Origin of the sequence: Streptomyces deccanensis, assembly GCF_022385335.1 — a bacterium.
Classification (GTDB): domain Bacteria; phylum Actinomycetota; class Actinomycetes; order Streptomycetales; family Streptomycetaceae; genus Streptomyces; species Streptomyces deccanensis.
Genome location: NZ_CP092431.1, coordinates 286,995 through 344,665, shown reverse-complemented (window position 1 = coordinate 344,665; position 57,671 = coordinate 286,995). Strand labels below are relative to the sequence as shown.

General features: G+C 71.7%; 49 protein-coding genes (2 of these 49 cut by a window edge). 24 read left to right on the top strand and 25 right to left on the bottom strand.

Features of this window, described 5'->3' with window-relative positions:
* From L3078_RS01625 to L3078_RS01605, 5 genes are all read left to right on the top strand, one after another.
* Positions 1 to 1,792, top strand: the 3' end of a protein-coding gene (locus L3078_RS01625) for a HAMP domain-containing protein (RefSeq protein ID WP_239750136.1). 2,477 nt of this gene lie to the left of the window's left edge; only the last 1,792 of its 4,269 coding nucleotides appear in the window; its start codon lies beyond the left edge, outside the window; the stop codon is at positions 1,790 to 1,792.
* 232 nt (positions 1,793 to 2,024) lie between these two features.
* The gene (locus tag L3078_RS01620) at positions 2,025 to 4,454 is read left to right on the top strand and encodes a SpoIIE family protein phosphatase (RefSeq protein ID WP_420864155.1); all 2,430 of its coding nucleotides are present in this window, start codon (positions 2,025 to 2,027) and stop codon (positions 4,452 to 4,454) included.
* Positions 4,455 to 4,594: 140 nt separating this feature from the next.
* The gene (locus L3078_RS01615) at positions 4,595 to 5,035 is read left to right on the top strand and encodes an ATP-binding protein (protein ID WP_239760164.1); all 441 of its coding nucleotides are present in this window, start codon (positions 4,595 to 4,597) and stop codon (positions 5,033 to 5,035) included.
* Between the two features lie 118 nt (positions 5,036 to 5,153).
* Positions 5,154 to 5,513, top strand: a complete 360-nt coding sequence (locus tag L3078_RS01610) for a hypothetical protein (protein WP_239750134.1) — start codon at positions 5,154 to 5,156, stop codon at positions 5,511 to 5,513.
* The gene (locus tag L3078_RS01605) at positions 5,510 to 6,445 is read left to right on the top strand and encodes an anti-sigma factor RsbA family regulatory protein (RefSeq protein ID WP_239750133.1); all 936 of its coding nucleotides are present in this window, start codon (positions 5,510 to 5,512) and stop codon (positions 6,443 to 6,445) included. Before L3078_RS01610 ends, L3078_RS01605 begins: the two co-directional genes overlap by 4 nt.
* 31 nt (positions 6,446 to 6,476) lie before the next feature.
* On the opposite strand, the gene L3078_RS01600 is transcribed toward L3078_RS01605, so the two are convergent.
* Complete coding sequence (locus L3078_RS01600) at positions 6,477 to 7,226, bottom strand: DUF4232 domain-containing protein (protein ID WP_239750132.1); 750 nt, start codon at positions 7,224 to 7,226, stop codon at positions 6,477 to 6,479.
* Between the two features lie 248 nt (positions 7,227 to 7,474).
* On the opposite strand from L3078_RS01600, the gene L3078_RS01595 reads away from it, so the two are divergent.
* The 3 genes from L3078_RS01595 (at position 7,475) to L3078_RS01585 (ending at position 9,820) form a co-directional block, all read left to right on the top strand.
* Positions 7,475 to 7,891: a hypothetical protein gene (locus L3078_RS01595; RefSeq protein ID WP_239750131.1), complete on the top strand. Its 417-nt coding sequence runs from the start codon at positions 7,475 to 7,477 to the stop codon at positions 7,889 to 7,891.
* 18 nt (positions 7,892 to 7,909) lie between these two features.
* Positions 7,910 to 8,425, top strand: a complete 516-nt coding sequence (locus L3078_RS01590) for a hypothetical protein (protein WP_239750130.1) — start codon at positions 7,910 to 7,912, stop codon at positions 8,423 to 8,425.
* 195 nt (positions 8,426 to 8,620) lie between these two features.
* Entirely contained in the window at positions 8,621 to 9,820 is a 1,200-nt protein-coding gene (locus L3078_RS01585; RefSeq protein ID WP_239750129.1) for a cysteine desulfurase-like protein, read from the top strand.
* Between the two features lie 26 nt (positions 9,821 to 9,846).
* Here L3078_RS01585 and L3078_RS01580 read toward each other — a convergent pair whose 3' ends face one another.
* Positions 9,847 to 12,735, bottom strand: coding sequence for an nSTAND1 domain-containing NTPase (locus L3078_RS01580; RefSeq protein ID WP_239750128.1), 2,889 nt, complete (start codon positions 12,733 to 12,735; stop codon positions 9,847 to 9,849).
* Between the two features lie 186 nt (positions 12,736 to 12,921).
* Here L3078_RS01580 and L3078_RS01575 point away from each other — a divergent pair, with 186 nt between their 5' ends.
* From L3078_RS01575 to L3078_RS01565, 3 genes are all read left to right on the top strand, one after another.
* Complete coding sequence (locus tag L3078_RS01575) at positions 12,922 to 14,124, top strand: tryptophan dimethylallyltransferase family protein (RefSeq protein ID WP_239750127.1); 1,203 nt, start codon at positions 12,922 to 12,924, stop codon at positions 14,122 to 14,124.
* A 62-nt stretch (positions 14,125 to 14,186) separates the two neighbouring features.
* Complete coding sequence (locus L3078_RS01570) at positions 14,187 to 15,554, top strand: tryptophanase (protein WP_239750126.1); 1,368 nt, start codon at positions 14,187 to 14,189, stop codon at positions 15,552 to 15,554.
* Positions 15,555 to 15,729: 175 nt separating this feature from the next.
* Positions 15,730 to 16,359, top strand: coding sequence for a class I SAM-dependent methyltransferase (locus L3078_RS01565; RefSeq protein WP_239750125.1), 630 nt, complete (start codon positions 15,730 to 15,732; stop codon positions 16,357 to 16,359).
* A 48-nt stretch (positions 16,360 to 16,407) separates the two neighbouring features.
* Here the strand turns inward: L3078_RS01565 and L3078_RS01560 are convergent, their stop codons facing one another.
* The 3 genes from L3078_RS01560 to L3078_RS01550 all read right to left on the bottom strand — a co-directional run bounded on the left by L3078_RS01560 (position 16,408) and on the right by L3078_RS01550 (position 19,889).
* Complete coding sequence (locus L3078_RS01560; RefSeq protein ID WP_239750124.1) at positions 16,408 to 17,850, bottom strand: FG-GAP and VCBS repeat-containing protein; 1,443 nt, start codon at positions 17,848 to 17,850, stop codon at positions 16,408 to 16,410.
* A gap of 124 nt (positions 17,851 to 17,974) precedes the next feature.
* A complete protein-coding gene (locus L3078_RS01555) occupies positions 17,975 to 19,141 on the bottom strand; it encodes an NAD(P)/FAD-dependent oxidoreductase (protein ID WP_239750122.1) in 1,167 nt (388 codons plus the stop codon).
* Positions 19,142 to 19,175: 34 nt separating this feature from the next.
* The gene (locus L3078_RS01550) at positions 19,176 to 19,889 is read right to left on the bottom strand and encodes a GntR family transcriptional regulator (protein WP_239750121.1); all 714 of its coding nucleotides are present in this window, start codon (positions 19,887 to 19,889) and stop codon (positions 19,176 to 19,178) included.
* Positions 19,890 to 20,014: 125 nt separating this feature from the next.
* Here L3078_RS01550 and L3078_RS01545 point away from each other — a divergent pair, with 125 nt between their 5' ends.
* On the top strand, positions 20,015 to 20,914 hold the full coding sequence (locus tag L3078_RS01545; RefSeq protein WP_239750120.1) for an aminoglycoside phosphotransferase family protein: 900 nt from the start codon (positions 20,015 to 20,017) through the stop codon (positions 20,912 to 20,914).
* A gap of 49 nt (positions 20,915 to 20,963) precedes the next feature.
* Here L3078_RS01545 and L3078_RS01540 read toward each other — a convergent pair whose 3' ends face one another.
* Positions 20,964 to 22,529, bottom strand: coding sequence for a TIGR03086 family metal-binding protein (locus tag L3078_RS01540; protein ID WP_239750119.1), 1,566 nt, complete (start codon positions 22,527 to 22,529; stop codon positions 20,964 to 20,966).
* A gap of 158 nt (positions 22,530 to 22,687) precedes the next feature.
* Here L3078_RS01540 and L3078_RS01535 point away from each other — a divergent pair, with 158 nt between their 5' ends.
* The 4 genes from L3078_RS01535 (at position 22,688) to L3078_RS01520 (ending at position 25,639) form a co-directional block, all read left to right on the top strand.
* Positions 22,688 to 24,088, top strand: a complete 1,401-nt coding sequence (locus L3078_RS01535) for a M1 family metallopeptidase (RefSeq protein WP_239750118.1) — start codon at positions 22,688 to 22,690, stop codon at positions 24,086 to 24,088.
* Between the two features lie 223 nt (positions 24,089 to 24,311).
* Entirely contained in the window at positions 24,312 to 24,518 is a 207-nt protein-coding gene (locus L3078_RS01530; RefSeq protein ID WP_239750117.1) for a (2Fe-2S)-binding protein, read from the top strand.
* Between the two features lie 13 nt (positions 24,519 to 24,531).
* Entirely contained in the window at positions 24,532 to 25,065 is a 534-nt protein-coding gene (locus L3078_RS01525) for a P-loop NTPase family protein (RefSeq protein ID WP_239750116.1), read from the top strand.
* 46 nt (positions 25,066 to 25,111) lie between these two features.
* Positions 25,112 to 25,639: an SMI1/KNR4 family protein gene (locus tag L3078_RS01520; RefSeq protein ID WP_239750113.1), complete on the top strand. Its 528-nt coding sequence runs from the start codon at positions 25,112 to 25,114 to the stop codon at positions 25,637 to 25,639.
* A 138-nt stretch (positions 25,640 to 25,777) separates the two neighbouring features.
* Here L3078_RS01520 and L3078_RS01515 read toward each other — a convergent pair whose 3' ends face one another.
* From L3078_RS01515 to L3078_RS01505, 3 genes are all read right to left on the bottom strand, one after another.
* Positions 25,778 to 26,518, bottom strand: coding sequence for a DUF1963 domain-containing protein (locus L3078_RS01515; protein WP_239750112.1), 741 nt, complete (start codon positions 26,516 to 26,518; stop codon positions 25,778 to 25,780).
* Between the two features lie 141 nt (positions 26,519 to 26,659).
* Positions 26,660 to 28,510, bottom strand: coding sequence for a sensor histidine kinase (locus L3078_RS01510; protein WP_239750111.1), 1,851 nt, complete (start codon positions 28,508 to 28,510; stop codon positions 26,660 to 26,662).
* Positions 28,507 to 29,202 carry a response regulator transcription factor gene (locus L3078_RS01505; protein ID WP_239750110.1) on the bottom strand — a complete coding sequence of 232 codons (696 nt, stop codon included), beginning with the start codon at positions 29,200 to 29,202 and terminating at the stop codon, positions 28,507 to 28,509. The genes L3078_RS01510 and L3078_RS01505 overlap by 4 nt, the downstream gene beginning before the upstream one ends.
* A 219-nt stretch (positions 29,203 to 29,421) precedes the next feature.
* Between L3078_RS01505 and L3078_RS01500 the strand changes: the two genes are divergently transcribed.
* Complete coding sequence (locus L3078_RS01500; RefSeq protein WP_239760163.1) at positions 29,422 to 30,288, top strand: L,D-transpeptidase family protein; 867 nt, start codon at positions 29,422 to 29,424, stop codon at positions 30,286 to 30,288.
* 49 nt (positions 30,289 to 30,337) lie between these two features.
* On the opposite strand, the gene L3078_RS01495 is transcribed toward L3078_RS01500, so the two are convergent.
* Positions 30,338 to 31,099 (bottom strand): nuclear transport factor 2 family protein, encoded by a 762-nt coding sequence (locus L3078_RS01495; protein WP_239750108.1) that lies wholly within the window; start codon positions 31,097 to 31,099, stop codon positions 30,338 to 30,340.
* A gap of 152 nt (positions 31,100 to 31,251) precedes the next feature.
* Positions 31,252 to 32,118: an SDR family oxidoreductase gene (locus tag L3078_RS01490; protein ID WP_239750107.1), complete on the bottom strand. Its 867-nt coding sequence runs from the start codon at positions 32,116 to 32,118 to the stop codon at positions 31,252 to 31,254.
* 76 nt (positions 32,119 to 32,194) lie between these two features.
* Here L3078_RS01490 and L3078_RS01485 point away from each other — a divergent pair, with 76 nt between their 5' ends.
* Positions 32,195 to 33,139 (top strand): helix-turn-helix domain-containing protein, encoded by a 945-nt coding sequence (locus tag L3078_RS01485; protein WP_239750106.1) that lies wholly within the window; start codon positions 32,195 to 32,197, stop codon positions 33,137 to 33,139.
* On the opposite strand, the gene L3078_RS01480 is transcribed toward L3078_RS01485, so the two are convergent.
* The 5 genes from L3078_RS01480 to L3078_RS01460 are packed head-to-tail and all read right to left on the bottom strand — an operon-like array spanning position 33,122 to position 37,709.
* The gene (locus tag L3078_RS01480) at positions 33,122 to 33,721 is read right to left on the bottom strand and encodes a GNAT family N-acetyltransferase (RefSeq protein WP_239750105.1); all 600 of its coding nucleotides are present in this window, start codon (positions 33,719 to 33,721) and stop codon (positions 33,122 to 33,124) included. The two genes, L3078_RS01485 and L3078_RS01480, sit on opposite strands and share 18 nt — an antisense overlap.
* 51 nt (positions 33,722 to 33,772) lie before the next feature.
* Positions 33,773 to 34,396 carry a GTP-binding protein gene (locus L3078_RS01475; protein ID WP_239750104.1) on the bottom strand — a complete coding sequence of 208 codons (624 nt, stop codon included), beginning with the start codon at positions 34,394 to 34,396 and terminating at the stop codon, positions 33,773 to 33,775.
* On the bottom strand, positions 34,344 to 34,790 hold the full coding sequence (locus tag L3078_RS01470) for a DUF742 domain-containing protein (RefSeq protein WP_239750103.1): 447 nt from the start codon (positions 34,788 to 34,790) through the stop codon (positions 34,344 to 34,346). Before L3078_RS01470 ends, L3078_RS01475 begins: the two co-directional genes overlap by 53 nt.
* 29 nt (positions 34,791 to 34,819) lie before the next feature.
* Entirely contained in the window at positions 34,820 to 35,296 is a 477-nt protein-coding gene (locus L3078_RS01465) for a roadblock/LC7 domain-containing protein (protein ID WP_239750102.1), read from the bottom strand.
* Entirely contained in the window at positions 35,277 to 37,709 is a 2,433-nt protein-coding gene (locus L3078_RS01460) for a sensor histidine kinase (protein WP_239750101.1), read from the bottom strand. Before L3078_RS01460 ends, L3078_RS01465 begins: the two co-directional genes overlap by 20 nt.
* A gap of 367 nt (positions 37,710 to 38,076) precedes the next feature.
* Between L3078_RS01460 and L3078_RS01455 the strand changes: the two genes are divergently transcribed.
* Both L3078_RS01455 and L3078_RS01450 read left to right on the top strand, forming a co-directional pair.
* The gene (locus L3078_RS01455; protein ID WP_239750099.1) at positions 38,077 to 39,219 is read left to right on the top strand and encodes a substrate-binding domain-containing protein; all 1,143 of its coding nucleotides are present in this window, start codon (positions 38,077 to 38,079) and stop codon (positions 39,217 to 39,219) included.
* 342 nt (positions 39,220 to 39,561) lie between these two features.
* Positions 39,562 to 40,554: an endonuclease/exonuclease/phosphatase family protein gene (locus L3078_RS01450; RefSeq protein WP_239760162.1), complete on the top strand. Its 993-nt coding sequence runs from the start codon at positions 39,562 to 39,564 to the stop codon at positions 40,552 to 40,554.
* Between the two features lie 35 nt (positions 40,555 to 40,589).
* Here the strand turns inward: L3078_RS01450 and L3078_RS01445 are convergent, their stop codons facing one another.
* The 3 genes from L3078_RS01445 to L3078_RS01435 all read right to left on the bottom strand — a co-directional run bounded on the left by L3078_RS01445 (position 40,590) and on the right by L3078_RS01435 (position 45,941).
* Complete coding sequence (locus L3078_RS01445; RefSeq protein WP_239750097.1) at positions 40,590 to 42,044, bottom strand: serine/threonine-protein kinase; 1,455 nt, start codon at positions 42,042 to 42,044, stop codon at positions 40,590 to 40,592.
* Complete coding sequence (locus L3078_RS01440) at positions 42,041 to 42,907, bottom strand: serine/threonine protein kinase (protein WP_420864154.1); 867 nt, start codon at positions 42,905 to 42,907, stop codon at positions 42,041 to 42,043. The genes L3078_RS01445 and L3078_RS01440 overlap by 4 nt, the downstream gene beginning before the upstream one ends.
* A gap of 733 nt (positions 42,908 to 43,640) precedes the next feature.
* Entirely contained in the window at positions 43,641 to 45,941 is a 2,301-nt protein-coding gene (locus tag L3078_RS01435; RefSeq protein ID WP_239760161.1) for an FdhF/YdeP family oxidoreductase, read from the bottom strand.
* Positions 45,942 to 46,180: 239 nt separating this feature from the next.
* Between L3078_RS01435 and L3078_RS01430 the strand changes: the two genes are divergently transcribed.
* Both L3078_RS01430 and L3078_RS01425 read left to right on the top strand, forming a co-directional pair.
* Positions 46,181 to 47,110, top strand: coding sequence for a LysR family transcriptional regulator (locus tag L3078_RS01430; RefSeq protein WP_239750095.1), 930 nt, complete (start codon positions 46,181 to 46,183; stop codon positions 47,108 to 47,110).
* 209 nt (positions 47,111 to 47,319) lie between these two features.
* The gene (locus L3078_RS01425; RefSeq protein WP_239750094.1) at positions 47,320 to 48,723 is read left to right on the top strand and encodes a TolB family protein; all 1,404 of its coding nucleotides are present in this window, start codon (positions 47,320 to 47,322) and stop codon (positions 48,721 to 48,723) included.
* A 58-nt stretch (positions 48,724 to 48,781) separates the two neighbouring features.
* Here the strand turns inward: L3078_RS01425 and L3078_RS01420 are convergent, their stop codons facing one another.
* Positions 48,782 to 49,492, bottom strand: coding sequence for an AAA family ATPase (locus L3078_RS01420; RefSeq protein WP_239750093.1), 711 nt, complete (start codon positions 49,490 to 49,492; stop codon positions 48,782 to 48,784).
* Between the two features lie 444 nt (positions 49,493 to 49,936).
* Here L3078_RS01420 and L3078_RS01415 point away from each other — a divergent pair, with 444 nt between their 5' ends.
* Positions 49,937 to 50,308: a hypothetical protein gene (locus tag L3078_RS01415; RefSeq protein ID WP_239750092.1), complete on the top strand. Its 372-nt coding sequence runs from the start codon at positions 49,937 to 49,939 to the stop codon at positions 50,306 to 50,308.
* An 80-nt stretch (positions 50,309 to 50,388) separates the two neighbouring features.
* Here the strand turns inward: L3078_RS01415 and L3078_RS01410 are convergent, their stop codons facing one another.
* The 3 genes from L3078_RS01410 to L3078_RS01400 all read right to left on the bottom strand — a co-directional run bounded on the left by L3078_RS01410 (position 50,389) and on the right by L3078_RS01400 (position 54,243).
* Positions 50,389 to 51,447 carry an aminotransferase class I/II-fold pyridoxal phosphate-dependent enzyme gene (locus L3078_RS01410; protein ID WP_239750091.1) on the bottom strand — a complete coding sequence of 353 codons (1,059 nt, stop codon included), beginning with the start codon at positions 51,445 to 51,447 and terminating at the stop codon, positions 50,389 to 50,391.
* Positions 51,444 to 52,784, bottom strand: a complete 1,341-nt coding sequence (locus L3078_RS01405; protein ID WP_239750090.1) for a radical SAM family protein — start codon at positions 52,782 to 52,784, stop codon at positions 51,444 to 51,446. Before L3078_RS01405 ends, L3078_RS01410 begins: the two co-directional genes overlap by 4 nt.
* Before the next feature lie 169 nt (positions 52,785 to 52,953).
* Positions 52,954 to 54,243, bottom strand: a complete 1,290-nt coding sequence (locus L3078_RS01400; protein WP_239750087.1) for a cellulase-like family protein — start codon at positions 54,241 to 54,243, stop codon at positions 52,954 to 52,956.
* A 160-nt stretch (positions 54,244 to 54,403) separates the two neighbouring features.
* Here L3078_RS01400 and L3078_RS01395 point away from each other — a divergent pair, with 160 nt between their 5' ends.
* Positions 54,404 to 56,452: a glycoside hydrolase family 2 protein gene (locus L3078_RS01395; protein ID WP_239750085.1), complete on the top strand. Its 2,049-nt coding sequence runs from the start codon at positions 54,404 to 54,406 to the stop codon at positions 56,450 to 56,452.
* Between the two features lie 66 nt (positions 56,453 to 56,518).
* Here the strand turns inward: L3078_RS01395 and L3078_RS01390 are convergent, their stop codons facing one another.
* On the bottom strand, positions 56,519 to 57,448 hold the full coding sequence (locus L3078_RS01390; RefSeq protein WP_239750083.1) for a carbohydrate ABC transporter permease: 930 nt from the start codon (positions 57,446 to 57,448) through the stop codon (positions 56,519 to 56,521).
* A protein-coding gene (locus L3078_RS01385; protein ID WP_239750081.1) for a carbohydrate ABC transporter permease crosses the window boundary here: on the bottom strand, positions 57,445 to 57,671 show its end. The gene runs 685 nt beyond the window's last position; the window shows 227 of its 912 coding nt (coding positions 686–912); its start codon lies beyond the right edge, outside the window — the gene reads right to left on this strand; it ends in the stop codon at positions 57,445 to 57,447. The genes L3078_RS01390 and L3078_RS01385 overlap by 4 nt, the downstream gene beginning before the upstream one ends.

Here is a 57,671-nt window from a genome sequence, read left to right as displayed (position 1 = left end):
GTTGGCGTCGCAGAACAGCGACATCGAGGCCAAGAACCTGGAGATCGAACAGGCCCGGCAGGAGCTGGAGACCCGCGCACAGCAGCTGGCGCTGGCGTCCAAGTACAAGTCGGAGTTCCTGGCGAACATGAGCCACGAACTGCGCACCCCGCTCAACAGCCTGCTGATCCTCGCCCAGTTGCTCGCCCAGAACCCCTCACGCAACCTCACGCCCAAGCAGGTCGAGTACGCGGGCATCATCCACTCGGCGGGCTCGGACCTGCTGCAGCTGATCAACGACATCCTCGACCTGTCGAAGGTCGAGGCGGGCAAGATGGACGTCGCCCCCGAACGGGTCCCGCTGCGCAAGCTCCTGGAGTACGTCGAGGCCACGTTCCGCCCGATGACGTCACAGAAGAACCTGGACTTCACGGTGGCCACCGCGCCGGGCACGCCCGCCGACCTCCTCACCGACGACTCCCGGCTGCGGCAGATCCTGCGCAACCTGCTGTCGAACGCGGTGAAGTTCACCGAGGAGGGCGGCGTCACCCTCCGCATCGAACCCGCCCTGGACCGCGAGGTACCCGTGGGCGTCCTGCGCGGCGGACCCGTCGTGGCGTTCCGGGTCGAGGACACCGGCATCGGCATCCCCCAGCAGCAACTGGAGACGATCTTCGGGGCGTTCCAGCAGGCCGACGGCACCACCAGCCGCAAGTACGGCGGCACTGGACTGGGTCTGTCGATCACCCGGGAGATCGCCCATCTGCTCGGCGGCGCCGTCACGGTCGACAGCACACCCGGGCAGGGCAGCACCTTCACCCTCTACCTGCCCGTGGCCCGCGACGACTTCGAGGAACTGCTCGACGCCGACGGGCGGCCCACGGAACACGCGCACCCCACCCGCCGGGAACTCCCGTCGGCGTCCCGGCCGGACACCGCGTCCCCCGCCGTGCCCGAGCAGCGCCGCCGCCGTCTGCTGGTCGTCGAGGACCGCCCGCGCGGACTGCTGACCCTCGTCGCCGAACGCGCCGTCGCGGACCTCGCCTCCGACGGCGACCCCCTCGGCGCGATCGACATCATCACGGCGGTCGGAGCCCAGGAGGCCGCGAGCACCCTGGCCGCCGAACCCTGCCACTGCGTCGTCCTCGAACTCGCCCTGTCCGACGACGAGGGAGCGCGTCTGCTGGAGGCCATGGAAGGCGACTCGGCGCTCGCCAGCGTGCCCGTCCTCGTGCACACCGGCCACCGGGTGGACCTGGCGCACGAGCAGGCACTGCGCTCCCGCGCGGACGGCCGCCCGCTGGACTTCCTCTCCAGCCTGGACGAACTGCGCGAACGCATCACCCTGCACCTGTCCGCCGAGGAGCCGGGGGACGTGCTGTCCCTGGTGCGTGCCGAGGAGACGCAGCGCCCCGCCACGCAGGTCGTCGACGGCGCCTTCCTCGGCCGCAAGGTCCTCGTGGTCGACGACGACGCCCGCAACCTCTTCGCCCTGAGCGGCATGCTGGAGCTCCACGGCTTCCACGTCCTGCACGCCGACAACGGCCGCCGGGGCATCGAGATGCTGCTCGCCCACCCGGACGTCTCGCTGGTGCTGATGGACGTGATGATGCCCGAGATGGACGGGTACACCGCCACCTCGGAGATCCGGTCGATGCCCCAGTACGCCGACCTGCCCATCATCGCCGTCACCGCGAAGGCCATGCCCGGCGACCAGGAGAAGAGCCTGGCCTCGGGGGCGAACGACTACGTCACCAAGCCCGTCGACACGGGTGACCTCATCGGCCGCGTCCGACGGTGGCTGACCGTATGACGGGGCGTCACACCGCCGCGCGCACCAGCCCACCGCGTGGCGTCCCGCGACGCCCGAGCCGAGGAACAGGTCAACCGTGAGCAACCCCCACCAGCCGGCCGAGCCGCAGCACGCCGACGCCACGCCGGACGAGCCGCCGGCGGACGAGCCGCCGGCGGACGAGCCGTCGGCAGACGTGGCGCCGGACGACGCGGCCGTGGTCCATGACTCGCCCGCGGCCGACCACCGGCGCGTGGCCGACGAGCCGGTCGCGGTCGGTGCGGACGTGCACGCCCTGGACACCAAGGCGCAGTCCTCGCCCGTCGGGCGGCTCGCCGCGACCGTGGAGCGGTTGCGGCGTGAGGTGCAGGCGGCCCATGCCGAGGCCGACGGTCGTGCCGTGATCGAACTGGCCAAGGGCATCCTCGTGGAGCGGCTCGGGTGCGGGCCGGCCCAGGCCGCCCTGCAACTCGCCGAACTGACCGAACAAGCGGGCGTGACACCCCTGGAGTTCGCCGTCGAGGTCATCAACCAGGCCGCCCGCGACCGGCTCTCCGAGACGACGACCGCCCTCCTCGCGACCACCGCGAGCGGGGACGACGCCGACGACCCGCCGGGCGGCGGCTCCCTCGCCGTACGGCTGCGGACCGCCGAGAGCGCCGCACTGGCCGCCCACGACGCCCAGGCCGTCGCCGACTCCCTCCTCGAACACGCCCTGACGCCGCTCGGCGCCGAAGCCGTGGCGATCTGGGCGCTGGGCGCCGACGGCTCCCTCACCCTCGCCGGCAGTGCCGGGTTCTCGGCCGCCGAGGCGACCCGCTGGCGGTACGTCCCGCCCGGCGTCGTCACCGTCGCCCGTCGCGGACTCGGCGACCGGGCCGGCCAGTGGATCGGCAGCCTGTCCCAGACCGGCCTGCCCTCCATCGGACGGCACCACCATCCCGACGGCGGCCGGGTCGCCGTACCCGCGGGCACCGGCGGCCGCATCCACGGAGTGCTGGAGATCGTCTGGCCCACCCCGCTGGAGGCCCAGCCCCCGCAGATCGTCCGCCAGGTCGAGGCCCTGGCCGAGCTGTGCGCCCACACGCTGGGGACCTTCGCCCCGCACCACGGCGACGGCGACGGCGACGGCGACACGCGAACCGGGAACCTGCCCGACGTCGCCGAACTGATGGACCTCGCCGACGGACTCCACGACCCCGCGCTGGTGCTCGTCCCCCACCTGGACTCCACCGGGGAACTGATCGACTTCCGCATCCACCACGTCAACAGCCGCTTCCTCGACCCGGCGGGCCGGCCCCGGGGCGTCGTCAACGGCAGCCTGCTCCTGGAGACGTATCCCATGTCCGCCGGCGACAGCGACCTGTTCGAGCAGGTCGAACGGGTCTACGCCACCGGCGAGCCGTTCCGTGCCCGCCGCATGCGGCTCACCTCCCTCGTGGAGGACGTCCCGCTGTCGGCGGTCGCCGACATCAACATCACCCGGCACGGCGGCAGCGTCCTGCTCATCTGGCGCATAGAGGACGAGACCGCACGGCTGGCGAGCCTGCTCCAGCACGCCCAACGCCTCGGCCGCATCGGCGGGTTCGAGGAGAACCTCCTCACCGGCGAGATCACCTGGAACGGTCAGCTCTACAGCCTCTACGGCAAGCCCTCCATCAGCGGGCCCGTCCCCCTGGAGGACCTGCCCGCCCACGCCCACCCCGACGACGCCGTCGCCATCGGCCGGTTCCTGCGCACCCTGCTGCACCACCGCCGCTCCGCGTCCGCCGCCTTCCGGCTCCAGCGGCCCGACGGCGTCACCCGGCACATCCGTGTGGTGGCCGAGCCGGTCCTCGACTCCGACGGCCGGCTCTTCGTCGTCCGGGGTGCCTACCAGGACATCTCCGCCCACCACTGGACGGAGGTGGCCCTCGCCGCCACCCGCGACCAGCTCGCCCACTCCGAACAGCAGGCGAGCGAACGCGACCGGCTCACCCTCCAGCTCCAGCACGCGATCATGCCCCCCGCCCAGGCCCCCCTGGAGGCCCCCGGACTGCGCGTCGCCGTCCGCTACCGGCCCGCCGAGACCCAGCACCTGGTCGGCGGCGACTGGTACGACGCGGTCGTGCTGCCCTCCGGGCTGGTGCTGCTGTGCGTGGGGGACGTCGCCGGACACGGCATAGAGGCGGCCACCAGCATGGTCGTCCTGCGCAACGCCCTGCGCGGTCTCGCCGTGACGGGCGCCGGGCCGGGACAGCTTCTGGCCTGGCTCAACATGGTGGCCCACCACCTGACCGGAGCCGTCACCGCGACCGCCGTCTGCGGCCTCTACGACCCCCACCGCCACACCCTGCGCTGGGCCAGGGCGGGCCATCTGCCGCCGGTCCTGGTCCGCGCGGCCGAGGCGACGCCGCTGCCCCTGATCAAGGGTCTGCTGCTCGGCGCACTGCCCGAGGCGACCTACGAGGAACACGAAATCCAACTGGCCGTCGACGACACCCTGTTGATGTACACCGACGGCCTGATCGAACGCCGTGACCGCTCCGTGGAGGAATCCCTGGCCCAACTGCTCACCGCGGCCCGCACCGTGCCCCCCACACTCGACCAGCAGTTGGACCGCCTCCTCACCTACAGCAGGTCCGACACGGACGACGACACCTGCCTCGTGGGCGTCCGGGTGGCCCAGGTACCGCAGGACTGATCACCGCCGTCCGACACGAACGCCGTCCGCGGCACGTCTGCGGGCGCGGTTGGCGGGCACACGGTGTGTACGAGACCACGTCGGACGGGAGAACGGGGAAGTCGGTGACGAGCAAGAGGACGGGCTCCGGAGCGACGGGCATCAAGGCGAAGGGATGGGCGCATTCGTTTCCCGTGTCGGGAGGAGTGCACGCCGGACGGCGATGGACACGACGGCAGTTGGAGTCCCTCCCGTGGACCGCGGACGAGCCCGAGACGGTGGACGCCGTCGTGCTGGCCGTGTCCGAGCTGCTCACCAACGCGCACATCCACGCGCACAGCGACGCGCGTCTGATCCTCACCTGGGACGGCGAATGCCTGCAGGTGAGCGTCCACGACGAGGATCCGACCCTGCCGCGCCAACGCAGCCCCAAGCCGGGGGAGACCTCCGGCCGCGGCGTGGGGATCGTACGGATGCTCGCCGACACGCTGGAGATGCGGTGCCAGCGCCACGGCAAGACGGTGTCGGCGTGCTTCCGACCGGCGCGCGCCGGACGGCCGGACGGCGGTCCGCAGGACGGCGATCGGCCGGACGCCGGCTGAGCGTCGCCGCACCGGCGGGTTATAGGATGACGTGTCCGCTGCCCGCCGTCACCCCAGGTACGGTGGGCGTGGAGTCGGGGAGCGCCGTACAGCGGCGCACGGGGCAGGGGGAGAGACCATGGACGCCTCCCACGACGTGCACGGGCCGGGGCCGGTACGAACGCACGGGGGCACCGCGCTGGAGATCCGCTCTCTGCCGGGCCGCCCGGGAATCCGAGCCGCTGGAGAGATCAACGTGATCACCCGCTCTTTCTGGGAACACGCTCTGGAGGACCTGGCGCACGCCCACACGGACGTCTCCTTCGTGGAGCTGGCCGACCTGATGTCCATCGACGTGGGCGGCGCGGCCGCGCTGGCGGTCACGGCGCAGCGACTGGGTACGGGCCGGATCGTCGTGGACCGTCCACCGCCGGAGTTGGAGCGGATCCTGGACATGTTCTGGCCCGGCCTTTCGAAGATCGAGGTGGCGGGGCGATGAGTACGGCCACGAACAGAGAACACGAACCTTTTGTGCACCCTGCGCTGTTCTACCGGGGCAGGGAGCAGTACACGGCGGGCACGGTGCCGTTCCTGCTGGAGGGACTGTCCGCCGGGGAAGCCGTCGCGGTCGCCGTCCCGGGCCCCAACCTGGAGCTGATCAGGGACGGGATGGGCGCGAGCGCCGCCGAGGTCACGTTCCTCGACATGACGTCGGCGGGCCGCAACCCGGGGCGGATCATTCCCGGGGTGCTGCGCGCCTTCGCCGACGCCCACCCGGCGGGCCGGGTGAGGATCATCGGCGAACCGATCTGGGCCGACCGCTCGGCCGTGGAGTACCCGGCGTGCGTCCAGCACGAGGCCCTCATCAACGCGGCCTTCCAGGGCCGCGACGTGACGATCCTGTGCCCGTACGACGCGGACGCCCTCGCCCCGGAGGCGCTCGCGGACGCCTATGTCACCCACCCCGTCGTCATCGACGCCGGCGTCGAACTGACCAGCGACACCTACGATCCCGAGCACGCGGTCGCCCGCTACAACGAGCCGCTCACCTGCCCGCCCGGAGCGGCCTCCCTCTCCTTCGACGGGGACGCGCTCCCGCTGGCCCGCTCCTTCGCGGTCGAGGAGGCCGGGCGGCTGGGCCTGGCGGGTGCCCGGTTGCAGGATCTGATGCTGGCGGTGGCGGAGCTGACCACCAACAGCGTGGTGCACGGCGGTGGCTCGGGCACCGTGCGGGTCTGGGCCGAGGGGCCGCAGGTCGTCTGCGAGGTCCACGACCGGGGGCGCCTGACCGACCCCCTGGCCGGTCGCAGGCCCCCGGCGCGCGACCAGCTGGGCGGCCGCGGTCTGATGCTCGTCCACTACGTCGCCGACCTCGTGCGCTTCCACACCGCCGAGGACGGCACCACCATCCGGTTCTATCTGGACCTCTGACCGCGCCGCCCGGCTCGCGACCCGGGCGTGGTCAGTAGGAGAGCGCGTCCTCGGCCGTTCCGAGGAAGCTGGTGACGGTGCCGTCGTTGACCGTGACGGGCCCGTCGGCGATCGTCACCGTCACCGGGCTCTCGGAGGCCGTGAGCGCGATCTCCACCTGGCCGGCGGTCTTGCCGCCCTCGGTGCCGGGTCCCGCGAACAGGATCCCGGCGTAGGCGCGCTCGCCGGCGTTCAGCATCCAGTCGTCGATGGTGGGGCCGCGGTGCTCCGCGGCGCCGTCGAGGCCCGGAATCGTGATCACCAGGTCGTTCGCCGACAGCAGGCAGGGATCGCCACTGTCGTTGGTCGCGGTCAGCAGGGCGTGGTGGGCCGGCTTCGACGCGACGGTGACGTCGTAGCTCAGGTCGGCCGTCTCGCACATGCCCACGCCGCCGTCCTGGTCGTCGCCGGTCCCGGACTCCTCGGACACGGACTGGTCCGATCCGGACGTGTCCGATCCGGCCTTCGACGGGGGCGGGGTGCTGCCGCCACCACCGGAGGAGCCGCCGCTGCCGCCGGTGCCACCGTTGTCCCCGGGGGAGGCTGTCGAGGACGCGTCCGCGCCCTTCTCCCCGCCCGCGCCCTTGCCCTTGTCCGCGCTCTTGCCGGGCGCGCTCGCGGACGTACTCGGGGAAGCCGTGTCCTTGTCGGCGCCCCCGCCGCACGCGGTCAGTGCCACTGCGCCGAGCGAGCAGGCGGCGAGTACGGCGGTGATACGGCGTGTACGGGCTGCGTGAGCCATGAGGAACTCCCCGAAAGTGTGAATGTCCGGTGATCGTGCCTCATGGGAGCGTTCCCGCCACCCGCTCGCACCGACAGGGAACCGTCTTCGGACCGTCCCCGGACAGCCCTGTGACACTGTGACCGAGCCGGGACGCGGCGCGAAGCGTTTTCCGGCCAACCTGATCGTCCTGAGTACGCGTACTCAGGTCCGGCGGTGATCACGCGGGCAGACTGTGGCCTCCCGAACAAACGAACGAGGGAGTGTGTGTGAACCGAACGGGACGAGCCCTGGCCGTGACGGCGCTGACGGCCTGTGTGCTGGCGGCTTCCGGCGCGGGGTCCGCCGCGGCGGCCGGAGATCCCCTGCTGCCCCATCCCGGCCCGGAGGGCCTGGTGTGGGTGCCCGAACAGACCGGCGACGGCGGGGTGGCGTCGGGAGGTGCCTGGGACATGCTGCCGACCGTCCTCACGGTGGCCTGCGAGGGCGGCGGTGAGGTGCGGGTGACGATGCGCTCGCAGGAGACGGAGGTCGCCGCGTTCTCGGTCGACTGCCCGGCGGGCACGGCCGGGGTCGGCTCGGTGACCATGGACGCCGGTGTGGTCCGACAGGGGTCCTTCACCATCGGCGTCGACGCGTCGTCCGAACAGATCCGCTGGGCGCTGACGGTGACTCAGCCGGAATAGCCGTCGCATGATGGACGCATGAGTGATCACCCACTTCCGGCCGCGGTGGACTCGGCGGCGCTGCTCGACCTGTCCCGAGGACATCACGGACGGACCGTACGTCCGCTGGGCACGCGGGAGGCCGGCGGTCACCTGGTCAAGGTGTACTCCCTGGAGGCCCCGGGCCGCAGTGTCGCGGAGCAGGACACGGCCGCGGCCCTGCGGATCGCGGCGGCGCACCTCGAACTCGGGCGCGTCCGCGGCTCGCTCGGGCTCGCCGCCCTGATCCTGCACGCGGGCGGTGACGGTGACTACGTCCTGGTCCACACCTGGATCGAGGGCTACATGTCCGACCTGGCGGTCTTCACCGGCCCGGCCGGGCGTCCCGACCGACTCCGCCCGGGACGCGCCGGCCTCGCCCCCTGCGTCTGGGAAGCCGCCGTCATCGCCCACGAACGGGACGCGTTCTCCCGGCACGTTCTCGACGGCACCGCTCCGCTCGCCGACCGACTGGCGGCCTGGCAGGACGACACCCTGACAGGCAGCCTGCGATGACCGGCGCCCCGACGCGGCAGCAGCGACAGCGCCTCCGGCGACCGTGAGGCGAGCTGCGGACGGGGCATCGATGATCCGGTCTCCCGCGACGGAGCACGTGCATGGCGGCGCGCGTCAGGGTAGGGGGACCGCGACGCCGGGCGATCCGCCCCGCGGAAGGACGCCAGGCAACCCGTTCCGAGAGAAAGGCCGCGCATGGCCATCGACGTCACCGCGCTGCGGGCCCACTTCCCCTCCCTCGACTCGGGGCTCGCCTTCTTCGACGGACCCGGCGGAACGCAGACCCCCCGCCCCGTCGCCGACGCGATCGTCGCGACGCTGACCGGCCCCCTGTCCAACCGGGGGACCGTCAGCCCCTCCGAAGTCAACGCCGAGCGCGCCGTCGAGGAGTTCCGCGCCGCCTACGCCGACCTCCTCCAGGTGCCCGCCGACGGCGTCGTCCACGGCCGCAGCGCCACCCAGCTGACGTACGACTTCTCCCGCCACCTGGCCAAGACCTGGCACCCGGGCGACGAGATCGTCCTCAGCCGTCTCGACCACGACGCCAACGTCCGCCCCTGGATCCAGGCCGCCGAGCGCGCCGGAGTGACGGTCCGCTGGATCGAGATCGACCCGGACACCACGGACCTCGACCTCGACTCCTACGAGCGGGCCCTGACGTCCCGGACCCGTCTCGTCGCGGTCACGGCGGCCTCGAACGTGCTGGGTACCAAGCCGCCCGTGCGACGGATCGCCGACCGCGCGCACGACGTCGGCGCCCTCGTGTTCGTGGACGGTGTCCACTACGCCGCGCACCACCTCGTGGACGTCCCCGCCCTCGGTGCCGACGTATTCGTCTGCTCGCCGTACAAGTTCCTCGGACCGCACTGCGGAGTCCTCGTGGCGGCGCCCGAGTTCCTCGAAACCGTGCGCCCGGACAAGCTCGTACCGTCCCCCGACACGGTGCCGGAGCGATTCGAGTTCGGCACACTGCCCTACGAGATCCTGGCGGGCGCCACCGCCGCCGTCGACTTCCTCGCCGCGCTGGACCCGGGCACCGCGATCGCGCGCAGGGAGCGCCTCACCCACTCCCTGGACTCCCTGCACGCGCACGAACTGACGCTGCGCGCACGGCTGCAGGAGGGGCTGGAGCATTTGGGCGACGCCGTCACCGTCCACTCGAAGGCGCCAGACCGGACGGCGACCCTCCTGATGACCCTGGAAGGCCGTGACGCCCGCGAGGCCCAGGCGCACCTGGCCGCCCGCGGTGTGGTGGCACCGGCCGGGTCGTTCTACGCCCACGAGCCCTTCACCGCGCTCAAACTCGAAGCCCCCGCCCTGCGCGCGGGCCTGGCCCCCTACAACACCACCGACGACGTGGACCGCTTCCTGGCCGGGCTCGCCGACTTCCTCTGACCTCGCCGAATCCGTATGCGTAGCCGTCAGTCGTGGTGGGGGCAGGGCGGGCGGTGGTCGAGGCCGGGGAAGTGACGGGTCCACCGGGCGGCGGTGAGGGGGGTGCGGACGTGGGCGCAGGCGTGGGCGAGTACCCGGGCGACGTCGGTGTTCCAGATCTCGATCGTGTGGTCGTTGCTGAGGGTCGCGACGGTGTCGGGGGCCGCCAGCGGCAGGACGATCGCGAGGCCGCCGGAGAGACCGGTCAGCAGGGCGCGTTCGGTGGGACGTGAGCGGTCGGTCGCGCTCCACAGGCGTACGGTGCCGTCCTGGCCGGCCGTGATCACCTCGTGGCCGTCCGGGGTGAACTCCACGTAGCCGATCATGCCGGTGTGGGCGTGGAGCCGGCCGAGCCTGCGGTGGTGGCGCGGATCGCCGACGTCCCACAGGCGTGCCGTGCGGTCGTCGCTGCCGGAGACGAGGGTGCGGCCGTCCCGGCTGAAGGCGAGCCCGACGACGAAGTCGTCATGGTCGCGGAGCACGGCGGTCGTGGAGGCGTGGCGCGGGTCGGTGACGTCCCACAGGCGGACCGTGCGGTCGTCCGAGCCGGAGGCGAGGGTGGCGCCGTCGGGGCTGAACGCGACCGGTTTGACGTTGCTTTCGTGGCCGGTCAGTTCCTTCAGCAGGCGCGGACGGGCCGGGTCGCGGACGTGCCACAGACGGACGGTGTCGTCGTAGCTGCCGGTGGCGAGGGTGCGGCCGTCCGGGCTCAGCGCCAGGGAGAAGACGAAGTCGCCGTGTCGGCTCGGGGTGGTCGACCGCAGGTGCGGTCGGCCGGCGTCGGTGACGTCCCAGAGCCGGATCACGCCGTCCTCACCGACACCGGCCAGTGTCTCGCCGCCGGGACCGAAGGCCAGGGTGTGGGCACTGTCGGGGTGGCCGTGGGACGCGCCCAGGGGACGGGGGTCGCGGGGGTCGGTCATGTCCCACATGCGCAGGCTGCCGTCGTCGTGGGCGGTGGCGAGCCTGCGGCCGTCGGGGGTGACGGCCAGGGCGTGGACATGGCGGGCCAGCGTGTGCGGGGCGACGCTGAGCAGGCCGTTGCGGGTGGCCCGGTTCTCCTCCAACCGGTAGGCCGCGAGGGCGAGTTGGACGGCGAGAGAGCGGTCCCGGGTCCGCAGGGCCGTCGCGGTCTCCACGGCCTGGAGGGCGAGAAGATGGTTGCGCTGCGCGGTGACGGTCCGCTGCGAGCGCAGCGCGTGGCCGACGGCGGTCGCCGCGCACAGCAGCAGGACGACGAGCGCCGCGACGAGGCGGCGCAGCCGCCGGATACGGTGGCGGGCGCGCCGCGTCTGTGCCTGTTCCGCCGCCTCGCTCGCGTCCAGGAAGGCGCGTTCCCGGGCGGTGAGCGTCTCCTTCGGCAGGTCCCTCGCGGCGGCCAGACGCAGCCCCCGGTACAGGGTGTCGGGGTCGCGGTCCAGGGATTCCCAGACGGCGGTGGCCTCGGTGAGCGCGCGGTGCAGACGCAGCCGGTCGCGGTTCTCGCCCAGCCAGCCACCGAGACGGGGCCAGCAGCGGATCAGGGCCTCGTGGGCGATCTCGACGTGGTCGCGGTCGACGGTCAGCAGACGTGCCCGGGTGGCTTGTTCGAGCACCAGCGTCGTGTCGTGGCCCTCGTCGAGTTCGTGGCGCGGCACCCGGCGTTTGGTGTCCTCGGTGCCCTCGCCCAGGGCGATCAGACGCAGGAACAGCAGTCGGGCGAGGGTCTGCTGGGCTTCGTTCAGGGATGCGTGGAACGCTTCGGCGGTCTGCGCGAGGGCGCCCTCGAAACCGCCCGCGGCCTGGAATCCCGCGAGGGTGAGGGTGTTGCCCCGCCGGCGGTGCCAGGTCTCCAGCAGGGCGTGCGAGAGCAGAGGGAGCGCCCCGGGCCGGCCGTGGGCGTCGGCGGTGAGCGCGGCGAGGAGGGCGCCCTCGACGGTCAGCCGGAGGCGGGCGGCAGGCTGGACGATCGCCGCCCGCAGTTCGTCGAGCGTCATCGGACCGACGGGGACGTGGGCCTCGGCCAGGGCGTCGACGAGGGCGGGCAGCCGGGTGCAGTGCGTGTAGAAGTCGGACCGTACGGCCAGTGCGACACGGCAGCGGCTGTCGGGGGTGTGCGCGGCGTGCAGGAGCGCGGAGACGAAGGCGTCACGTTCCTCCGCGTCGGCGCAGAGGGTGAAGACCTCCTCGAACTGGTCCACGACGACGAGGAGTTCGCCGGCCGGATCCGGTGAGCGGGCCAGGATCTGGCGTACGACGCGGTGGAGCGTACGCGGCTCCGAGGCGAGTTCGTCCGCGACGGCTCCCGGCGTGAGGCGGGCGCGGGCCGCCAAATGGATCGCGCACTCCTCCAGAGGGCGGGCGCCGGGGGTGAATACCAGGGCCGGTTCGCCGGTGAATCGGGGCAGCACTCCGGCGCGCAGCACCGAGGATTTCCCGGATCCCGAGGCCCCGAACAGAACGAGAAATCTTTTTCTGTTCAGATGTTCGACAAGTCTGCCGGTCAGTTCGTCCCGGCCGAAGAAAGCGTCGGCGTCCGACTGCCGGAAAGCGGCCAGACCGACATAGGGCGAGACGGCCGGTGTTTCCTCGGCCTCCCCCGCCGCCGATGCCGGGGTGACGCTCCCGGCGGCGCACTCGGCGGCCGTCCTGCGCCAGATCAGCTCCCATTCCCGCACGTCACCGCCGCAGGCGCGGACGTAGGCGAGGGTGACGGCCAGCGAGGGAAGCTGCCGTCCCGCCGCGGCCGCGGAGAGTGCCCCGATCGAATAGTGCGCCCGCCGCGCGAGGTCCCGATAGGTCGGACTTCCGGCCTGCTCCCGCAGTTTCCGCAAACGCGCGGCGAAATCCCGCAGCGGGCCGCTCTCCGCTTCCAGCGGGCGTTCTCCCCGTGGCACCTGAAACGCACCTCCCCCGAGCCATTCGGGATTGTTCACCATGCGTTTGTTCAGCGCCAGCCCGCCGATCGTGAACAACCCGCAGCGGCTACAAACGGTGCGTCGACTCCCGCGCCGAGGGCCCGATCGGTGCCGCCGCGCGGCGCCGCGCCCTCGACCACGACCACCACCGCTCCAGGAGGACCCATGAACGCTTACACACCACACCGCGCCGGCCGCCCCGGCGGGGGAGCGGCGACCCCGCCGCCGCTCCCGGCGCCCGACCCGGTCGACGGGACCGCGCGCCGCCGCGCCCCGGTCCGGCTGGGGCACTTCACCGCCGGTCAGCTGGGACGGTTGTGCGACGTGGCCGGCATCGGCGCGTGGCAGCGGACCGCACACCAGCGGGTGCTGACCGAACTGCTGGGCCCGGCCGCCGCGTTGCCCGTGGACGGCCCGCCGCCCTCCCCCTCCTTCGTGTCGGACGACCACACGCCGGTGGAGTTCTCCCTGACCTTCCCCGCCGGTGCCGCCCCCGTCCTGCGGGTGCTGGTCGACCCGGGCTTCGCCGCCCGGTCGCTGCCGGACAACGCCCGCACGGCATGGGCGGCGGTGGGGCGCCTGGCGGCCCAGTGGGGGTTCGGACTGGGAGAACTGACCCGCCTGAGCGACCTGTTCCTGCCGCCGGAGCCCCACGGGCCGCTGACCCTGTGGTGCGCCCTCGAACTGCGGCCGACCGGCCCGACGGGAGTCAAGCTGTACCTGAACCCGGGGGCCCGAGGCGGCGAGCGCGCCATGGAGACCGTCACCGAGGCCATGACGAGGCTCGGCCACGCCCGCGCCTTCGAACCCGTGCGGCGCCATGTGGCCGCCCGCTCACCGGAGGGACACGGGTTCATGTTCTTCGCCCTGGACGTGGGCCCCTGGGCCGAGCCGCGGGTGAAGGTCTACGTCGTCCACCCGGGCGCCACGGCCGCCGCCGCGGCCGACGCCGCGCGCGCGGTGCCCGGGGCGTGCCCGGAACGGGTCGCGGACCTGTGCCGCCTCGTCGGCGGAGACGGTCCCTTCGACCGGCTTCCGCTCGTCTCCTGCTACTCGTTCACCGGCGCGGACACCCACCACCCGACCGGCCACGGCCTCCATGTGCCCGTCCGGGCCTACGTCCGCGACGACGCGGAGGCCCGCGAGCGTGCCGTACGGCTCCTGCGCCGGTACGGCGTGCCCGGCGAACCGGTCGACCGCGCCCTCGCCGCGCTCACCGTCCGCCCCCTGACCGCCGGCGTCGGCCTCCTCTCCTATCTGAGCCTGGTCCAGGCGGGGCGGCAGGCACCCCGGATCACCACCTACTTCTCGTCCGAGGCGTACCGCGTCCTGCCCCCAAGGCAGGACACCGCCCCGCAGGGCGACTGAACCCCGCCCCCGCCACTCGTCCGGCGCACACCCGTCCCGCACACCCGAAGGGAAGACCGACCGTGGAACCGTACCGAATCAAGGTCGTCGAGCCGATCGCCGTCACCACCCGGGAGCAGCGTCAGGCCGCCCTCGCCCGCGTCCACCACAACCTCTTCGACCTGCGGGCCGACGAGGTCACGATCGACCTGCTCACCGACTCGGGCACCGGAGCCCTGTCCGCGGCCCAGCTGGCCGCCGCCATGGACGGCGACGAGTCGTACGCGGGCTCGCGCTCCTTCCACCGCTTCCACGACACCGTCCGGGAACTCACCGGATACCCGCACATCCTGCCGGTGCACCAAGGGCGCGCGGCCGAACGGCTGCTGGCCTCGACGCTCCTCGGCCCCGGCAAGATCTTCCTGAGCAACACGCACTTCGACACCCTGCGGGCCAACGTCGCGCTGGTCGGAGGAGAGGCCTGGGACCTGCCCTGCCCGGAGGCCGCGGACCTCGACAGTTCCGAGCCGTTCAAGGGGAACATCGACACGGCCCGCCTCAAGGCCGTCCTGGACGGGCCCGACGGCGGCCGCGTCGCCGCGGTGATCATGACGCTCACCAACAACGGCGGCGGGGGCCAGCCGGTGTCCATGGCCAACCTGACCCTGACCTCCGCGCTCTGCCGGGAGCACGGCGTGCCCCTGATCCTGGACGCGGCACGGTTCGCGGAGAACGCCTGGCTGGTCACCCGGCGCGAGCCCGGCTACCGCGACCACAGCCCCCGGCAGGTCGCCGAGGAGGCCTTCCGGCTCGCCGACGGCTGCACGATGAGCGCGAAGAAGGACGGCATCGCCCACATCGGCGGCTTCCTGGGGCTGCGTGACAGCGCTCTGGCCCGGCGCTGCGAACTGCTGCTCATCGCCACCGAGGGCTTCCCCACCTACGGCGGACTGGCGGGCCGCGACCTGGACATGGTCGCCCAGGGCCTGCGCGAGGTCACCGACCCGGGGTATCTCCACGCCCGGGCCGACGACACCGCCTATCTGGCGGACGTGGTGCGGTCGGCGGGCGTCGACATCGTCGAGCCGCCCGGGCTCCACGCGCTCTACCTCAACGCCGGCCGTCTGCTGCCGCACATCCCGCCGCACCACTTCCCCGGCCAGGCACTGGCGTGCCAGTTGTACCTGGAGGGCGGCATCCGTTCCGTCGAACTCGGCTCCCTCTACCTGGGCACCGAGGACGAGGACGGCACGCCCCTCACCAGTGCCCCGTACGAGTTGCTGCGACTGGCCGTCCCCCGCCGGACCTACACCCGCGGCCACTTCGACCACATCGGCCGGACGCTGGCCCGCACGGTCCGCGACGCCCCTCGCATCCAAGGCCTCCGCATCACCGAACAGCCGGCCGTCCTGCGCCAGTTCCGCGCGAAACTCGCTCCCGTGATGCCGTGACTGTTCGAGGTGGAGGGGCGGTCACCTCTCGCAGCTGTCCTTCAGGTCGTTGGTGTCTCCCGTGCAGGTGTCCGTGCCGGCGTCACCTCCGTCACTGACGGTCACCGTGTTGCCGGACCGGGTGGCCCCCACCTATAAGATCCGTGGGGTGGAGCCTGACCGGAAGGCGTGGAACATGACCGGAGATCGCGATCGCTGGGCCGAACTGACCGGCGGACAGGCCGGAGAGGAGTACGCCCGGCGCTTCGCGCGACTCGCCGCGTCGGGCCACGACGTCCATGGCGAGGCCGATTTCTGCGCGGCGCTGCTGGCGCGGCCCGCCGCCCGCGTGCTCGACGCCGGCTGCGGCACCGGCCGGATCGCGATTCGGCTCGCCGAACTGGGCCACACCTGCACCGGCGTGGACATCGACGCCTCGATGCTCGCCGTCGCCCGCCGGGAGGCTCCCGCACAGGAGTGGCTCCTCGGCGACCTCGCCCGGCTGGACACCCTCTGCCTGGAACCGGACTACGACCTGGCGATCGCCGCCGGGAACGTCGTCCCGCTGCTGGCGCCCGGCACCGAGGCGGCGGTCGTCCGGCAGTTGGCCGCCGTACTGCGACCGGGCGGACTGCTGGTCACCGGCATGGGCCTGGACGCGGCCCACCTGCCGCTGCCGGAACCGACGGTGACCCTCCCGGAGTTCGACCACTGGTGCGCCCAGGCAGGACTGACGCTTCGTCAGCGCTACGCGACCTGGAGCGGCGACCCCTACGACGACGGCTGCGGCTACGCCGTCAGCGTGCACTCCCGCTCCACCACGTGAGTCGCTCGATGGTGTCGCCGCCCCGGCGCGCGGGGCGGCACGGTGGCCTCAGCGGGCGAGGACGCTCGCGAACTTCCGGCCCGCCACCACCGGGTATCCGAAGTCCGTCGCGTTGAAGGAGGTCGCCGAGCTGGTCGTGAGGCCGGTGGCCGCGCCTCGCAGCACCCATCCCGCCCCGTCGTCGTAGCCGTCCGGCACGACGTCCTCGCCGTACGCGCCGATCGCGAGGTCGGCCTTGCCGTTGCCGTTGATGTCGCGCAGGCGCAGCGAGGAGCCGAAGTGGTCGCCGGCCTCCGCGGCACCCGGTACACCCGCCGTCGCCTGGTGGAAGGACTGGGCGCCGGTCGTGGTCAGGCCGCTCGAACTCCCCTTGAGCAGGACGACGTTGCCCACGGTGCGCTTGCCGTCGACCCCCTCGCCGGGGGCGCCGATCGCGAGGTCCGCACGGCCGTCGCCGGTCACGTCGCCCAGGGCGAGCGCCGAACCGAAGGCGTCGTAGGCCTCGTCGGTGCCGGGGACCCCGGGGCTGTCCTGGTGGTACGTGCGGCCCTTGAGGGGCAGCCCGGACGCCGACCCGTACCGCACCGTGAACGAACCGCCCTTGACGCCCGCGGAGTCGGCGACGACCAGGTCCTCGTACCCGTCGCCGTCGATGTCGCCCGTCGCGACGGCCGACGACCACCATGCCGCCGAGCCGGTCGTCCCGTCGTCGCTCAGGACCGTGTGCGCGGAGCCGATGTCGCCGGGCCCGCCGCGCAGTACGCCGATGTAGCCGGGGGCGGGGGTGCCGTCGGGCTCGGTGCGGCTGCCGTGCAGGACGTACTCGTAGCCGTTGCCGCCGTCCGTGGAGGAGAAGTGGCCGGCCACGATGCCGTCGAGGCGCACGCCGTCCGGCAGGAAGTCGAACTCGGGGGCGATGGCGCCGTCCTGCGTGGGCCCCCCGTCGCCGTACCACCAGAACGTGTCGGTGCCGACGACGGCCAGCTGGGCGGTGCCGTCCCCGTCGAGGTCGGCGAAGGCCGCGCCCTCGCCGAAGCCGGCTGCCTCGGCGGTCGGCGCGGTGAGGGCTATGCCGCCCGAGGTGAACGGCTTCGCGCCGCCCCAGACGATCGTCACGGAGCCGCGCGGCTTGCCGGTGACCTCCTCGCCGGGCGCGCCGACGATCAGGTCGGCGTAGCCGTCGTGGTTCACGTCGCCGCTGGTGACGTTCTCGCCGAACCTGTCCACGCTCTCCGAGGCGCCCGGCACGCCCGGGGTGTTCTGGGTGACGTTCACGAACCGGGTCCGGCTGACGCCGGAGGAGGAGCCGAAGAGGACGGTGACCGTGCCGCCGCTCGCCTTGGGCGTGCCGATGGCGAGATCGCGGTAGCCGTCGCCGTTGAAGTCGTCCGCGAGACCGGAGGGCGCCGCGCCGGCCGAGGGCGCGCCGAGCCCGGTGACGGCCAGGGCGAGGGCGGCGACCGTGGCCACCGGCAGGGTACGTGCGCGCAACGTGATACTCCCGTCTGATGATCCGACGTCCGTACGACCCTCCAGGTGGACAGAGGGTTGTACGTGACGGAAGACGGGGTGAACGGGCCGCCCGCCGCGCCAGCCCGCAGCGCCGCCCGGTCGGCTACTGCTCGCCCAGCCGCACGGCCCGCTGGTCCACCTCGACGTCCGCGCGAGGCACGCCCTTGAACCGCGTGGGCCGGAAGGGCGCGAGGAGGCTCTGCTCCTGATCGGTGGAGAGTTCGGCCGCGACCAGGCGCCCCAGGATCGGTGCCAGGGTGACGCCGCTGTGCGAGACGAGGCAGTAGACACGGGACCGCGCGGAGGCGTAGCCGGCGACGGTGTGGCCGTCCGCGGGCAGCGACCGGATGCCGACCCGCAGGTCGATCTCCGGCTCCCGGTGGGGACCTGGCAGCAGCGCCGAGAACCGTTCGGCGAGGGTGCGTGCGATGTCCCCGTCGGCGGACGGAGGGTCCGCCGGATCGACGTCGGCGTTGAGGTCGAGGGCCTGGAGGACGGTACGTCCGCCGCCTGCGGGGCGGAGGTTGAGGCCCGGACTGTGGATCACGCACCGCAGGTCCAGGGCGGGGGAGGCGGCGTATCCGAGCAGGCCGACGGTCTGCGCTCCACGGCCGGTGTCGGTCACCATGGGAATGTCGATCCCGGCCCGAGCGGCGAGCCGATGTGTCCAGCGGCCTGCCGCCAGGACGACGCGATCGCCCCGGTGGACCTGACCTCCGGCCAGGGTGACCGAGACTCCGTCCGGTCCGTCGTCGACGGCCTCGACCTCACCGATCAGGTAGGTGGCGCCGTGCCGCCGGGCATCCGTCAGCAGGTTCCGCACGAAGAGCTCCGGCAGCACGTACCCCTCGCCGGGGAAGTGCGCGATGGACGTGATGGTGGCCGGTACGCGGAGTTCGCCCGCCGTGCGTGTCGCCTCGTCGGCCGTGACCCAGTGCACGGGGTAGCCGAGGGAACGCAGTCGTGCCACGTTGTCGGCGAGCCGCTGCTCGTTCGCGGCGTCCGCCCACTGCAGTGCCCCGCTGGGGAAGTACGACGGCGCGCCGGGCAGTGCCTCGGCGAGCCTGGCGTGCTCCTCCATGCCCGCGAGGTTGAGCCGGTGGTAGGCGGGGTCGGGTTTCCGGCTGGAGTTGGTCCAGGCGAAGGTGGTCGCGCTCGTGCCGGTGCCCGCTCCCCGCTGATCGAGGAGGAGCACGTCCTGACCGGCGACGGCGAGCTGCCTCGCGACACTCACGCCCAGCACACCGGCACCGATGATGATGACCTTCATGTCCGCGCATCCCCTTTCCGGAGGCGACTGGTGCTCATAGGTCCGGGACCGGCAGCTCCAGGAAGAACTCGGCGGTGCCCGGACGGACGAGGGTCGTGACCACCTCGACGGTGGTCGCGTCCTCGGCGCGCAACTCCCGGCGCCGCATCAACGCCGGTGTCCCGACCTCGCTGTCCAGCAGCGCGGCGTCCTGCTCGTCGAGGACGATCGGGTCGAGGTAGAGCCGGATCGCGTCGATCGGCACGCCCCTGCGTCGCAGGTACGGGAGGGTGACGAGGTGTTCGAGGTCCTCGTCCAGCAGGTCGGGGGCGGCCGCGAAGAGCACGACGTGCCGCTCGACCGACTGCGGCTCCTCGCGCACGTTCAACTTGCGGCGCACCAGCTCGACCACGGCCGTGTCGGCGGCGGCGCCGGGGAGCGCCAGGACCGCGTCGGCGGCTCTGACGATCCGCGCGGAGACGACCTCGTGCCGGCCCGGCACGCCCTTGGCGGCCGTCGCGGGGGTGACGAAGTTGAGCAGATTGATCTGCCGCGTCACATCCGCGACGAACGTACCGTGACGCCGTCGGCGGATCGCCAGCCCCGCCTCCGCCAGGTCGTTGAGGACGCGCTGTGCCGTGGCACGACTGACACCGTGCCGCACGGAGAGATCCTTCTCGGTCGGCAACCGCGCGCCGGGAGGCAGTTCCCCGGCACGGATCTTCGCTTCGATCTCTCGTCTGATCTGCACGTAGAGCGGCGCTGCCAACTGACCGGTCCGTTCGTCGAATCCGCCGACCGGCGGCACTGTTCCTGCCCTGACCCTTCGACCGTACAATCCATCAATTGACCGGTCAATTGGGAGAGTTGATGGATCTCGTACTGTGACTCCGCATGACCGAGGGCGAGATCGAGATCACCGCGGACCTGGTGCGCGAGCTGGTGCGGGAACAGCATCCGGACCTCGCGGGACTGACCGTCCGCGAGGTGGCGGGCGGCTGGGGCAACCAGATGTGGCGGCTCGGGGACGAGTTGGCCGTACGCATGCAGCGCATGGACCCCACCCCGGAGCACCAGTTCAAGGAGCGGCGGTGGCTGCCCGTGCTGGCCCCGCGCCTGCCGCTCCCGGTGCCGACCCCGGTCCGCGACGGCGCACCGTCCGCGCGTTTCCCCAAGCACTGGACCGTGATGACGTGGGTTCCGGGTGAGCCGCTGGACCACAGCGTGATCAGCCGTGGTGAGCACGCGGCCGAGACGCTGGCCGGTTTCCTCAGGGCGCTCCACGTCGAGGCGCCCGCCGAGGCGCCGGCCGGTTCGGACCGTGGTGGTCACCCCAAGGAGTGCGGGGACGGCTTCGAGAGGTTCTTGCGAGCCGTTGATCCCGGTGACATCACGGCCGACGTCCGGGCCGTCTGGGACGACGCCGTGGCGGCCCCCGCATGGGAGGGCCCACCGCTGTGGGTGCACGGTGACCTGCACCCCGCCAACGTCGTCGTCTCGGACGGGACGCTGACGGGCGTGGTCGACTTCGGCGACATGTTCGCCGGTGATCCGGCCTGGGATCTCGCGGCCGCCTGGGTTCTCCTTCCGGCGGGCGCCGCCGCACGCTTCTTCGACGCGTACGCGCGTGCGGACGAGGCGACGATCCGCCGTGCCCGTGGGCTCGCCGCCATGAAGTCCCTGTTCCTCATGCTCATGGGCCAGAACGGGGACCGGGGCCTGCCCGGCGGCAAGCCGACCTGGGGCCCCGCGGGCCGGGCGGCGCTCGAACGCGTCACCGCCGACCCGCGCTAGCGACACCGCGGCCGGCGCCGGCGCACCGCCGACCCACGCCGGCGTGCCGCTATTCGGAAATGCGGTCCTCGGGGACGCGATCTTCGGGCACGCGGCGGCCGAGGAACGCCGCCACCCGGTCGAGGGCCGGGCCGTGCTCGGGTGCGGACCGCGCCGGGGCGACGGATCCTCCGGCGGTGCGGGGCAGCCCGCCGTAGATCTCCCGGACGACCGGCAGGGCGGCGCGGGCGAGGTCGGGCTCCAGATCGCGGTCGCGGCCGAGCGCGGTCGCGAGGTCCCACCCGTGCGCCAGCAGCTCGACGAGGAGTTGCTCGACCACACGACGGCCGGGAGCGGGACCGAAGGAGCGGTCCAGCAGGCCCGGTTGCCGGAACGCGGCGCGAGCCGTGGCGGCGGCGGTCTCGAAGGCGGCGATGTGGTCGTCGCCGAGATGGTCCTCGGTGTGGCCGACCGTGGGCGGCGTGCCCTGGGCCAGGCCGCCCCAGATGATGTTCTCCCACACCAGATGGTCGAGCAGGTCCCGTACGGTCCACTCCGCGCAGGGGGTCGGCAGGCCGAACTGTTCCGGCGCCGCCGCGCGCACGAGTGCGCCGACGGTGTCCTGGACGCGCGTGAAAGCGTGCAGGACACCGCCCGGCCAGGGGTCGGTGCCGTCCGCGTAGAGACGTGCGAGAACGGCGTCGCGGGCACCGGGCGCGGGGTTGGCGCGCAGCGCGGTGACGAGCCACCGTCCTTCCTCCGCGATACCGGCGGGTGCGGGCCGGCCGCCGAGGACGCACAGCAGTTGCCAGAAGCGCTCGACGGCGGGTTCGGCCGCGGCGGTGAGCTGCTCGCACAGGAGTGCGCGTGCCGCGGTGCCGTCGGCGACCACGGCGGGGTCGGTGTTCGCGCGGCTGGGCAGCCACACGGTGATGATGTCGGCGACGACCCGGTCGGCCGCGGGGGAGTCCGCCGCGGTGCCGGCCCGCATCGCCTCGCGGACGTGTGCGGTCCAGGTGTCGGTGAGCGCCCGCATCTCCTCCGCCGCGGAGGTCTGCCGCACTCCCCGCTCCTGACGGGCGGCGTACTCCGCCATGCGCCGCACGGCGGGGCGCAGTTCCCCGGCGGCGACCAGTTCGCCCAGTTCCAGCCAGGCTTCGACCTGCTCGTCGGTGGGGTCCTCCGGTAGCTCGGAGCCGGCCGCGAGGAGTCCCTCACGGAAGTGGGGCACGTCCAGATCGCCCAGGGTTTCGGTGAGGAAGTCGTGGACCGACTCGCGACGTTCGTCGGGGGACATGTGGGCGGTGCGGGTCATCAGAGCGAGCCCTTCGTGGGTGGTACGTCGGGTGACGGTGCGCAGGACGGCCTGGTGGGTCCGCAGGCGGCGGATCTGCGCCTCCAGAGCCTCGACATGCGCGGCCGCTACCTCCGGGAGTCCGTTCTCGCGGTCCAGGGCGGCCCGGATGTCCGCGAGCCCCATCCCCAGGTCCCGCAGGGTGCGGGCCAGGTGCAGCCTGGCCACGCCGGCGGTGTCGTAGCGGCGGTAGCCGCCGGAGGTCCGGCCGACGGGTGTCACGACACCCACGTCCGACCAGTGCCGCACCACCTTCACCGGCAGCCCCACCTGCCGAGCCACGGCCCCGATGCTCCATGTAGGCCGCGACGCGTCGTCCCTGTGCATGCGCTCCACTCTCGACTCTCCCTTCGTGGGAGAGTCAAGCAGCCGCGTCACTCCGCAGGAGGGCAGCGCCAACTCGGCGCCGTACAGGCCGAGTTGTGGCAGGATCCAATGGCATGTCGCCGTCAATCATCTGGTCGCCCACGTCACGTCGTCGTCTGCTGAGTGTCCTGCTCGTCCTGCTGGCGCAGCTCGTCGCCATCGGCCCCGGTGCGCGGGACGCCGGTGCGGCGGCGGGGCCGGGAGGGAGCGCGGTCGCGACGCCGGACCTCGCCCGCTACGACGTGTCCCTGCGCTCCGACACCGACGGCGGTCACTGGACGGGGCGGCAGCGGGTGTCGTTCCGCAACGCCTCCCGGCAGCCGCTGCACGAGGTGTACCTACGGCTGTGGGGCAACGGCGAGGACCAGTGCGGCACCCCCGGCGCGCCGGCGCCCGTCACCGTGTCGAACGTCGACGGCGGCACACCGGACCCGCTCAGCGTGGGGTGCACGGCCCTGCGCATCGCCCTGCCCCGGCCGCTCGGGCACGGCGAGCGGACATCGGTCGCCTTCGACGTCTCCCTCACCGTGCCCGACCGCAACGCGCGCTTCGGCCGCGAGGGCGCCCACCGCTTCCTCGGCAACGCCCTCCCGGTGCTCGCCGTGCACGACGCGCAGGGGTGGCACCTCGACCCGTACGTGGCGCTCGGCGAGAGCTTCTACGCGCTGGCGAGCGACTTCCGGGTCCGGCTCGACCACCCGTCGACCCTGAAGGTGCCCGCGACCGGCCGCACCCGGGCCCTCCCCGGCGGCCCCGGCCGCACGGTCACACGGAGCGTCGCGCACCGGGTGCGGGACTTCGCATGGGCGGCGGGCCCCTTCCGCACCGCCACGGAGACCACACCCGGCGGCGTGCGTGTGAAGTCGTACTGGGCGAGCGACACACCGGCCGAAGGGGTACGCCTCAACCGCGTGGACGCCGTCGCCGCGATCGACCGCTTCGGCGAGGAGTTCGGCCGCTACCCGTACGGCGAGATCGACCTCGTGATGACCCCCGGGTTCGGCGGCGGCATGGAATACCCGGGCCTGGTCCTGCTCGGCACCACCGAGGAGGGCGGCGCCGTCGTCCATGAGCTGGCGCACCAGTGGTGGTACGGCATCGTCGGCAACGACGAGTACGCCTCACCGTGGCTCGACGAGAGCTTCGCCCAGTACGCCAACGCCCGCTTCTACGGGTGGGAGACCCGTGACTGCTGGTCGGAGGTCGACTGGCCGAGCGACGGTGCCGCGCTGACCAACTCCATGGCGTACTGGTCCGCTCACCGCGGCGAGTACCACCTCGTCTACACGGCGGGCCCCTGTGCCCTGGCCGACCTGGAACGCGTCCTCGGCGCCGACGCCATGGCCCGCTTCCTCGAGCGGTACGCCCGGGACCACTGGTACGGCGTCTCCACCACGGCCGCGTTCAAGAAGGCCGCACAGGCGGCCACGGACGAGGACCTCGGCCCGTTCTGGGAGTCCCACCGCATCCGGTGACGACACAACACACGAGCACGGGCGACGAAGAGGCGCGGGCGAGGGGTGCGGTGGGTGCGGGTGGCAGGGAGCAGCCCCGCCGGCTTCGCTGATCCGGAGCGGCGGCTGAGCGCGCTGCCCGAGCGGCCGGCCGCGACGACCGCCGTACGAGCCCTGTGATAGGCCCGTCCCCGGACCGCCGCCGGGGCGGCAGACGGCCGCCGGGCCCCTGCCGGACGAGACGGTGGTCTGCCACTGCCACAACGTCCCGGCGGGCACGCTCCGCTCCGCCGTCCGCGGCGGCTGCACCGACCCGGCGGCGCTACGGCACCGCACCCGCGCCGGCAGCGGCTGCGGAAGCTGCGCGGAGACCGTGGCCGCACTCCTGGACGAAGGGTTGCCGACCCCCGGTGGCGGAAATCGACCCCACGTCGACACCGGTCATCGGTAGCGTGATCGGCGTGATGGTGGGCACCGAAGAGACCCGGCTGGTCGTGCTGCGCGGCAACAGCGCCTCGGGGAAGTCGTCCGTCGCGGCGGGCCTGCGGGAGAGGTTCGGCCGTGGACTGGCCCTGGTCGGCCAGGACAACCTCCGCCGCACGGTCCTCCACGAACACGACCGGCCGGGCGCGGCGAACATCGGCCTGATCGACCTGACGGCCCGCTACGCCCTCGACGCGGGATTCCATGTCGTCGTCGAGGGCATCCTGTACGCCGACCGCTACGGTGACATGCTCGCCCGGCTCCGCGCCGACCATCGCGGCCCGACCCACGGCTACTACCTGGACGTCCCGTTCGACGAGACCCTCGTCCGGCACGCCACCAAGCCGATCGCCGACGTCGTCGACGGGGCCCGGTTGCGGGACTGGTACCGGCCCCGGGACCTGCTGCCCGGCGGGATCGAGACCGTCATCGGCGCCGACAGCACGCTCGCGGAGACCGTGGACCGCATCATGACCGAGGCCGGCCTGGCCCGGCTGCCGGCGGTCGACCATTGACCCAGGTCCGGTCGTTCGGCGGCCGGCTTGTCGCTAACCTGTGCGAGTGACACCCACCGATGATCGACGGTTCCCCGCTGCGCTCGCTGCGGCCCTGGCTGTTCCCTCCGTGTACGAGGGCGGTGACGGGATCGACCTCGAGCCGTTCGAGGCGTTCCTGTCCGCCGAGGAGACCACCGACTGGTTCCGCGCCTGGACCGGCAACGGCGAACTCGACGGCGACGCCTTCCGCGTCTTCGGCCAGGACGGCACGGGCGGGTACGCGGCGTTCTGGCTGATCCGGCCGGGCCGCCCCCTGGCCGATCAACCCGTCGTCTTCCTCGGTTCCGAGGGCGAGACCGGTGTCGTGGCCCGCGACCTGGGCGACTTCCTGTGGCTGCTCGCCGACGGGCTCGGCCCCTGGGAAGCGGCCACCTCCTACGAACCCGACCAGATCCCGCGCCCGGATCCCCGGCTGACGGCCGTGGCCGAACGGTTCGCACCGGACCGGCGTCGACCGGCCGCCGCCGTGATCGAGCTGGCCACCGAGGAGTTCCCCGACTTCGACGACACCGTCATGGCGCTCTGCCGCTGAGGCCGCTGAGGCCGCCGATGCCGCCGATGCCGCTGAGGCCGCCGATGCCCCCGATGCCGCCGATTCCGTTGGGACTGTGGTCCCGTTGGTGCCGTCGAGGTCGCGTCTGACAGCCCGCCGCACGGCCGTTCCGCTGCGTCAGCCGGCCATGTCGAAGCAGGCCCGGGCCTCGGTGAAGCGGCCTGCGGCCAGGTCGTCCCGGCGAATGACCCAGTGGACGACGCCCAGTTCGCCGTCGGTCAGGTCCTCGCCCCCGACCTCCGCGAGCAACACCCAGTCGCCGGGGCCGTGGTCGTGCTCGGTGAGGGGATCCGCGTTCCAGACCCAGGGGTAGCCGCCGATCTGCACCGGCCCGTCCGTCTGCATCTCGCCACAGGTCTTCCACCACACCGAGCCCAGCTCACCGCCGTGCGGGAACTCCTCCGTGTCGGAGCCGCGGTTGGGCAGCGAGGGGTCGACCGCCAGAAGGAGATCTCGCGCCGGGAGGACCTGCGGCGGCCAGTCCCCGTCCGGAGCACGTTCGGAGACGGGCGCGTCGGCCGGGACGTACACCAGCCGGGACCAGTCGTCCTCGCCCCACGGGTCCTCGGTGTCCGCGAAGAACAGCAGGGTGCCGTCCGTCGACAGCGGGAGGTCCGTCGCGCCGGGCGGGATCGCCGCGAGGTCGACCGAGGCGAGGAACGGCAGGTCCGGCACGGGCTCGCCCGCCGGCAGCGCCGGCAGCCCGCCGAGCCGCCCCGCCACCGCGCCGTCGGCCGAAGCCTGACTGGCGGGGCTCAGCATCACACAGGGACGGACGGTCCCGAGCCACCGCTCGACCTCGTCCTCCGGTAACGCGCGGTCACGGGCTTCGTCGCGGAAGGGGTCCATCGATTTCATCTCGCCGAGTATGCCAGCGGGTCGATCATCGCCGGGCCCTCGTTCGCCTTCCACCCCCGGTGCCGCTCTGGAGGCCCCAGGAGCCGTACTGGCGAGGGGAGTTGGACGGATAGAAGGGCGGCATGAACGCAGGCCCCGCACTCACCCGGTCGGCCCCTCCGGCTCGGGCACACGCGGCAGCCGTACGGTGAACGCCGTGCCGCTGCCGGGGGTGCTGTCGACGGTGACCGTTCCGTCGTGTGCCTCGACGAACTGGCGCACGATGGACAGGCCGAGACCGCTGCCCCCGGTGCGTCGGCTGCGCGACTTCTCGGCACGCCAGAACCGGTCGAAGAGATGCGGCAGGTCTTCGGGGGCGATGCCGTCCCCGGTGTCGCGTACGCTCAGGACGGCCTCGTCCGCCGTCTGCCGGGCGCTGAGGGTGACCGTGCCCTGCGCGGGGGTGTGCCGCAGCGCGTTGGAGACGAGGTTGCCCAGCACCTGCCGCATCCGCACCGGGTCGGCGTCGATCCAGAGCCCCGGCTCGGCATCCGCCCGCAGCTGGACGCCCGCGGCCTCGGCGCGGCTGCGATGGGCGGTGGCGACCTGGCCGATCAACTCGTCCGTGGCGAGCGGTTCCCGGTGCAACCGCAGGGTGCCGGCGTCGCCGGCCGCGAGGTCGCGCAGATCGTCGATGATGTGCTGCAGTTGCAGCGCCTCGTCGTGCAGGGAGGCGATGAGGTCGGGATCGGGGTCGAGCAGGCCGTCGCGGGTGACTTCGAGCCACCCGCGGATGTTGGTCAGCGGGGTGCGCAGCTCGTGTGCGATGTCGCTCACCATGGCCTTGCGTTGGGCCTCCGTCCGTTCCCGGCGCGCCGTCAGGTCGTTGAAGGCGGCGGCCAGGAAGCCCGTCTCGTCCTTGGTGGTGACCGCGACCCGTGCGTGCAGCTCCGACGGCTGCCGGGCGGCGGCGGTCAGGGCGCGCAGCGGACGCACGAGACGGACGGCCACGAGCGCGGTGAGCGTGATCGTGACGGCCAGGACGAGACCGCTGACCCCGATGATCTTGGTCTTGTTGGCGGACGACAGGTCGAGGCCCGACGGCTGTTGGTCTCGGTCGCCGAGGTAGAGGATCGCCGACGGGGCGACGTAGGGATCGAGTTGGGTGCGGCGTGCCGTGTCGATGCAGTTCTGCACCTGCGGGTCGCCGTTGCCGATCGCCCGGCCGGACATCCCCGGAACGATGTCGGAGCCGAAGAGTTCCCGCATCTCGGGGTCCGCCTGGACCAGTTGCTTCCAGTCGTTGGGGAGGCAGTTGGTCATCAGCTGCGCGAGGGCCGCCAGCGCTCTGCGCTCGGTGGGCATCGGAGCGTCGCCGGGCGCGTCGGTGCACTGCGCGAGCACGGAGCCCGGATCGTCGTCGGCGACGACCACCGTACGGCCGCTGGGCATCTCTCTGGTGGCACCACCCTTGCCGAACCTTTCCGCGCACTCCGCGCGCCGCTGCGCCAGCTTGCTCACCTTCTCCCGCTCGGCGGAGGACAGCCGGAAGGGCCCCACGGCCCGGGGGTCGATTCCGGCGAGCTGGGCGCCGGGCTCGGTGTAGGTGTCCGTACGCAGCGGGTCGACGGTGGCCGAGGCGCGGACGGGCAGCGCGGTGCCGGGCGCGGCGGAGTCGGCGATGAGCCGTCCGCCCGACGTGGTCAGGGCGACGCGCCGGTCCAGGGTGCGGGAGAGCGCGCGTACGGTGGTCGCGACGCCGTCCCACTCCGCATGGGTCGCGGCATAGCCGCTGAGCCGGCGCAGGATGTCGGAGTCGTCGGAGAGCACCTGACCGCGTTCCTCCTGGATGGCGCGCGTGGTGAGCTGCACCGCGAGCCAGGCGGTGGCGCTCACGGACAGCACGGCGATCGCCACGGAGGTGAGCAGCAGTCGTACCAGCAGACTCCGGTGCCAGGGGATCCGGGGAACGGACGTCCCACCTCCCACGGCGGTCACGTTCGAGCGGGTCATGCGGGCGCCTGGCCGTCCACGAGTTTGTAGCCGACGCCGAACACCGTCAGCAGGCGTACGGGTGTGCGCGGGTCGGCCTCGATCTTCTTGCGCAGGTTCACGATGTGCATGTCGATGGCTCGCTCGGTGGACGCCCGGTCGTGACCCCGGGTGTGCTCCAGCAACTGGCGGCGTGAGAAGACCCGTTCGGGCTCGGCGGCCATGGCGGTCAGGATGGCGAACTCCCCCGGCGTGCAGGCGACCGTCGCGCCGTCACAGGTGACCTCGTGCCGTACCGGGTCCACGGTGACCGCCCCGACCCGCAGCACGGGGGAGTCCTCGACGGGACGCAGCGTGCGGCGCAGCACGATACGGATGCGGGCCAGCAACTCCCGGGGGCTGTACGGCTTCGTCATGTAGTCGTCCGCGCCGAGGTCGAGGCCGAGCAGCAGATCGTCCTCGGCGGAGCGGGCCGTGAGCATCAGCACCGGTATGTCCGCGTCCCGGCGCAGCACACGGCAGACACCGAACCCGTCGAGGCCCGGCAACATCACGTCGAGGATCACCAGGTCGGGGCGCCGTTCACGGGCTTTGTCGAGGGCGGCCGGCCCGTCGGAGACGACGACGGCCGTATGGCCTTCCTTGACCAGGAGTCTGCGGATGAGCTCGGCCTGCATGCCGTCGTCCTCCGCGATCAGAATGTATGCGCACACGCCGGTGACCATATGTGCGCTGAGGCGGCGTCAGCAGGGCTTACGGCGCTGTTGCGGTTCTTCCCACACCCTGACAACTTCCTGATCCACGCGCCCCACGCTGGCCCCATGTACGAAGGAGAACCCACACAGCGCACCGGGCCGGCCCCGACCCCGGACCGGGCGTCCGCCCCGGTCCCGACGGGGACCGCACGCCACCGAGCCCCGGAGCGGGGCGCGATGAGACTGCTCCTCTCCCCGGGCATCCGTCTGCCGGTGTCGGCCGCGGTGCTGGCCCTGGCCCTGGGCCTGGGCGTCACCGTGGCCGACAAGGACGCTACCGGCGGCGAACCGGCGGCGGGCGCCCCCTCGTCCCCCGCCGGTGCGCGGGACGTCCAAGCCGTCGCGCCCGCCCCGGACGAGGCCGCACCGGACGCGAAGACCCAGGCTGAGGCCCAAGCGCAGGTCGAAGCACAGGCCGAAACCGACGCCGACGCCGACAACCCGAGCGCGTCCGCGACGACCGACCTGCCGGGCCTCGGCCCCAGGACGCTCGCCGAGATCCCCGACGACGCCCGACAGGTCGTCGTCGCCACGGGGAAGGGCAAGGACTCCTCGACGTCGCAGGTGGTGCTGTACCAGCGCACCGACGACGGCTGGACCGCCGGGCAGACCTGGGCCGCTCACAACGCCCTCCGGGGCTGGACCGACGACCACCGCGCGGGCGACCTGCACTCGCCCGTCGGGGTGTTCACCCTCAGCGACGCGGGCGGACTGCTCGCCGACCCCGGCACGAAGCTGCCGTACGACCGCTCCGGCTCCTTCACCATCGGCGGCACCGGATTCGAGGGCGAGCCGCTCGCCGGCTCCTTCGACTACGTGATCGCGATCGACTACAACCGCGAGCCGGGCACCTCCCCGCTCGACTGGACCCGTCCCCTCGGCGCGGACCGCGGCGGCGGCATCTGGCTGCACGTCGACCACGGGGGCCCGACCCACGGCTGCGTGAGCCTGTCGCGGCAGCACATGAAGCAGTTGCTGCTCGCGCTCGACCCCGCCCTGAACCCGGTGATCGTGATGGGGGACCGCCCGTCCCTCCAACGGTGACGATGACCGGTACCGAGCTCACTCACCGGAGCCTCGGCAGCGAGACCTGTCAGAACAGGCCGTTGCCGTGCGGCAGTTCGGCGGGTACGGGGGCGATGACGTCCCAGTGCTCGACGATCCTGCCGTCCGCGACCCGGAAGAGGTCGTAGTAGGCGACCGCCACACCGAACTCGCCCTCGGACTGCGCCAGGACGAACTCGCCCTCGGCGATGATCCGGTGGACCTTCTTGTAGACGAGGTTCTTGCCCTGCTCGGCCCACCTGGCCGCTGCCGCGCCGAAGCCGTCGAGGCCGTCGGCGGCGTCGGTGTTGTGCTGGTGGTAGGTCTCGGTGGAGATGTAGTCGGTGAGTACCGAGTAGTCGGCGCCGATGAGGACCTTCTCGGCGAACTCGGCCACCAGGGCGCGGTTGGCGTCGGTCCTGTCGGTCTCGGTGACGTCCGTGGGGCCGTCGGTCTGGGAGCGGCCGGAGACGGTGTTCCCGACCAGCGGGGTCAGGGCGTCCCAGTGCTCGGCCAGCTTGCCGTCGGCGTCGACCCGGAAGACGTCGAACCCGACGAGCGGGTCCGGGCCGAAGCCGTGGTAGGTGCCGTGCAGGGCGACCAGGTCGCCGTCGGCGATGACCCGGGCGCCTTCGTAGCGGAAGTCCTCGCCGAGGCCGGCGACGAGACCCCGCAGGGCCTCGGGCCCGTCGGCGGCGAGCGCGCTGTGCTGCGTGTAGTCCACGGCGACCCAGCGGTCCACGGCGGAGGGGTCCTTGTCGCCGAACAGTTCGTCGGCGGCCCGCAGGACGGCGTTCTTCGCGTTGCTCATGACTGTCTTCCTTGGCTCGGGAACCTGGCCGGGACGGATCGATGGTCCGGCGGCGATGTGTTCAAACTATGCCGACGGCGTCCCGTCACCCCGCAGGAACAGCGACCGTTGATTGTCAAAAAACGACACGCCTGGGTCTCTGGTGGTGTGGATCAGCGCGTCACGGCGCCCACGACGTCGGCGAGGGGCGTGGCGGGACGCCCGGTGAGACGGGGCACGGCATCACTGACGCCGTCCAGTTCACCCGAGGCGATGGCCGTGTACGTGGACACCCAGGCATCCAGCTGCCAGGCCGGAGCGCCGTAGGAGGCGCGGGAGGCGTAGGCCTCCTCGACCGTCTCCTGCCGGTAGGTGACGGCGCGTCCGAGCTGTTCCGACAGGACGGTGGCCGCGTCGTCCAGCGAGAGCGCCTCGGGTCCGGTCAGGTCGTACGTCATGCCCGCGTGGTCGTCCGGCCGCGACAGCACGGCGGTGGCCACGTCGGCGATGTCGTCCTGGGCCACGAACGCGGCGCGCCCGCTTCCGGCCGGGCCTCGGATGACACCGTCCTCGCCGACGAGATCGGGGACGAACTCGGCGTAGAGGTTGTCCCGGAGGAAGGTGTACGCCAGTCCGCTCGCGCGGATGTGCTGCTCGGTGTGGAAGTGGTCGCGCGCCAGCGTGAAGGTGGCGTCGGGTGCCGCTCCGTAGAAGGAGACGTACACCAGGTGCCGCACACCCGCCTCCGCCGCGGCGTCCACGAACCTCTTGTGCTGGGCGAGGCGGTCGGCGCTCTCGGAGGCGGAGACCATGAAGAGGGTGCGGGCTCCGGCGAGGGCCTCCCGCGCGGCGCCCTGGTCGGCGTAGTCACCGCGCACGGCGACCGCCCCGGTCAGCCGAGGGGCTCGCTCCGGGCTGCGGGCCAGGAGTTTCTGCGGGATGCCTCGCTCGGCCAGGCGCCGGGCGACGCGCCCACCGAGCCGACCGGTGGAGCCGGTGACGACCGTCGTGGCGGCGGATGCGGCTGCTGTTTCGGACATGCGTACGCCTTTCCATGGGTGACGACGGTGAGCTTTCCACCGAGGGCGGGGAGGTAACTGCATAAACTTGCGACTGATGATGGCCAAAAGCCGACACCATGCCCCGCGCGACATCCCGGAGATCCCGTTCGCCGCGCCCGCCGGCACGCCCGCGGGCGTCGAGGTCATGTCGCTGGCCGAGCTACGGCGCCGCGTCTCCGAGCACACCCTCGCCCGGCCCCAGCGCCCCGACTTCCACCATCTGCTCACGCTCACCGCGGGCGACCTCCGGCACGTCGTCGACTTCGCCGGCTACGCCCTGCACCCGGGCTCCTGGCTGTGGGTACGCCCGGGCCAGGTGCACCAGTGGGGCGACCTCACCCGTGCCGAGGGCACCCTGATCCTCTTCCAGCAGGACGTGCTCGACCCGGCCACGGCGACAGCCGCCAGGGTCGACGATCCGCACGCACCGGTCGTCACCACTCCCGTCGCCGCCGACGCCGAGGCGGTGACCATGGCAGCGGACCACCTGCGTCACGAGTTCCAGTCGTTCGGCCATCTGCCCCTGGAGTTGCACATCGCGGCTCTGCGTCACCTCCTCGCCGTGCTCCTGCTGCGGCTGGCCCATCTCACCGTCCCGGTCGGCAGCCCGGCGTCGGAACCCGACGAGACCTATCTGCGCTTCCGGGACGCCGTCGAACGGCACTTCACCGCCACCCGACGCGTCGAGGACTACGCCCACATGCTCGGCTACTCGGGACGCACCCTCGCCCGGGCGACCCTGGCGGGCGCGGGGCTCAGCGCGAAGGAGTTCATCGACCGCCGGGTCGTGCTGGAGGCGAAACGTCTGCTGGCGCACGGCGACGAGAGCGCGGCGCAGATCTCGGACCACCTCGGCTTCGTCACGCCCTCCCAGTTCAGCAAGTTCTTCATGCAACGCGCCGGCCGCACCCCGATCGACTTCCGCAACGAGGTCCGGGGACGCGCCGAGGGGGCGGAGGGGTCGGTGGCGCCCGGTCAGGGGTCAGCGTGGGCTGGTTGATCGACCTGGGCGGGCGCGGCGGTAGTAGAGCATCCCTTCGTGGTCCGGTTCCACGTCGGCGAGGGTGAAGCCGGCGGCTTCGGCGCTGTCGCGACTGGCGTGGTTGTCGGGCTCGACGCCGCAGAAGAACGTCTGGACGTCGCCGATGTCGGGGTGGACGAGGACGGCGCGGAGGACCGAGCGGCCGTGTCCCCGACGCCACCGCTCGGGGTCGACCCCGTACGCCAGGCCCATGGCGCGCCGGGGGTCGGTGTCGGACAGGAGGGGGCCCTCGGGGCCTTCGCCGTGGTAGCGGACCCAGCGGTCGTAGACGTCGCCGAGGACGAACGCGACCGGCGTGCCCGCCGGATCCAGCCCGATCCACCCGTGGGAGCGCAGCACCGTCGCGCCGCGGAAGGGGATGCCGGGGTCCTGACCGATCAGGCTCAGCTGACGGTGGATCCAGGACCGGCCGCCCAGGCGACTCCGAACCTCGGGATGGTCGAACCAGTGCTCGATCTGCTGTGCCCCGGTGCGGGTCAACGGCTGCAGCCGCATCGGCGGGCGGTGGTCCGGACCCGTCTTCGATCGTCGCCATGACATGGGGGTGCTGGCTCCTCTCGGCCGGTGCGGCTCACAGGCAGGGCGCGGCAGTCAGGTCGTCGCTGTCGTCGCGGTCGCTTCGGCGCGGGTGAGGGCGACGTCGAGCACGACCAGGAGGGCGTCGCGCACGGAGCCGGTCCTGCGTGCGTCGAAGACGACGAGCGGGACGTGTTCGGCGATGTCCAGTGCCCACCGTACTTCGGTCAGGTCGTGTTCGACCTCCCCGTCGAAGGCGTTGACGGCGACGGCGAAGGGGATGCGCTTGTGCTCGAAGTAGTCGACGGCGGCGTAGCAGTCGTCGAGGCGGCGGGTGTCCACGATGACCAGTGCGCCGAGCGCGCCTTCGACCACGTCGTCCCACATGAATCCGAAGCGGTCCTGGCCCGGTGTCCCGAACAGATACAGCTTCAGCGTCGGGTCGAGAGTGATGCAGCCGAAGTCCATGGCCACGGTGGTGGTGGTCTTGCCGGGTGTCAGGGTGAGGTCGTCGACGCCTGCCGCGACCTCGGTGATGGCGGCCTCCGTGGTGAGCGGCCGTATCTCGGAGATGGAGCCCACCGTGGTGGTCTTGCCGACCCCGAAGCCGCCGGCGATGACCAGCTTGACCGGCAGGGGCGGCGGCTCAACCGCTGTCACGGAGCGTGTCCCGTGAGTCGGGGACGGCACGGAGACCATGGATGACCCTTCGCAGTACGGTGATGTCCTGGGCGGTCCGGGCGCTGGGCACGTGGACCGCCAGGTGCCCGGCGGCACACAGGTCCTCGGCGAGCACCCGGACGACGTTGAGGTGCAGGCGCAGATGGGCGGCGAGTTCCGCCACGGACTGCGGCTGCCGGCAGGCGGCCACGATGTCGTGGTGTTCGAAGGCGAGCGTGCCGAGGACGGAGAGCCCGTCCGAGGTCGCCACGATCTGCGTCTCGATCGGGATCGGCGCCGCCCTGCCCGCCCCCGACACCCGGCCGGCGGTCAGCAGGAACGGCCGAACGGCGGGGGCGCGGTCGACCGGTTCGGGCGGGCCGCCCGTGATGTCCTGTGCTGCTTCCAGTGGTTCTCGTCCAGCGTCGGCCATGACGACCTCCTGCCTCGCGGGGATGGGGGTCAGCCGGCCGGTGTGGAGCCGACGCTGTTCTTGAGTTCCATCACCAGTTGCGGGGTGAGCGCGGCCCCGGCACGGTTGGCGAAGAGGGTCATCTCGTAGGCGATGTTGCCCAGTTTCGCCTCCTTGGAGGCGACCACTCCGAGTACGGCGCCGTTGCCGATGGCAGAGACCAGCACATGGCCTCCCTCCAGGTCGATGATGACCTTGTTGAGGCCGCCCAGGCTGTAGTTGCCGGAGACGCCCGCGGCGAGACTCGTGACGCCGGACACGATCGCGGCGAGCCGCTCGGAGTCGGCCCTGTCGCGTAGTTGGGAGACGGCGATCAGCAGTCCGTCGGACGACACCGCGATGGCGTCCACGACACCCGCGGTATCGGTGGCGAACCGGTCGAGCAGCCAGGTGAAATCGGCCGCCGCGGTTCGCAGGTCGGCGGGATTCGCCTGTTCGGAGGTGCTGTCACCTGTCGACGTCGTCACTGCCCGTCTCCTTCTGGCCTTCTGGGGATTCCGGTGTTGCGGTGGTGCCGGTCTCGTTCGGGGGCGCGGTCGCGTCCTGTTCCGCCCTGCGTACGGCGGCCTCGAACTCGTCGAGTTCGGAGCGGACGGCGTCGGCGTCCAGCGGCCGGCGCGGCGCGGGGGTGCTTCGGTCGGCCGCCGGGGTGGTCACGGTGAGCGTCGCGCCGCGGACCCGTCGCCGCAGTGGACGGGCGGCCGTCGGTGACGTCCCCTCGGGGGCGGCGGAGTTCGGGCCGAGGCGGGACGGTACGCGCCGGGGCAGGTCGCTGTGGGGTGACACGATCGTCGGCCGCCGTTCGGGAACGGGCACGGCGGCGGGTACCGGTACGGGTGCGGGGGCCGTCCCCTCGTGCCCCGTGGCGGGCGCCGCTCCCGTCCCGGGCGTCGTGCCGTCGTCCGGCCCCATGGTCAGCAGGAGTTCGGAGGGGATCCAGACGGTGCCGGTGACACCACCGCCCGGTGTACGGCTCAGGGTCACGTGAAGACCGAGGTGGCGGGCGAGACTGCCGACCACGAAGAGGCCGAGCACCTTGGTCGGCACCAGGTCGAGCCGTTCCCGTCGGACGAGGCGGGCGTTCTCCTCGGCGAGGCGTTCCGCGCTCATGCCGAGGCCGTGGTCGATGACCTCGATCAGCGCGCCGCCGTCCTTGGTGACATCGGTGCCGGGCCGCACGACCACTTCGACGGGGGTGTGGGACGGGGAGAACGAGACGGCGTTCTCCAGCAGTTCGGCGAGCAGCAGGGTCAGATCGCCGATGATGTCGGGCCCGACGGTGATGTCCGTCTCGGACCGCAGGGACACCCGCTGGAACCCCTCGATGCGGCCGAGGCCGGAGCGTATGACGTCGGCCAGGGTGGTCGGCCGGGCCTCGACGTCCGTCTCCCGGATCCCGGCGAGCAGCATCAGGCTGTCGGCGTTGCGCTGGAGCCGTACCGCGATGTGGTCGATGCGGTAGAGCCGGTCTAGGAGTTCGGGGTCGGTCTCCTCGCGTTCCACGGCGTCGATCAGGGACAGTTGGCGGGTGGTGAGATTGCTGACCCGACGCCCGACGTTGCCGAACATCTCGGCGACGTTGCGTCGGCTCAGCATCTGCCTCTCCAGCAGTGCGGCGGCGGTGACCTGCACATGATTGAACGCCTCGGCGAGTTCGCCGATGTCGTCGCGGACCGGGACCGGGATGGCCTGCGGCCGGAACGGGGCGGTGTCGGTGGACTCGTCGTCCGCGACGCGGGCCAGTTCCTCGCCCGCGGCCGCGACGACCCGCTGGGCGGAACCGGTCAGGGCCATGAGGGGGCGGACGACCGAGCGACGGACCAGCACGCAGAACGCCAGCCAGGCGGCGAATCCGAGCAACGCCAGACCCAGCATCAACCACGCCTTGTACAGGGCGTTCTCGGACAGGGCATCGGCCTGCGCCGCGGTCTGCCTGATCAGGGTCCGGGTGATGCCGAGGCGTGTGTCGGCCTGCCGCTCTCCGGCGGCGATCTTCTCGCGCAGTTCGCCCGTGCTCTGTGACTGCAGTGCTCCCGGATCGACCTGCAGTTCCGCGAACTGGGAGGTGAGGGCGTTCTGTTCGGCCCCGCGCTCGATGCCGCCCATGAGCAGGACCTGCTTCGGCTCGGCGATACGGCCGAAGCGCTCGGACTGGTGGGTGAAGAGTTCATGGGCGCCGACGGCGCGCGTGTACTCCGTGAGGGCGTTCGCGTCATGGGTCTGCGCGGAGAACACGGCGCTCTCGAAGGCCGCGTGGGCGGCGTCCGCCCGCAGTACGGCGTCCAGCAGGTTGGTCACCGAGGACTGCGAGGTCGCGGCGAAGCGGTCGAGGCCGATGCCGTCGATGAGGTAGCCGACCGCGGCGGCGTAGGCGGGGTCGATGTTGGCGGCCGGGACGTAGTCCCGGGCGAGCTTGTCGCGCAGGGAGTCCAGGCCGGCGATGTACTCGAGCGCCTGCTTCTCCTCGGCCGGCAGGCTCGACCCGAACGCGGCCCGCACGGCCGCGGCCCGTTCGTCGGTGGCCTGTTGCGCCTCGCGGTAGGCCGTCGTCGACGGCTGGGAGGCTCCGGGCCGGGCCGCTTCGTACTGCACGGACAGCAGCAGTGCCAGCCGGTGTTCGGCCTGGATGTCGTTGGCGAGCGCCGCGACCTGCTCGCTGTCACGCACCAGTTCGGCGATCCGGTCGGCGCCGCGGACCTGGTCGATCTGACCCGTGACGCCGACGCCGAGGAGCGTGCCGACGACCGCCACGGGCGCGACGACGAGCACATTGAGTTTTCGCCGGAACGGCCACCGGGCGAGAAGGGAGACCGCCCTGCGGCGGAACACAGGAGTCCGGTCCGTGCGGCCGGGCGGCGGCTCCACCGTGTTCGTGGGCACGCTGACCTCCTTCGCTGTTCGGTGAGTGGTGACCGCGGTGTCGCCGGGCTCGAGCGAGCGGACAGGGGGGCATGAGCGATGGGATCACGTCATGTGTCCGAATCGGGTCGGTCGGACACTATCGCCTGTGTGATCGCTTTGAGCCTGTGCGTAATCAAGAATTGATTACGAATTGTTCGCACCCGCCTACTGAGCGGTAGTGCCTCCCGTGGAGCGACCCGGTCGAGGCCCTGCTACATTCCCACCGCGACACCCCGCCGGGCAGCGGCCCGGGGTGCTGCCGCCGTTGCGATTCCGGCCGCCCGTCGGCCTGTTCTCCTCCCCCCACGCAATCCGTACCCCCTCGTGCCCAGTTGAGGAGACCCCCGTGCACTCCACCCGCAGAGCGACCGCGGCAGCCGTCACGCTCCTGGTCGCGGCCACCACCCTGGCCGGCTGTGACAGCGGTTCGACCACCGACGCGTCCACCGTCGGTGCGCGGAAGCCGGGTTGTCCCGCTGTCCTCGCCGAGGCGAAGCAGGCGGTCAAGGAGGCCGAGAACATCAACGCCCCCTGGGGCGGCCCCACCACCGGACCGAAGGCCGTTCCCGGCAGGACCATCGCCTACGTCGCCCAGACCATGACCAATCCCGGTGTCTCCGGGGTCGCGAAAGGTGTGCAGGAAGCGGCCAAGGTCATCGGCTGGGACGTCCGCACCATCGACGGACAGGGCACCCCTGCCGGTATCCGGGAGGCCTTCGATGAGGCCCTCGCCCTGAAACCCTCCGGCATCGTCATCGGCGGCTTCGACCCCAAGTCCGTGACCAGGCAGGTCCAGCAGGCGAACGCCGCCGGCATCCCCCTGATCGGCTGGCACGCCACGGCCACCCCGGGGCCCAGCACGCGTCCGAAGCTCTTCAGCAACGTCACCACCAGGGTCGAGGACGTCGCGCGGATCAGCGCCGACTGGATCATCGCCCGCTCGGGCGGCCGCGCCGGGGTGGTGCTGTTCACCGACGCCTCCATACCCTTCGCCAAGCGCAAGTCCGACCTGATCAAGAAGCAACTCGCCACCTGCCCCGATGTCGAGTTGCTGAGCTACGAGGACATCCCGATCCCCCAGGCCGGCAGCAGGACCGTCGACAGGGTCGCCGCCCTCCGGTCCCGCTTCGGCGACAGATGGTCCTACTCCGCCGCCATCAACGACCTGTACTTCGACCACGCGGCGCCCGCGCTGCGCGCCGCCGGGCACCAGGGCGGCGGCCCCCCGTACAACATCGGCGCCGGTGACGGCGATCCGTCGGCCTTCGAGCGGATCAACGGCCGGCAGTTCCAGTCCGCCACGGTGCCCGAGCCCCTGTCCGAACAGGGGTGGCAGATCGTCGACGAGTTCAACCGCGCCTTCGCGGGCGAGCCCGCCAGCGCCTACGTAGCCCCCGTCCACATCACCACCGCCGCCAACAGCGGCGGCGCCCTGTCGTGGGACTCGGAAGGCTACCGCCAGGCCTACCGCAAGATCTGGGACAAGTAGCCAGGGCGAAGGGCAGGGCGAAGGGCAGGGTGTACGTCGGGGCGAACGCCGGGCGAACGGCCGGGCGTACGGGGCTGGTTGCGGTGACTACGACGCACCAGCCCGGGTCGGTGACGAGGACGCACCAGCCCGGTTCGCGGTGACCGGCCTCGCCGTGGGCAGAACAGGTGAAACGCCGCGTTTCGTGCGATATTGGTGCTTATCCCCAGGTGAAACGAGATCACTTTCACCGCGCCCCGCTGCCAGGCAGCGCGTCGAGCGGGACCCGTGCACGCCCAGTGCGGCGCCGCACCGACTCACGCATCTCGACCACGGCGAACCCTGGAGGTACCGGTGACACGCATGCGCATAGCCACCTTCAACCTGGAGAACTTCGACGAGCCGCCCCCGCGTCAGCCCCTCCCCTCGCTGGCTGACCGCATCGCGCTGATGAAACCGCAGATCACGCGGCTGCGGGCGGACATCGCCTGCTTCCAGGAAGTCCACGGTCAGGAACGTCCCGGCCAGCCGCGCGACCTGCTCGCGCTGAAGGAACTGCTCGCCGGGACCAACCTCGACGGCGCGTCACTGACCAGCACCAAGCCCGCGAGCGACGCCGTCTACGACGTACGCAACCTCGTCATCGCCACCCACCTGCCGGTCATCAAGCACCAGCAGCTGAAGAACGATCTGGTCAAGGAGCCCCGCTACCAGCGGCTCACCGCCGAGCCCCCCGACGCGGCAGCCGTCGGAATCGGTATCGAACGGCCCATCCTGCACGCCCAGATCGACATCGACCACGAGGCCCCCGGACGCCTGCTGCACATCATCAACGTGCACCTGAAGTCCAAGATCCCCAGCGACATCCCCGGCCGGGTGATCGATCCCGTCAAGGGCATCTGGAGCAGTGCCGACAGCTGGGCCGAGGGAAGCTTCCTGTCGTCCATGAAGCGCATGAGCCAGGCCCTGGAAGTCAGGCGTCTCGTCGACCAGATCCTCGACGACGACCCGGACGCACGCATCATCGTCGCCGGTGACTTCAACGCGGAACCCGAAGAGGTCCCGGTCCTGGCCATCTGCGGCAACGTGGAGGACACCAACAACGGTGACCTCGCCACCAGGGTCCTGGTCCCCATCGAGCACACCATCCCCGGCGAGGCCCGCTACACCCTCTTCCACCACGGCCGCGGCCAGATGATCGACCACATGCTCGTCACCCGCAACCTCCTGGCCCACTACCGCGGCTCGGAGATCCACAACGAGATCCTCCACGACGACTCCATCGCCTTCGCCACCGACATCAAGTACCCCGAGTCCGACCACGCCCCGGTCGTCGCCACCTTCGACTTCGACTGACTGCGCCGCGACCAACGAAGTGCCCTGGTGGCGGCTCAGGAACACGCGGGCAGCACCGGGCGATCCGTGGTCCGTACAGCGGGCAGCCAGGCCGTGCCGTACGGTGCCTCGTCCGGGAGGCGGACCCGGAACCATCCGGTGGAGCCGGTGCCGTTCTCGTCGGTGACCGGGGTTCCCCGGGGGAGGTGGCAGTCGACGGAGAGGACGTCGTCGTGCCACACCCGGGTCGCCACGACGTTCTCGACGGTATAGGGAAGCGTGGGATCCACGGCCAGGCCGAGGCTGCAGGCGGGGAGGCGGTCGTCGGCCCGGTCGCGGCAGAGTTCCACGACGTTGTGCACGGTGATGCGGCCCGCCGGCCGGGACGGGGGCGGCTCCTCGTGTTCCTCTTCCGCGCTGTACGTCCAACCGGCGGCGGCCGCCCCGCAGAACGCGGCGGCGACGGCGAGGCCGAGGAGCGTCTTCGTCCGCCGTCCGCCCGATCTCGTCGCCGCCGGGACCGAGGCCGTCCGTATCGGAACCGGGGCCGTCCGTATGCGCTTGAGCAGGCTCTCGGCAGTGTGGACGGCGCGCTCGGCGCGCGTCGGGGCCAGGCAGCCGGCGGCCAACTCCCGCCAGAGCGGAGGCAGCGCGTTGTCCAGTCGCAGTGGCGCGCGCCCTTGGGCGTACTCCTGCGCCGCTGCCCCGCGCGCCGTGGGGGTGGCCCCGGGGAAGGGGGAGGTTCCGTCGGCGAACAACTGGTGGATCATGATGCCGAGTGCCCAGATGTCGTCGCCTGGCCGCACCTGCACGCCGCGCTCGCCCAGTGGGGCTCTCCAGCGCTCGGGGGGCAGATAGTCGAGGGTGCCCAGGGGCGGTGTGTAACCGTGGGTGCCGTGGGTGCTGTCCAACTCCGCGGCGAGACCGAAGTCGGAGAGCCTGACGGAACCGTCGGCCATGATCAGTACGTTGTCGGGCTTGAGGTCGCCGTGCACCCAGCCGATGCCGTGCAGATGGGCCAGCCCCTCGCAGATCTCGGCCAGGAGCCGCGACTTCTCGCGCTCCGTCGGTCCCGGCCCGTCCCGTTCGAGGTACTGACGGAGGCTGTGCTCGGCCCGCTCCATGACCAGGACGACGGCTCCGTCGAGAACGGGGTCGCCGGGTTCACTGAGCACGACCGAGTCGAGCATCCGGATCAGCCGTGGATGGCGGGCTCGGCGCCCGAACTCGGTCTCCCGGCGGGCGGTCTCCACGAGAGCGCGCGCCTGACGCGGGGCGAGCCCGGCGGTGGGCAGGAACTTCAGCGCGACGACTTCCTCCCGCCGATCGTCCCGCTCGTCCTCCTGCCCGTCCTCGCGCCCGTCCTCCTGCCCGTCTCGCGGGCCCGTGCCCATGATGCTCGCGGGCCGGCCCTCGTAGACGGTTCCCCAGCCCCCGTTCGCGATCCGTTGTGCGACCTCCCAACCGCCCACCCGGTAGCCGGCCGGGAGCTGGTCCGAGGGCGCGCTCACTCGGCGCCCGCCCTCGCCCGTGCCCCTTCCGCCACGCGCGGCGGAAGCAGATTGAGGTGCTCCTCGCGGACCAGCCCGAAGCGCAGGGCGAGCCCGACGATCGCCTCGCGCTTGCCGTTGCGGCGGGCACCCTGCCCCGCGTCCGTGGGGGCCGGGCAGCGCAGCCGGAGTTTCTCCTCGGCGAGGTAGTCGATGTGGGAGCTGACGGCGCGGGCGGTGAGCCCCCGGTGCTCCGGGTGGCCGCTGAGCCGCTCGACGACCTGGGGCGTGGTCGGCACGGCGATCGCCGACTCGTCGCGCAGCCGGGGTTCGCAGAGCGCGACCAGGACCAGGAAGTAGAGGGCGGTCTCGTCCAGCGAGTAGGCGGTGAGGGTCTGCGTCCCCCACCGGCCGTCCGCGCCTCGTGCGTGGTCGGGGTCGAGGTACACGTGATCCGGCGCGAACACCTGGAAGCTCACCGTCGCCCCTCGGGTCGGCAGGACGACCCGGGCGAACTCGAAGGGGATGGGTGCCCCTGCCCGGCGTGGTGGGACGCGCAAGTACTCTCCCGCCCCTTCCGGGTTCTCCACCAAGTAGCTCTGCGTGGCACTGAAGTTGCTCAGCTGCCAGTGGTCCTCGGTCACCCGTATCTCGCCCGCCAGCCGCGAGACCGCCGGATCACCGAGCCGCAGCTCCACCGGGCTTTCGGCCGAGCCGCGCCCGAAGCGGGCGACGTCACCCGCTCCCAGCCGCAGGGTCACCGGCCCCGCATCGCGCTCCGGTCGCCGCCCGGCCCCGGCGTGGGTCCCGTTCCCCACGTCTTGGCCTGGGCCGCTCCTGTTCCCCTCTTCGTCTCCCGGAAGATGGATCACCACTCCGCTCAACCCCACGCCCCCGATCGTCACCGGCTTCGCCCGTCGGCGCCGTGACGGGCGGACCGAACTGCCGCTGTCGCGTGGCCCGTACGGTCCGACCGTCCCCACCCAGCGGCCCGCGCAGGCGGGCTCCGCTCAGTTTGACGCTCGTCCCTCGGAATGCGTTGTCCCCGACCGGCAATCGCCACAGGGGACCGAGCCCTCACCCGACACGCGACAGGGCGAGCCTGTCCCCGAACAGGGTGGCGTCGTCCGCCGGGTTGGCGGGTCGTACGGCCGTGAGAGCGTCACCCCACCTCGTGCCGCGGAAGTGAGGGCTGCCGTGCGCGCGCAGCCGTCGGCCCTCCCGTAGGGAGGGCGGGAGGGACGGCGCGGCCCCGCCCAGGCGGGAGCGCGCGGGCGGGGCCAGGGGTGGTGACCCCCAACGGGGGAGTGGAGATCACCTGGCCACAGCTTGGCACTGGATCCGGCCAGGCAACAGAGGTGTGACTGAAATTGGCCCCACGAAAGACGACGCCCCACCGCGTTCGGCGCGTCAACGACATCCCGCAGCCCGTGCCGGCGGTGACGGTGTCACCGGCATCGGTGATGACGACGGTGCTTCCCGAGGGGCTGATGGTGATCTGGTTCGCCTCGCCCTCGGCAGCGGTGACGTGGATGAACGCGAAGTTCGCGGTGCCCGTGCCCCCGTCGCTTCCCACTGCTGGACGGCCGCCCACCGCACCCGGCCCCCGACGCCAACCTATGGATTCTCCGTCGGCCGCCGCTCCAGGCGTACGATCACGCTCTTCGATGTCGGGGTGTTGCTGATGTCCGCGACGCTGTCGAGGGGGACGAGGACGTTGGTCTCCGGGTAGTACGCGGCGGCCGAACCCGGGGGCGTGGAGTAGCCGACGACCCGGAAGCCGGCGGCCCGGCGTTCCGAGCCGTCGGACCAGATGCTGACCAGGTCGACGAGGCTGCAGTCCGGGAGACCGAGGGCGGTGAGGTCGGACGGGTTCACCAGGACGATGCGCCTGCCGCCCTTGATGCCTCGGTAGCGGTCGTCCAGGGCGTACGGGATCGTGTTCCACTGGTCGTGCGACCGCAACGTCTGCAGAACGAGGTGACCCTCGGGCGCCCGGAGCATCGTGAAGTCGTTGACGGAGAAGACGGCCTTGCCGCTGGGCGTGCGGAACACCCGCTCGTTGACCGGGTTGGGAAGGCGGAAGCCACCCGGGCGCCGCACCCGCTCGTTGAAGTCCTCGAAGCCGTCGACCACGTGGGCGATCCGGTCGCGGATCGTGTCGTAGTCGGCCTCGAAGTCCTCCCAGGGGATGCCCGGTTCACGACCCAGGAGCCGGCGGGCGAGGCGGGTGATGATGGAGACCTCGCTCAGCAGGTGCGGCGAGGCGGGCGCGAGCCGGCCGCGGGTGGCGTGGACCTCGCTCATGGAGTCCTCGACCGTCATGAACTGCTCGGCGCCCGCCTGGACGTCCCGGTCGCTGCGGCCGAGCGTCGGCAGGACCAGGGCGGTACGGCCGCACACCGCGTGCGAGCGGTTCAGCTTGGTCGAGATGTGTGCGGTCAGGCGGCAGTTGCGCAGCGCGCGTTCGGTCGCGTCGCTGTCGGGCGCGGCACGTACGAAGTTCCCGGCGACACCGATGAACAGCTTGGCGCGGCCGTCGCGCATGGCCCGGATGGAGTCGACCGAGTCCAGACCGTGCCTGGTCGGCGGAGTGAAATGGAACTCCGCCGCGAGCCGGTCCAGGAACGCCTGGGGCATGCGTTCCCAGATGCCCATGGTGCGGTCGCCCTGGACGTTGCTGTGCCCGCGAACCGGGCAGACGCCCGCTCCCGGACGGCCGATGTTGCCGCGCAGCAGAAGGAAGTTGACGACCTCCCTGATGGTGGGCACGCCGTGTTTGTGCTGGGTCAGGCCCATCGCCCAGCAGACGATCACACTGCGGCTGCCGAGGACGCGTTCGTGGACCCGCTCGATCTCGTCGCGGGTCAGCCCGGTGGCCTCCAGGACGGCGTCCCAGGACGTGGTGGCGCGCAGGTGCTCGACGAAGGCGTCGTAGCCGGTGGTGTGCGCCTCGATGAACTCCCGGTCCAGGACCGTGCCGGGTTCCTTCTCCTCGGCCTCCAGCAACAGCAGGTTCAGGGCCTGGAACAGGGCCAGGTCGCCGCCGGGACGTATCTGCAGGAACTGGTCGGCGATGTCCGTACCGCGACCGATGACACCGCGCGCCTTCTGCGGGTGCTTGAAGCGCAGCAGCCCCGCCTCCGGCAGCGGGTTGACGGCGACGACCTGGCCGCCGCGCCGCTTGGTCTCCTCCAGCGCGGACAGCATGCGCGGGTGGTTGGTGCCGGGGTTCTGCCCGACGACGAAGACCAGGTCGGCGTCGTAGAGGTCGTCGAGGCCCACACTGCCCTTGCCGATGCCCAGCGTCTCGTTCAGGGCCGAACCGCTGGACTCGTGGCACATGTTGGAGCAGTCCGGCAGGTTGTTGGTGCCGAAGGCGCGCGCGAACAGCTGCAGCAGGAACGCCGGTTCGTTGGCCAGGCGGCCGGAGGTGTAGAAGAGCGCCTCGTCCGGATGGTCCAGCGCGCGCAGTTCACCCGCGAGCAGATCCAGGGCCTCGTCCCAGCCGATCGGCTCGTAGTGGGTCGCGCCCTCGCGCAGCACCATCGGTTCCGTCAGCCGGCCCTGCTGGTTGAGCCAGTGGTCCGATCTCCGGCTCAGCTCGTCGACCGAGTGCCGCGCGAAGAAGTCCGCGGTCACCCGCCGGGAGGTCGCCTCGTCGGCGATGTGCTTGGCGCCGTTCTCGCAGTACTCATTGCGATGCCGCTGCCCGGGGGCGGGCTCCGGCCAGGCGCATCCCGGGCAGTCGAAGCCCTTGGTCTGGTTGATGTTGAGCAGGGTCAGCGCGGTGCGCTTCGGCGAGGTCTGGCCCAAGGCGTACTTCAGGGCGTGGACGACCGCGGGCGCCCCGGTCGCCCAGGTCTTGGGAGCCGACACCGACAGCTCGTCCTCGACCGGTTCGTCGAAGTCCCGAATCGGTGCGTCGATGTCCCGAATCGGTGCGTCGAAGTCGCGCACCGGTTCGTCGAAGTCCCGCATCGAGCACCACGCCCTCTCCGTGCCGGGCGGTGAGCTCGCCCACGCGTCCCACACACTCTTCGGCAGGGCGTCGGTCCAGGTCAAAGCGGAATCTCCTATCGGCTGACAGGCCACGCCGATCAGTGCACGTGACCCGTGCCGGTGCCGGACGGCCCGATGCGGTGGATCATGGGCACGTGCTGCTGCGCCAACTCGAGTACCTCGTCGCCCTGGCCCGCGCCCGCCACTTCGCGAAGGCGGCGCAGGCCTGCCACGTCTCCCAGCCGACCCTGTCCGAGGGCATCCGGAAACTGGAGGACGACCTCGGCATCCCGCTCGTCCAGCGGGGGCGCAGGTTCGACGGCCTCACACCCGAGGGCGAGCGCGTCGTCCTGTGGGCGCAACGCATCCTCGCCGACCGTGACGCGATGCGGGGCGAGATCCAGGCCCTGCGGGCCGGGCTGAGCGGCCGGCTGCGGATCGGGACCGTACCGACCGCGTCCACCGCGGTCGCGCTGCTGACCCAGCCGTTCTGCGCCGCCAACCCGATGGCCACGGTCCAGGTCTTCGCGGACCTGCGGTCCGAGGACATCGTGAACCGGCTCCGCGCGTACGAACTCGACGCCGCCGTGACCTATCACAGCACGGTCGTGGCACACGGCTTCAAGTACGTCCCGCTGTACCAGGAGCGCTACGTCCTCCTGATCCAGCGCTCCGCCCACGACGCCGGCCCGGCCGAGATCTCCTGGGAGGACGCGGCCCAGTACCCCCTGTGCCTGCTGCATCCCGGGATGCAGGGGCGACAGGTACTCGAAGCCGCGTTCGAGGCGGTCGGCGTCTCCGTCACCCCGCGGGTGGAGACCGACTCGATCGCCTCTCTGTTCGCGCAGGTCAGATCCGGACAATGGGCGAGCATCGTGCCGCACGCGTGGCTCCACGTCTTCGGCGTCCCCGCGGGGATGCAGGCCGTCCCCCTGGTCCGCCCGGTCCGTACGGAACGCATCGGCCTGGTCCTCCCGGCCCGCGAGCCCGTCTCGGTGATCGGCCAGGCACTCGTCGACGCCGTCGGCCGGGCGGCGATCTCGGCGACGCTGGAGCGGCTGCCGGACCAGGGCCGCGCGCCGTGAGACCCCGTGGGGCTGGGGCGCCGTGAGATCCCGTCGGGCTGCGCCGCCACGTGCGCTCTTGGCGCTGCCAGCAGCTGCAAGAACGGCTGGTTTGCCGCCCCGCCCCGTTGCCCACCGCCCGCCCCCGCTATTGGCTGTGTCCGGCCCGTACGTCCAGGGGTGGAGGACCTTGTGGAGGGGGAGCAATGCGTTGTCTGAGACAGGCCGCGGTGTCGGTGGTCCTGGCCGGCAGTTGTGCGGCCATGCTGCCGGCGAACCCCGCGGTGGCGACCGGTGACGAGCACCGGCCCCGGACGGAGCGGATCAGCGTCACGCCTGAGGGCACTCAGGCCAACGCTTTCTCCGACGTGGGTGGCATCAGTGCCAACGGTAGATATGTCGCTTTCGATTCCTCCGCGACCAATCTGGTTGCCGGGGACAGCAATGGGTTTTCCGACATCTTCGTGAAGGATCTGAGGACCGGGGCGATCGAGCGGGTCAACGTGGCCGACGACGGCACCCAGGCCGACAACGAGTCGACGACGTACTCGTTGAGCGCGAACGGACGCTACGTCGCCTTCAGCTCGTACGCCGACAACCTGGCGCCCGGCGACACCCCTGATGCCCAGGATGTCTTCGTGCACGATCGGCTGACAGGCCGGACGGAGGTGCTGGTGGAGTCCGGGACCACCTGGGCACAGACGTACGAGCCGTCCATCAGCGCCAACGGCCGTTACGTGGCCTTCACTTCCAGCAGGAGCGATCTGGTTCCGGGGGACACCAACGGTCGTGGCGACGTCTTCGTGCGCGACCGGTGGAAGAAGACCGTCGAGCGGATCAGTGTGGCCGACGACGGCTCGCAGACGAGCGGATTCTCGGAGGGCGCAGCGATCAGTGCGGACGGGACCCGGATCGGTTTCCGCACCCAATTCCTGCTCGACGGCGGCGGTACGGGTGACGGCGGCGGTGAGCATGAGGGCGAAGGGGGCGGTGAGGATGAGGGTGAGGGCGGCGGCCAGGAGGGCGCCCGGCCGGCAGCCTCCGAGGTGAGACGGCCGCAAGCCTTCCTCTTCTACGTGCGCGACACCCGAACCGGGCGGACCGTCCAGGCGGCACACACCCGCGATGGCGTGTCCGTGGCTGTCCGAGGCGCCATCGAGCTGAGCCCGGACGGGCGCTACGCCCTCTTCGCCAGCGAGTGGCCGGAGATCGTGCCGGGCGACACCAACGACAAGCGGGACGTCTTCGCCAAGGATCTGAGGACCGGAGCCACCCGGCGCGTCACCGTCGCCCACGACGGGTCGGAGCCGAACGACCACTCGGCGGGCCAGGTCAACCAGCGCGGAGCCGCTCTCAGTGCCGACAACCGGCGTGTGGTCTTCACCTCGTTCGCCGACAATCTGGTGCCGGGCGACACGAACGGTGACGCCGATGCCTTTGTGCGTGATCTCGTCACCGGCGAGGTGCGGCGGCTGAACGTCACGCGGGACGGAGGCCAGAGCGACACAGCTCAACGTTCGTCCCCCGTGGTCGACGCTCTCGGGCGGACGGTGGCTTTCAGCTCGGCGGAGAACGACCTCGTGCCCGGGGACACCAACGAGACCAGCGACGTTTTCGTCCGCCGCCTGGAGTAGGGCACACGCAGGGCGCACGGTGGGTCGCGTGGTCGCGCAGTCGAAGGCGGACGCGGCCTTACTCCTCGACGATGTGCCGCAGGTAGGCGTGTGGGTCGGCGAGGTAGCGGCGCCAGTGGTCCACGATGGCGAGTTCCTGCCAGGTGGCCCTCCGTATGCCGTGCTCGCCCACCTCGACGATGTCCGCGCCCGGCAGGGCGGTCAGCAAGGGGGAGTGGGTGGCACAGATGACCTGGCCGCCCTCCTTGGCCAGCCGGTCGATGTGCCCGATCAGTTCGAGGCACGAGGAGAAGGAGAGGGCCGCCTCCGGCTCGTCGAGGACGTAGAGCCCGGGGTGCAGGAACTTCCCGCGCAGCGCCGCGAGGAAGCCCTCACCATGGCTGACCGAGTCCGGCGAGAATCCCTCTCTGTCCAGGGCGTCCAGCGCGGTCTCGGCCCGCAGGAAGAACCCCTTGCGGGCCGACCAGCTGGTCATCATGCGGCGCCCGTGTGAGGCCGCGTCGAACCTCATCCGCTCGCCGAGCGCCGACTTGCCCCGAGGGGAGGCGTAGCGCCAGTCGTGGGAGCCGCCGTAGGAGTCCAGCCCGAACCCCTCGGCCAGCGCCTCCACCAGGGTCGACTTGCCCGAGCCGTTCTCACCGACCACGAAGGTCACCGGTGCGGTGAAGCGCAGCCCCTCCTCGATCAGCTGGCGGACGCAGGGCACCGACCAGGGCCAGGCGTCCTCGTCGTACGAGGAGAGGTGGGCATAGGCACGTTCGACGATCACCCGACCAGTGTCGCGCACGACCCGGAAGCCGCACGCGCCCGAGGCCGACGCGCGCGGAGGGGAGGGACGGAGAGACTTGCCCCAACGTCTCGACGGCGCGCTGCGCCCAGCCAGTCAGCGGCTGAGCCGAGGGGGGTGGTGTCGGGAGCACTGCCGGCCCGTCCGTCGCGTAGTCGTCCGGGACGACCGCGGCCCCGATGACCGGTCCCGACTCCGTGCGGCCTTGAGCGAGTGTCAGGTCCATCATGCCTGTTCGGAGGGGGTTTTCGGTAGGACGTAGCGCACGCCCGTTTTTTCTTGTGGCAGGTGGTGCCGCGCGTCAGACTCGTCGTCATCCACACTCCGGCCAACGTGTCGGCAACCGTCATCGGTTGTCGGCGCGCTCGCCGTGCTGTCTCACCGTGTGACGTGCACGGGCCGGGGGTGGTCTGACGAAGGGGATCGATGGATCAGGACATGGTCGTGCTGGCGAGGGTCAGGCTCCTGAGCGCCAACCGGCGGGTGGTGCGTGGTGCCGAAGGGCTGTGGATCTACCGCCTTCTGACACAGGTCGAGCCGGAGACGTACGGCTCGAAGCTGGCGTACGTCCTGGTGGAGGTGAGCGGCTCCCCCCTGCTGCGGGAGTTGCCTGAACGACGGTTGGCCCTGGTGGACGAAGCCGTGGAGGTGGCGAAGGCCCTCGATACGTCGAACCCCTACCGCGCGAAGATGCTGGCGAGGGCGCTGGCTGCCAGGGAGCGGGAGCTGCGGGGCCGCCCGGCGGAGCCGCCCGCGTCCGAGGGGCCGTACCCGTCGTCCGAACAGAGCGGTGTCTGATTCTCCGGGTGTACGACTCGCGGCGTGGGGTTCCTGTGCCAGGAACCCCACGCTCGCGTCGACGCGGACGGCCAGGTCCTTCAGCGGTGCTGTGCGTCCGTCGGTGTGGGGGCGAAAGCGTCGGCGAGGCTGGTCAGGACGGAGCCGGACCAGTCGCTCTCACCGAACACACTGACCGGCGCGGCGAGCACGCCGTACTCGTGCCGGAGGGTCTCCGCCGGGATGTCGACAGGGAAGAAGTAGTTGCCGGGACTCGTCCGGCTCGTCTCGGGAATCGCCCCGAGCACGTCGTCGGGCAGCCGCTCGAACAGCCGCTCGGCCCGGGCGGTCAGTTCGTCGGCGACCTGCCGGGGCACGTCACCGTGCTCGGTCAGGAGACGGTCGGCGAGCTGCAGTTGGTCCGGAGTCGGCGGATCCGCCCGGAACGCATCGACCAGTTCGGCGTCCGCGGGGTCCAGCAGGACCACGCCGAACGTGCGGGGCCACAACCATCCCTTGGTGACCGAATGCAGCAGGACCGCACGACCGGTGTCCAGCAGCCGCCGGGTGCCGGCGGCGAACGGGGCTCCCAGGTCGTAGACGCTGTCGATCAGCACGCGGCGGTGTGGTGACCCCCGCAACCACGAGATCACCGCGGCGCACTCGGCGTCCGACAGGTAGCGGCCGAGCGGCTTGCTGGGGTTGGCGAGCAGCAGGTATTCGGGCCGGTGGTCCGCCGCCGACGGCGTCGATGGCGCCGACGGCGGGAGAGCGGGCGCCGGTAGCGTCGGGTAGGAGGCGGGTTCGAGGCCAGCGGCGCGGGCCAGGTCGAAGTACACCGGGTACACGTCGCTGGGCAGCCACAACCGCGCCCGCACGGTGCGCAGTCGGCGGAAGACCACACCCAGCCCGTGCCGGACCCCTCGACACACCATGGCGTGGCGGGACCATTCCTCCGGCAGCTCGAAACGCCGCAGCCAGGCGCGGGCGAGGTCGCACCGGTACACCGTACGCATGTCGGTGGGCGGCGCCGGTCGCAGCGCAGCGAGCGCCCGGTACACGTTGGTCTCGGCGGCGTCCAGCAACGTCGAGGAACGAGTGAGGTCCGAGGAAGGAGTGAGTTGCCGCTGCCGGAATCGCTGGAACTCCTCGAACCTCATGCCGCCGCGCCTTCCGGCACGATCTCGCTGGCCCGGTCCTCCAGGGAGGCGTAGCAGCGTCCGTCGGCCATGACGTTCCAACTGCGGGCGATCCCGCTGGTCCGTTCCCAGAGCAGGCTGGGCTCGGTGTACGCGGCGATCCGCATCGGCCGACCGTCCCAGCTGCCGTCGTAGACCGGCGCGCCCCAGGGCAGGCGGCTCGTCAGCGCGAAACCGTGCCGCTCGGCGAACCCGGTGACGACGGACAGCGAGACCTGGTGCTCTCGGCTCCAGACGTTGGCGGTGCGGTCGAAGTAGAGCGACTCGGTGCTCGTGGATACGTAGAGCTCCTTGAAGCAGACTTCCTCGACACCGAGAGCCGCGGCCCACGAGAGATAGTCGGCGACCCCGGCCGCGTCGGCGACGCCGCCGTGCTGGAGCACGCAGATCAGTCTCATCCGCAGGCCCGGCCAGCGGTCACGTTCCTCACGCCAGGTCTCGACGACGGAGCTCACCGGGGTGCGCAGCATCATCAGTCGCTCGTTGACGGTGTCGTCCTGGTGGTGCCGGGAGACCGCCAGCACGCTCAGGCCCGCGGTGCCGAGGGCCGCGAGGCGCTCGGCCCGGTCAGCGTGCGAGCCCTTCGCCAGGGTGTGCCCGTTGGTGATCAGGACGACCTTCGGGAAGGCCGCCGAGCAGGCGGATATCAGGCGCCGTTGCTGCTCGAACGGTATGAGCGTGGGCTCCCCGCCGCCGGTGATCACGGCACGCTCGGCCCCCGCCGCACGGGCCCGCTCCAGCCAGTGGGCGACCGCGTCCCACGGGACCCGTGCCGGTGCCTGGTCGCTGGAGATCGAAGCCGAGGAGAAGCAGAACGAACACCGGGCCTGGCAGGCGGAGGCGACCGGCAGGAGCGACACCGAGCGCGGCCGCGTGTCGGCGTAGCGGCGCAGTGCCGAACCGTGCAGCTGCAAGGAGGCCGCCATCGCGTCCTCGACGGTGGTCGGGCGCAGAGTGAACTCGTCGTCCGCTCGGTCGAGTTCGTGGACCGCCGACAAGCGGATGCGTGCCTCGTGCAGTTCCATGCCGAGGCCCGTCGACACGTTGGGCACCAGCTTGTCGGGGTCCACCATGGTTTCCAGCACCAGCAGCCGGTCACCCGGAATGGCCAGACGGTCGAGGAGGCGGCGCGCCTTGCCGATGCCGATGCCCAACTCCGCGCGGGTCAGCAGGTGGAACCGGTCGGGGTAGGTACTCTCCGGGATGCCCGCCTTGCCGTAGGCGAACGCGTACTTGTCGAAGCCCTTCGCGAAGTTCGACAGCACGATGACGTGGAAGCGCTGGTCGCAGTGGTTCATCCCGTCATCATGCTCGACTTCCGCCCCCGTCTGAAGGCGGGGAATTCTTCGGGACATCTCCCGCCGCGCGCGGCCCCGGCCCCGGGAGTCCTACGTTCCCGAACTCACGGACGGGGGCGACCGGCGAGTGCTCGATCGTGCCGGAGCCCGGTCCGTCGCGGGTGTGCGGTCAGGCCGCTGTGACACGGGCGTTGACCCGTCGCATCCAGTCCCGGTCGGTGTGCCACATGGGGTGGTGCGGGGCCGCGTTGGAGGTGAGGACGACGCCCCGGAAGCCCGCGGCGAGGCAGCGGTCGACGACGAACTCGGCGATGTCCTTGCCGACGGCGTCCTCCTCGAAGCGTGTCAGGAGCGGGGTGTAGCCGACGACGCCCTCACCGAGGACCGCGGGGATGCCGCGCCGGCCGGCGAATGCGGCGACGGAGTCGACCCAGGAGGCCAGCGTCTCCCGCATGTTCTGCCGGTGTGCCGCGTAGTTCTCGTACAGCCACAGGTCCCAGCGGTCCGGGTCGACCCAGTCGTGGGCGTAGAACAGTTCGCGGGGGATGCCGGTGGCGGCCAGCCGCCAGGGCTCGTCCGGCTGGTAGTCGGCGAAGGCGGGTGCGTCGGGGCGCAGCATGGCGGCCAGTTCGGGGGTGGGCCAGGCGGCCGTCTCGGGTGCCGCCTCGGTGCCGTGCCCGAGGCCGACCGCCTCGTAGAGCGCGCCGAGCACTCCGTAGACGTAGAAGTGGAAGTGCGCGATCTGCGCCCCCTCCGGCAGGTCGTCGATCTCGCTCGGCCACGGCTCGCCCAGCGAGTAGGTGGCGGGGATGGCGGGATGGCGGGCCCGCAGCAGCTTCACGGCACGGTCCAGAGGGCCGCGCAGGTAGGCGTAGTGGGTGACGCCGTCGCGCGGTACCAGGGAGCAGTTGTCGACCTCGTTGTGCACCTCGACGTAGGCGACGTGGTCGGCCAGCCCGCGCTCGGTGAGGAAGTCGAGGAGACCGGCGAGCGCTTCGGCCACGGCCTCCGCGCGCTCCGGGCCGGGCACCTCGGCGAGGGCACGGTGCCAGGCGTCGGTGTCGGCGAAGCTGGGGGACTGCTGGTACTCCCAGGAGGACACGATCACCTTACAGCCGTGGCGGGCGGCCGCCTCGAACAGCTCGACGAGCCTTCGGCGGCCGTCCAGTCGGTAGCCGCCGCGCACGTCGTACCAGCGGGTGCGCTGGCCGAACTGCTCGCCCAGTCCGCGGATGTGGATCGACTCCGGGTCCTGGACGCGCCCGGAGAACAGCAGGAAGGGCATGGCGCAGACGCGCACGGTGTTGAAGCCCCGGTCCACTGTCTCGGCGAAGGCGCGGTCGAGGTCGGCGAACGGTTCGCCGGGACCTGCCTGGGTGTACCAGCTGAAGTCCCACAAGGTGATGGCGAGCCGGGCCGCGGTCTCACTCGTGGTGGCTTGCTGCTGTGCGGTGGTCATGAGGTCACCCGTCGTTCGTGTGCGGTGGGACGCCGTCGGCGGTTCGACAGCACCACGCTAGCTCAATTCATTATTTATGAATAATCCTTGACGAGGGTGGCGGGGTTGTCCAGGCTGTGGGGCGGACGAACACGTATGCGCATCGAGGGAGCCGCCCGCCATGACCGAATCCACCCATCCGTCCCGGCGCACCGTCGTCACGGCACTCGGCGCCGCCGCCTTCGTCGCCCTGCCGGCCTGGCCGGAGACGGCGCGTGCGGCAGACGGCACGGCCGTGGCCGCCCAGGACGGCCCGGTGCTGGACACCCACCCGCCGACGGAGCCCTCCGGGACCCATGTGCGCGATGTCGACGGCACCGACGTCGTCTTCCAGTACGGTTCTGTGCTCCCGGCCTTCGACGGTTGGCGCACCCATGAGCCGACCCGCGACTACCTGTCCCTGGACAAGCGGTGGCGTTTCCGCTTCGACCCCGCCGCCCAGGGGTTCGACGAGGGCTGGCAGTCTCCGTCCCACGACGACAGGGCCTGGGACCGTATCGACGTCCCGGCCGCCTGGGACCTGCTGAACACTCCCGGGTTCGGCTCGCAGGACGCCCCCTTCGCGGTGGGCACCGCGTTCAACGACGGCTACGCCTGGTACCGCACCACCGTCGACGTCCCCGGCTCCTGGCGCGCCCGGCACATCCGGATCGCCTTCCTCGCCGCCGGGTACAGCGCCGAGGTCTGGCTCGACGGCAGGCATCTGGGCAAGCACGAGGGCGCCAACTCGCCCTTCGCGCTTCCGGTGGCCGGGGCCGTGAAGCCGGGGACCCGCCAGACGATCGCCGTCCGGGTCTTCCGCCGGGCGAGCTACACCGACTACACGGCCGCGAAGCCGCAGCCGGTCACGGACGACCACGAGCTGCCGTACAAGCCCGTCGACTACTGGCCCTACGCGGGACTGACCCGGTCCGCCTGGATCGAGGCGGTCCCACGGGTCACCATCGCCAAACTGCTCGTCGTCGGTGCGGGCGGACGCCTCGAGGCACGGGCGGTCGTCGAGAACCACGGCGACGTCGACTTCGACGGCCGCCTCACGCTGGATCCCGGCCGGGGCAGCGGGGGCCGGCCCGCCGTGGTCGCCGCCCGCATCGCCGCCCGTTCGGCAGGCGTGGTGCGCGTCTCGGTCCCCATACCCCACGCCCCGCGCTGGAGCCCGGCCGCGCCGCGCACACTCACCGCCCGTGCCACCCTGAGCGCCGGGAAGCACTCCGGCCCACGGGTGGACACCCTCTCCACCCGGTACGGCGTCCGTGAACTGGCCGTCGCGGACGCGCAGTTGCGGCTGAACGGCAAGCCGCTGTTCCTCAAGGGCCTCAACTGGCACGAGGAGACCGCCGCGCACGGCAGGGCCATGACGAGGGCCGAGTACGACCGGGAACTGGGCCACCTCAAGAAAGTAGGCGCCAACTTCCTCCGCAACTGCGTCTACAACCGCCACCCGTACGTCTACGACTGGGCGGACGAGCACGGCGTCCTGGTGATGGACGACATCGACACCATGTGGCTCAACACCGCCCAGGAGAAACTGCAGACCGAGCGCTACGGCCTCGCGCGCGCCCTGGCCCTGACCATGGCGTGGAACCAGCACAACCACCCCTCGGTGATCCTCTGGGGGCTGCAGAACGAGTCGGAGATCGACGCCGGCGGCGCTCCCGTCTACCGCGCCTGGCTCGCCGACCTCAAGGCGGCCGTGAAGGCGGTCGACCTCACCGCCCGCCCCGTGACCTGGGCCTCCAACACCAGCAACGACCCCGCCTTCGCCCTCGCCGACGTGATCGGGTTCAACGAGTACTTCGGCTACTTCTACGGCAAGGACGCCGACCTCGGCCCCACACTCGACGCGGTGCACGCGAAGTACCCGGACAAGCCCATCCTGATCACCGAGAACGGCACCTGGTCCGTCGCCGGCACCCACGGCCCCGCCACCACGCAGGGCACGGAGGAGTGGCAGGCGGCGAGCTTCACCGCGCACTGGGACCAGGTGACCGCACGCAGCGCGTTCGTCGCCGGATTCACCTACTGGGTCCTCAAGGACTACAAGCAGCGCGCCGGGTACAACCAGGACTACAACGGCATCTCCGTGATGGGTCTGCTCACCTTCGACGAGGAGCGGCCCAAGCTCGTCCACGACGTGTTCCGCAAGGCCGTGAACCCCAGGGGCGAATGACGTGACGGGGCACGGCGGAGGGGGAAGGGCCGTCCGGCCCTTCCCCCTCCGCCTTCGTACGAACGGTCAGCCCTTCACGCTGCCCTCGGTCAGGCCGCTGCGCCAGAAGCGCTGCAGGGCCACCATGGCGATCATCAGGGGGACGACGGAGACGAAGGCGCCTCCCACGGTCAGTTGGTAGAGCTGCGGTTGGCGGTCGGCGAAGGACTGCCACGACGTCAGACCGAGGGTGATGGGGTACAGCTTGGAGTCGGACAGCATGACCAGCGGCAGGAAGTAGTTGTTCCAGATGCCCACGAACTGGAAGAGGAAGATCGTCACCAGGGCGGGGGTCATGATCCGCAGGGCGACGACCCCGAAGATGCGGAACTCTCCCGCGCCGTCGATGCGGGCCGCCTCCAGCAGCTCGTCCGGTATGGACGCCGCGGCGTAGATCCGGCAGAGATACACGCCGAAGGGACTGACGAAGCTCGGCAGCAGGACCGCCCAATAGGTGTTGGCGAGGCCCGCCTTGCTGAACAGCAGGTACATGGGCAGCGCCAGCGCCGTGGCGGGGAGCAGGACGCCACCCAGCACGACGTTGAAGAGGGTGTCGCGGCCGGTGAAGGAGAACTTGGCCAGCGCGTAACCGGACATCGCGGCCAGCAGCGTCGCCACGCCCGCGCCGACCCCCGCGTACAGCAGGCTGTTGGCGGCCCAGCGCAGGTAGATCGCGTCGTCGTAGGTGACCACCTGGTGCAGGTTGCTCAGAAGCTGGGGTTGGGAGAACCACAGCCCGAAGCTGCCGAACAGCTCGCCGGTGGACTTGGTGGACGCCACGACCAGCCAGTACACCGGGAGCAGGAAGTACCCGGCGGCCGCCACCAGCAGGCCGGTGACCAGGATGCGACTGCGCGTGGTGACCCCGCTGATGCCGCCGCGCGGTGGCGTGCCGTCGTCGGAGGCCGGCGTCACACCGCTCGGCCGGACCGCGCGGGCCGGTGTCTGGAGACTCACGCGTCCCCACCTCTCTTGTTGATCAGGCGCAGGAAACCGAAGGAGAGCACGAACGCGGCGAGGGCGAGCAGCACCGCCTCGGCAGCGGCGAGGTGGTAGTTGTCGTTGGTGAACGCCTCGTTGTAGGCGCTGAGGTTGGGGGTGTAGGCGCTGTCGATGCTCGACGAGACGGGCCGGAGCACCAGGGGTTCCGCGAACAGTTGCAGCGTGCCGATGATGGTGA

Coding starts and splice junctions, on each gene's coding strand:
- L3078_RS01610 (WP_239750134.1), top strand. CDS start 5,154: ATGGACGCCTCCCACGACGTGCACGGGCCGGGGCCGGTACGAACGCAC.
- L3078_RS01605 (WP_239750133.1), top strand. CDS start 5,510: ATGAGTACGGCCACGAACAGAGAACACGAACCTTTTGTGCACCCTGCG.
- L3078_RS01600 (WP_239750132.1), bottom strand. CDS start 7,226: ATGGCTCACGCAGCCCGTACACGCCGTATCACCGCCGTACTCGCCGCC.
- L3078_RS01590 (WP_239750130.1), top strand. CDS start 7,910: ATGAGTGATCACCCACTTCCGGCCGCGGTGGACTCGGCGGCGCTGCTC.
- L3078_RS01585 (WP_239750129.1), top strand. CDS start 8,621: ATGGCCATCGACGTCACCGCGCTGCGGGCCCACTTCCCCTCCCTCGAC.
- L3078_RS01575 (WP_239750127.1), top strand. CDS start 12,922: ATGAACGCTTACACACCACACCGCGCCGGCCGCCCCGGCGGGGGAGCG.
- L3078_RS01565 (WP_239750125.1), top strand. CDS start 15,730: ATGACCGGAGATCGCGATCGCTGGGCCGAACTGACCGGCGGACAGGCC.
- L3078_RS01555 (WP_239750122.1), bottom strand. CDS start 19,141: ATGAAGGTCATCATCATCGGTGCCGGTGTGCTGGGCGTGAGTGTCGCG.
- L3078_RS01545 (WP_239750120.1), top strand. CDS start 20,015: ATGACCGAGGGCGAGATCGAGATCACCGCGGACCTGGTGCGCGAGCTG.
- L3078_RS01535 (WP_239750118.1), top strand. CDS start 22,688: ATGTCGCCGTCAATCATCTGGTCGCCCACGTCACGTCGTCGTCTGCTG.
- L3078_RS01525 (WP_239750116.1), top strand. CDS start 24,532: ATGGTGGGCACCGAAGAGACCCGGCTGGTCGTGCTGCGCGGCAACAGC.
- L3078_RS01515 (WP_239750112.1), bottom strand. CDS start 26,518: ATGAAATCGATGGACCCCTTCCGCGACGAAGCCCGTGACCGCGCGTTA.
- L3078_RS01510 (WP_239750111.1), bottom strand. CDS start 28,510: ATGACCCGCTCGAACGTGACCGCCGTGGGAGGTGGGACGTCCGTTCCC.
- L3078_RS01500 (WP_239760163.1), top strand. CDS start 29,422: ATGAGACTGCTCCTCTCCCCGGGCATCCGTCTGCCGGTGTCGGCCGCG.
- L3078_RS01495 (WP_239750108.1), bottom strand. CDS start 31,099: ATGAGCAACGCGAAGAACGCCGTCCTGCGGGCCGCCGACGAACTGTTC.
- L3078_RS01490 (WP_239750107.1), bottom strand. CDS start 32,118: ATGTCCGAAACAGCAGCCGCATCCGCCGCCACGACGGTCGTCACCGGC.
- L3078_RS01485 (WP_239750106.1), top strand. CDS start 32,195: ATGATGGCCAAAAGCCGACACCATGCCCCGCGCGACATCCCGGAGATC.
- L3078_RS01480 (WP_239750105.1), bottom strand. CDS start 33,721: ATGTCATGGCGACGATCGAAGACGGGTCCGGACCACCGCCCGCCGATG.
- L3078_RS01475 (WP_239750104.1), bottom strand. CDS start 34,396: ATGGTCTCCGTGCCGTCCCCGACTCACGGGACACGCTCCGTGACAGCG.
- L3078_RS01470 (WP_239750103.1), bottom strand. CDS start 34,790: ATGGCCGACGCTGGACGAGAACCACTGGAAGCAGCACAGGACATCACG.
- L3078_RS01450 (WP_239760162.1), top strand. CDS start 39,562: ATGCGCATAGCCACCTTCAACCTGGAGAACTTCGACGAGCCGCCCCCG.
- L3078_RS01415 (WP_239750092.1), top strand. CDS start 49,937: ATGGATCAGGACATGGTCGTGCTGGCGAGGGTCAGGCTCCTGAGCGCC.
- L3078_RS01410 (WP_239750091.1), bottom strand. CDS start 51,447: ATGAGGTTCGAGGAGTTCCAGCGATTCCGGCAGCGGCAACTCACTCCT.
- L3078_RS01405 (WP_239750090.1), bottom strand. CDS start 52,784: ATGAACCACTGCGACCAGCGCTTCCACGTCATCGTGCTGTCGAACTTC.
- L3078_RS01400 (WP_239750087.1), bottom strand. CDS start 54,243: ATGACCACCGCACAGCAGCAAGCCACCACGAGTGAGACCGCGGCCCGG.
- L3078_RS01395 (WP_239750085.1), top strand. CDS start 54,404: ATGACCGAATCCACCCATCCGTCCCGGCGCACCGTCGTCACGGCACTC.